We start from the raw sequence: 54938 nt of genomic DNA on the forward strand, positions 1-54938 counted from the left end.
TTGAGTTCTCAAGGAACGGACGCTTCCTTTGTACTCACCCTCTCGGGCTTTCCTCCGGGCTTTCGTTCTGTGTTCTTGCGTTTCCGACTCTATCAAACTCTTTCGGGCCCGATTTCCTCGGCGCTTTCGAGGTTCTGCGCTTTCGCGCTTTCCCTTTCCAGCGGTTCCGACTCTATCAGCGTTCTTTGGTCTCTCCGACCACTCGCCGTTTACCGAAAGGGCATACGGAATGAGCGGCAACCGGAGATCCGGATGATCACTGCTTGAGAAGGAGTCCCGTCCACCGACTGTTCGCGAGTTGTTCACGCGGCACGTCCTGGCGGGAGTCACGACAGTACAGCGCCGGTGGTGCGCAGGCAAATCGATTCACGCGTATGGTCTAGTCCACCGGTCTAGTCCACTAGTCTCCGTGCCAAAGGGCCAGCCCGGATCGGGACCAACATCGGGCGAACCCGAACATCCAGTGACATATCCTTCTGACGAGTACGCCGTTCGCGACACGTAGTGACGGCGACACGATGAAGCCCCACCCCCTGGGAGGCCCCCATGACCAGCGTCTCGTCCCCACTTGCCGGGCGTGCCATCGGACTCGCGGCTGTGCCGGATCCGGTGTTCTCCGGCGCGATGGTGGGACCGGGCACCGCCATTGATCCCGTGCGCGAGCCCTCGGAGGCGGTGGCCCCCGTCGACGGTGTGGTCGTCTCCCTGCACCCCCACGCGTACGTCGTCGTCGACGGCGAGGGCCACGGTGTGCTCACGCACCTCGGGATCGACACCGTCCAGCTCAACGGCGAGGGCTTCGAGCTCCTCGTGAACAAGGGCGACACCGTGACCCGCGGTCAGGCCGTCATCCGCTGGAACCCGCAGGCCGTCGAGGAAGCCGGCAAGTCGCCGATCTGCCCCGTCGTGGCACTGGAGGCCACCGCCGATTCCCTCGGCGACGTGAACGAGGACGGCGACGTCAAGGCCGGGGACGTTCTCTTCAGCTGGCGCTGACACGTCCGCCCCGTACGGGCGGGTCGGACATCCACCGCGGCGGCTGGGCCCGCCGCTCAATCGGAGACGGGTGAAATGGAGACAACGCTGCGAGGCGTCGGCGTGAGCCACGGTGTGGCGATCGGCGAGGTGCGGCACATGGGTACGGCGGTCCTGGAGCCGCCGGCCAAGCAGATCACCGCGGACGAGGCGGAGCGCGAACAGGGGCGCGCCCGTCAGGCCGTCGAGGCGGTGTCGGCCGACCTGATCGCGCGCGGCCAGCTGGCCGGTGGCGAGGCTCAGCACGTGCTGGAGGCCCAGGCGATGATCGCCACGGACCCCGAGCTGATGGCTGACGTGGACCGGCGCATCGCCGTCGGCAGCACCGCCGAGCGCGGTGTCTACGACGCCTTCGCCTCCTACCGCGACCTGCTCGCGGGGGCCGGCGAGTACATGGCGGGCCGTGTGGCGGACCTGGACGACGTGCGCAACCGCATCGTCGCCCGGCTGCTGGGCGTGCCGATGCCGGGCGTTCCGGACAGTGACGAGCCGTACGTGCTGATCGCGCGGGACCTGGCCCCCGCCGACACCGCGCTGCTCGACCCCGCGCTCGTGCTCGGGTTCGTCACGGAAGAGGGCGGTCCGACCAGCCACAGCGCGATCCTCGCGCGGGCGCTGGGCGTGCCGGCCATCGTGGCGCTGCCGGGTGCCGGCGAGATCGCCGAGGGCACGGTCATCGCGGTCGACGGCAGCACCGGCGACCTGTTCGTCGAGCCGACCGCGGAGAAGCGGGCCGAGCTGGAGGCCGCGGCCGCCGAGCGGAAGGCGGCGCTGGCCTCCTCCTCCGGTCCGGGCGCGACTTCCGACGGTCACAAGGTGCCGCTGCTGGCGAACGTCGGCGGTCCCGCCGACGTGCCGGCGGCCGTGGAGGCCGGGGCCGAGGGCGTCGGCCTCTTCCGGACCGAGTTCCTCTTCCTGGACGACAGCAAGAAGGCGCCGTCCGAGGAGAAGCAGATCGAGTCGTACCGCAAGGTGCTGGAGGCGTTCCCCGAGGGGCGCGTCGTGGTGCGCGTGCTGGACGCGGGCGCCGACAAGCCGCTCGACTTCCTGACCCCGGGCGACGAGCCGAACCCGGCTCTGGGCGTCCGTGGTCTGCGCACCCTGCTGGACCACCCGGAGGTGCTGCGCACGCAGCTCACCGCGCTGGCCAAGGCCGCCGAGGGGCTGCCGGTCTACCTCGAGGTCATGGCGCCGATGGTGGCCGACCGGATCGACGCGAAGGCCTTCGCCGACGCCTGTCGTGAGGCGGGGCTGCGGGCGAAGTTCGGCGCGATGGTGGAGATCCCCTCCGCCGCGCTGCGGGCGCGCTCGATCCTGCAGGAGGTGGAGTTCCTGTCGCTGGGGACCAACGACCTCGCGCAGTACGCCTTCGCCGCCGACCGTCAGGTGGGCGCCGTGTCCCGGCTCCAGGACCCGTGGCAGCCGGCGCTGCTCGACCTGATCGCCATGTCGGCCGAGGCCGCCAAGGCGGAGGGCAAGAGCTGCGGTGTCTGTGGCGAGGCCGCTTCGGACCCGCTGCTGGCGTGCGTGCTGACGGGTCTGGGTGTCACCTCCCTGTCGATGGGTGCCGCCTCGATCCCGTACGTGCGGGCGACGCTCGCCAAGTACACGCTGGCGCAGTGTGAGCGGGCGGCTGCCGCCGCCCGCGCCGCCGACACGGCGGAAGAGGCCCGTGTGGCCGCGCAGGCGGTGCTGTCCGGCGAGTAGCCGGGCGGCGTGATCGCCGATCGAGGGGCCTTCGCCGGTGGCGGGGGCCCCTCGGTCGTTTCCCGTGCCCGGTGCCGGGGTGCCGGGGTGCGGTTACCTCCCGTGGTGGGGGTCGGGGAGGTCCACCTCGTAGCCGGGGGCGTGGGTGACGCCGGGTTCCGGGGGGACGGGTTCGCCGGTGTCGGCGTCCGTGCAGTAGGCGTCGAACACGGCCGCCGCGGTGAGCGGGAGCAGGCGGCCCCGGTCGAGGCGCCAGCCGTGGACGCGGTCCTCGAATCCCTCGGTGGTGCTGCGCAGGACCAGTCCCCCGGGGCCGCCCAGGGCGAGGCCGGCGGCGAGGACGGCGGTGAAGTCGAGGGCCTCGCGGCCGTCGACGTGCGGGGGCGCGTCGGGGGTGCCCGGGGTGTCGGGGACCCGGGCGTGCAGGACCGCGACGAGTTGTTCCTCCCTGGCCGGGACGCTGCACACCAGGTGGTGGTGGCCGGGGCCGGCTCCGGCGAGGAGGCGGCGGAGCAGTTCGGCGGCCCGTTCGAGGCAGGCGCGGCCGATGTCGTGGCCGCAGTCGGCGCAGGGGCCCGTGGTGGCGAGCAGGGTGGTCGCGTACTCCTGGGTGGTCTGGCGGACGGCTTCGTCGACGAGGAGCGTGAGCAGCTCGGCGATGGGTTGGCCGGTGTAGGGCAGGGCGGCGGCGGACGCGGCGAGTTCGGCGGTGAAGCGGGTGCGGGTGCCCGCGCTGTCGGGGTCGAGGCCGTGGTCCGCGCAGTAGTCGGCGTATGCGTCGGGGTCGAAGAGGGCGACGGTGGTGTGGATGCCCTGGGCCGCGAGGGAGCGGAGCAGGGCGTCCATGTGGTCGAGGTAGTCGGTGTAGTCGTCGTGGTGGTCGAAGTCGAAGCTGCGGTAGTCCCGCATGGCCGCGAAGTCCCCGGCGTCGACGAGGAGGCCGACGGTGCCGGCGACCTCGCGGCGCAGCTCACGGCGCCGGGAGGCGGTGTGCTTGGTGCGGCGAGGCGAGGCGGGTGGTGTGTCCGGCGTACCGGGCGTGCCCTTCATGGTTCCCCCTGAGTGGTGCGAGCATCGAAACGGCTTACTCACTCAGAGTAATCACGGGCACTGACAGTCACTTCCGGGTGCGGGCGAGCTCCTCGTAGAAGGCGAGCAGCTCGGGGCGGTCGACGGAGCCGGGGTTGACGGCCTTGTCCATCGGGGTGCCCTGGAGGAGGCGCTTGACGGGGACCTCGATGCGCTTGCCGGTGAGGGTGTGCGGGACGGCCGGGATCTCGATGATCTCGTCGGGCACGTGGCGCGGGGAGAGCTGCTCGCGGATGGTGGCGTTGATCTTCTTGCGGAGCTCGTCGTCGAGGGCGGTCCCGGGGGCGAGGTGGACGAACAGCGGCATCCAGTAGCCGCCGTTCGGCTCCTCCAGGCCGATGACGAGGGATTCCTTGATCTCGGGGAGGCGTTCGACGGCCTCGTAGATGTCGGCGGAGCCCATGCGGACGCCCTGCCGGTTGAGGGTGGAGTCGGAGCGGCCGTGGATGACGACGGAGCCGTGGTCGGTGATCGTGATCCAGTCCCCGTGGCGCCAGGCGCCGGGGAACATCTCGAAGTAGCTCTCGCGGTAGCGGTCGCCGTCCGGGTCGTTCCAGAAGTGGATCGGCATGGAGGGCAGCGGTGCGGCGACGATCAGTTCGCCGACCTCCCCGGTCAGGGGCTTGCCGGCGGGGTCCCAGGCCTGGAGGTCGGTGGCGAGGGAGGGGGCCTGGAGTTCGCCGATGTGCACGGGCAGCGTGGGGACGCCTCCGGCGAAGCAGCTGCACACGTCGGTGCCGCCGCTGACGGAGGCGATCCACAGGTCCGCGGCGACCTCGTCGTGGAGCCAGCGGAAGCCGTCGGGCGGGAGCGGGGAGCCGGTGGTGGCCACGCACTTCACGGCGGAGAGGTCGAAGTCGCGGGCCGGGTGGACCTCGGCCTTCTTGCAGGCCATGACGTAGGCGGCGGAGGTGCCGTAGAGGGTGGCGCCGGTGCGCTCGGCGATCCGCCACTGGGCGCCGGTGTCGGGGAAGCCGGGGCTGCCGTCGTAGAGGACGACGGTCGTGCCGGTGAGCAGGCCGGAGACGAGGAAGTTCCACATCATCCAGCCGGTGGAGGTGTACCAGAAGAAGCGGTCCTCCGGGCCCAGGTCGCAGTGCAGGCCGAGCTGCTTGAGGTGCTCCAGGAGGATGCCGCCCTGCGACTGGACGATCGCCTTGGGGACGCCGGTCGTGCCGGAGGAGTAGAGGATCCACAGCGGGTGGTCGAAGGGGACGGGCTCGAAGACCGGCTCGGTGTCGTTCGAGGTCAGCTCGGACCAGGGGCGGGTGCCCTCGGGGGCGGGGGTGCCCAGGAGCGGGATGTGGACGACGGCCTTGAGCGAGGGGAGCTCGGCGCGCAGCTCGGCGACGGTCTCGCGGCGGTCGTGCTCCTTGCCGCCGTAGCGGTAGCCGTCGACGGTGAAGAGGACCACCGGCTCGACCTGCTGGAAGCGGTCGAGGACGCTGCGGGCGCCGAAGTCGGGGGCGCAGGAGGTCCAGACGCCGCCGACGGCCGCGGTGGCGAGGAGGGCGACGACGGCCTCGGGGATGTTGGGGAGGTAGCCGCTGACGCGGTCGCCCGGGCGCACGCCGAGGGCGCGCAGTTCGGCGGCGAGGGAGCCGACCTGACGGCGCAGCCCGGACCAGGTCACGGGGGTGGGCTCGTGGGTCTCGTCGACGGCCAGGAGGGCGGGCTCGTCGGCGCGGGCGCCGTCCTCGCCGGCGCGCAGGGCGTGCTCGGCGTAGTTGAGGGTGGAGCCGGTGAACCAGCGGGCGCCCGGCATGGCGCGGTCGGCGAGGACGCTCTCGTAGGGGGTGGTGAAGCGTACGTCGAACCATTCGGCGAGGGCCTGCCAGAAGACGTCGAGCTCGTCGACGGACCAGCGGTGCAGGGCCGGGTAGCCGCCGTCGGCGGGGGCGTCGAAGCGTTCGGCCGCCCAGGCCTGGAAGGCGGTGATACGGGCCGCGGCGATCCTGTCGGGGCTCGGGGACCAGAGGGGTTCCGGCTGGATGGCTGAGGTCATGGGTCGGCTCCCGGTCGAAATCTGTGGCTCGCGCTTGGTGTGCGTACGGTGCCACCCCGGCGTCGTGTGCGCGTGGCGGCTCACAGGGACGATGCCATGTGATCGACATCCGCACCAGAGCCGTCCCGGGTGGTCGCGATTGATCGTTTTCCGGGTGAACGGCAGTTGAACGCACCGCGCGCGGGCGGGGCCCGGTGGCAGGGTGATCGGCATGGACGGTCGTGAACTGGTGCGTGCGGTGAAAGAGATCGGTACGGCGCGCGGGCGGCGCGCCTGGCGCTCGGCCTGGCGGCATCGGCGGGCGGACGCGCGGGGGCTCGCGCCCCGGGGTGCGGAGCGGGCGCGGGTGCCGGGCCTGTTGGAGGGGACGCGGGAGCTGCCGGGCGGGGGGCTGCTGCGGTTCGCGCGGTCGGAGCTGCTGGTACGGGTCACCGTGGGCGGCGCCGTGTTCTGGGGCTGGGACGGGGCGCGGCCGGAGCCGTCGTACGCGGTGGTGGGCGGGGGGCCGGAGCCGGATCCGCGGGCGGTGCTGGAGCCGGACACCGGGGGTGGCTGGCGGGTGGTGTCGGAGCGGGTGACGGTGGCGGTGTCGCGGCACGGGGCGGTGGAGGTGCGGACCCCGGGCGGTGCGGTGTTGCGGCGGGAGCTGCCGCCGCGGTGGTGGGATCCGGTCGGGGCGGGCGACGGGGCGGACGCGGGTGCCGGCGGGGACGGGGTCGACGCTCCGCCCGCGGACGGGGACGGGTCGGGGGCCCCGAGCGGGGCGGGGGGCGTGCGGGTGCCCGGGGGGTCGCGGTGGGCGCAGCGGGCGGAGGTGGCCCCGGACGCGCGGTTCTTCGGGCTGGGCGGGCGGGCCTCGGGGCCCCGGCTGCGGGACGGGGAGTACCGGCTGTGGAACACCGACCCGAAGGGCGGGTTCGGGCCGGGCGCCGATCCGCTGTACATCACGATGCCGGTGCAGTTGGTGGTCGCGGACGCGGGGACGCACCTGGCGTTCCACGACAACACCTGGGACGGGCGCGTCCTGGTCCGCGAGGGCGAGGAGGGGGCCGGTTCGGGCGCCGACCGGCCGGGGTCGAGCGAGCTGCGGATGGAGGGCGGGCCCGCGCGCTGCTGGGTGTTCACGGGGACGCCGGCGCGGGTGCTCGGGGGCTGGGCGGGGCTGACGGGGGCTCCCGCGGTGCCGCCGGAGTGGGCACTCGGCTACCAGCACGCGCGGTGGGGGTTCGGGAGCGAGGCGGAGGTGCGCCGGGTGGTGGACGGGTACCGGGAACGGGGGCTCGCGCTGTCGGCCCTGCACCTGGACATCGACCACTACGACGCGCACCGGGTGTTCACCGTGGACCGGGTCGCGTTCCCCGATCTGCCCGGGCTGGCCGACGAGTTGAGGGGGCGGGGGGTGCGGCTGGTGTCGATCGTGGACCCGGCGGTGAAGGCGGGGGACGCGCTGCACGCGGCCGGATCGGCGGTCGGGCGGCGGGGTGCGTTCGTCCGGGGCGCGGGGGGCGAGGAGGTGCGCGGCGAGGTATGGCCGGGCGAGTGCGCCTACCCGGACTTCACGGACCCGGCGGTGCGCCAGTGGTGGGGCGCCCTGTACGAGGAGCGGTTCGCGCAGGGCTTCGCGGGATTCTGGCACGACATGAACGAGCCGGTGTCCTTCGTGCCGTGGGGGGACGCGACGCTGCCGAGGTCCACGCGGCACGTGCTGGAGGGCGCCGGCGGGGACCACCGCGAGGCCCACAACGTGTACGCGCTGGCGATGGCCCGCGCCGGGTGGGAGGGGTTGGTGCGGCTGCGGCCGGACGAGCGGCCGTTCCTGTTCTCCCGCTCCGGGTGGGCGGGCATGCAGCGGTACGGGGGCACGTGGTCGGGGGACGTGGAGTCGAGCTGGGAGGGGCTGCGTTCCTCGTTGGCGCTGGTGCTGGGGCTCGGGCTGTGCGGGGTGCCCTACTCGGGCCCGGACGTCGGGGGGTTCGGGGGGTCGCCCTCGCCGGAGCTGTACCTGCGGTGGCTGCAACTGGGGGCGTACCTGCCGTTGTTCCGCACGCACGCGGCGATCTGGGCGGGGCGGCGCGAGCCGTGGGAGTTCGGGCCCGAGGTGGAGCGGCTCGCGGCCGGGGTGTTGGCGGAGCGGGAGCGGCTGCGGCCGTACTTCGTGACGCTGGCGCACCTGGCGCGGCGCACGGGGGCTCCGTACGTCCGTCCGCTGTGGTGGGGGGCGCCGGAGGACCGGGTGTTGCGGGACTGCGAGGACGCGTTCCTGTTGGGGGACGCGTTGCTGGTGGCCCCGGTGTTGGAGCCGGGGTCGGACCGGCGGGCGGTGCGGCTGCCCCGGGGGCGTTGGTACGACACGGCCACGGGGGCGGCGTACGAGGGTCCCGGGCAGGTGTTGCTCGACGCGCCGCCCGGGCGGACGCCGGTGCTGGCGCGGGCCGGGGCGGTGCTCCCGGTGCGGCGGGGGGACGGGTCGGTCGGCCTGGAGGCGTGGGCCCCGGCGCGCGGGCGGACCGGTGGCGGGGTGGTGGTGCGGGATCCGGGGCCGGGGTTCGCGGCGGGCACGGTGGAGCGGTACGCCGTGCGGTGGGCGGGAGCGGCGGTGGTGGTCGAGGACGAGGCCGGGGCGGTGGTGGAGGGGGTCGACGTACGGGGGCTCGCGTAGCGGCGGCGGCGCGGGAGGCGGGCCGGGCGCGTCCGGGGCGTATAGGGGGGCGGTAGGCGGGTGGGGCACCCTGCCGGCGGCGCCGAGGGGGCGCCGTGGACCGTGGGGATCGGAGTCAGTGGTGGTCATGTTGAGCGCGGCGCGGCCGTACGCGATGATCCGGCGGCCGGGGGCGGGCCGCCGGGACCCGGCGCCGGGCGCCGAGGTCGTCGGGACCTGGCAGCTGCTCACGGTGTGGGCGCTGCTGCTGGTGACCGGGGGTACGGCCGGCGGGTCGTTCGCCGCGCTCGGGGTCGGCGCGCTCGTCTGGGCGGCCGCCGGGTTCCTGCACGGGTGGCTGCTGGTCAAGCCGCTGGCGTTACTGGGGCGCCTGACGGCGCGGTGGTGCGCGTGGCCGGAGCCGGTGGCGCTGGGCGTGCTGACGGTGGCGGTGTCGGCGGCGCCGGCGTGGCTGGTCCACTGGTGGCTGCGGACCCTGGCGGGTGCGCCGCCGGGCTTCGGCCGGGTGTGGGCGCTGGCGACGGCGGGGGCGGTGCTGCCGCTGGCGGCGGGCGCGCTGCTGCGCGGGCGCGGGGTCGCCGTCCGGGTGTTGTGGGTGCGGGGCGCGGTCGTCGCGTGCACGACGGTCGGGGTGGTCGCCCTGGCCGCCGTGGTGCGCGATCTGCCGTTGTGAGGGGCGGGCGGGTCTACGCGTAGCGGCCGGAGAACCAGGACGCGGCGGCGCGGGTGTGGAGGGGGAAGGCCAGTTCGGTCGGGGCGCGCAGGACGTGCCAGCCGGTGGTCTCGTCGGTCGCGGTGGACGGGGGCAGGTCGGCGGTCGGGCGCGGGGGCAGGAGGCCGAAGACGAGGAGGTGGCCCGCCGGGGAGCTGAGCACGTCGGCGAGGGAGACGTTCTCGGCGGGGGCCTCGATGCCGGTCTCCTCGCGCAGTTCGCGGACGACGGCCTCGCGCCAGTCCTCGCCGAAGTCGACGAACCCGCCGGGGAGGGCCACGCCGCCGAGGGCGGGTTCGATGGTGCGGGTGATGACGACCAGTCCGGTGCCGTCGGCGTCGTCCACGGGGAGCAGGGCGACGGCCACCGGGAGCGGGTTGCGGTAGGAGACGGCTCCGCAGGCGGCGCAGGCGCGCGGCCAGTCGGTGGTGTCGAACCGGTTTCCGCAGGTGGGGCAGTGCGCGTTTCCCGTGTCGTGAGGCATGCGGTGATGCTATGCCAAGGGGCATGAGGATGGTGGTGGTGGCGGCGGTGCTCGTCGCTCTGGTGGTGCCTTCGTCCGGGCCCGTCGCGCCCGCGACCGGTTCGGCCGCGACCGGTTCGGCCGCGACTCGTTCGTCCACGACCGGTTCGGCCGGGCCGGGGCGGGACGCGGGGTTCGTGGCGTTGCGGGACGTGGATCCGGGGATCGCGCAGGACATCCGGTACGCGGGGACGCGGAACTTCACGGGTGGGGTCGTGGACGGGTACGCGGAGCCGGTGTGCCTGTTGACCCGTCCGGCGGCGCGGGCGTTGCGGCGGGCGCAGCGGGATCTGCTGCGCCGGGGCTACGGGTTGAAGGTGTACGACTGCTACCGGCCGCAGCGGGCGGTGGACCGGTTCGTGCGGTGGGCGGCCGAGCCGGACGATCCGGCGACCAGGGCGGAGTTCCATCCGGACGTCGACAAGGGCCGCCTGATTCCCGAGGGTTACATCGCGGAGAGGTCCGGGCATTCGCGCGGCGCCACCGTGGACGTCACGCTGGTGCGGCCGTTCGGCGGGCGGGAGGTGGACATGGGAACCCCCTTCGACTTCTTCGGTCCGCCCTCGCACACGGACAGCGGGGCGGTGTCCGAGGCGGCCCGCGCGCACCGTCGACTGTTGCGGGGGGTGCTCGGCGACGCGGGATTCGTGAACCTGCCCGAGGAGTGGTGGCACTTCACGCTGCGGCCCGAGCCCTTTCCCGACACGTACTTCGACTTCCCCGTCGCCGTCGCCTCCGTGCGGCCGTGATCGCGCGGAAGTCGCCCGTCGAGAACCCGTGCCAGGGAAGCCCGCCCGTGACAGACTTCTGACGATCCGTCAGAAGTCTGATGAGGGAGGGGCCCGTGGAACGCACACGCACACCCGTCGTGAGCGGGTGGTTCACCGAGGAGGCACCGGACGGCGGCGGCTTCCGCCTGCTCGGCACCCGGTGTTCGGCCTGTACGGCGGTGTTCTTCCCGCCCGAGGGGGCGTACTGCCGCAATCCGCGCTGCCCCGGCGGCGGCGAGCTCGCCGAGGTGCCGCTGTCCGCGCGCGGCCGGGTCTGGTCCGTGACGGACGGCCGCTATCGGCCGCCCGCCCCGTACGTGTCCGATCCGGCGGCGCCCTGGGAGCCGTACACCCTGGTGGCGGTGGAGCTGGAGGCCGAGGGGATGGTGGTGCTGGGGCAGGCGGAGCCGGGGCTGACACCGGCGGACCTGGCCGTCGGCACCGAGGTCGAGGTGGGGCCCGGGGTCCTGCACGAGGACGGCTCCACCCTCTGGACGACCTGGCGGTTCCGGCCGGTGGGAGGGGCCCGGTGAGCGGGGACGTCGCCGTCCTGGGGGCGGGCATGCACCCGTGGGGCAAGTGGGGCCGCAGTTTCGTCGAGTACGGGCGGGCCGCCGCGCGGGCCGCGCTCGCCGACGCCGGCCTGGAGTGGACCGACGTACGGTCCGTGGTGGGCGCCGACACGGTGCGCGGCGGCTACCCCGGCTACGTCGCCGGGGCCACCTTCGCGCAGGCGCTCGGCTGGCAGGGCGCACGGGTGACCAGCGTGTACGCGGCCTGCGCCTCGGGGGCCCAGGCCATCGGGACCGCCCGGGCCCAGATCCTCGCCGGGCTGGCGGACGTGGTGCTCGTGGTCGGCGCGGACGCCGCGCCGAAGGGCTTCTTCGCCCCGGCCGGGGGTGAGCGGCCCGACGATCCGGACTGGCTGCGCTTCAGGGTGCTGGGCGCCACGAACCCGACGTACTTCGGGCTGTACGCGCGGCGCCGCATGGCCCTGCACGGGGACGACCTGGAGGACTTCGCGCTGGTCAAGGTGAAGAACGCGGCGGCCGGGGCGCTCAACCCGAACGCCCGCTACCGCAAGGAGGTCACCGCCGAGGAGGTCGCGGCCTCGGCGGTGGTCGCCGATCCGCTGCGGCTGCTGGACATCTGCGCCACCTCCGACGGGGGCGCGGCGCTGGTGCTGAGCAGCATGGCGTTCGCGCGGGCGCGCGGGGTGGCGGACCCGGTGCGGATCCGGGCGGTGTCGACGGTGACGCCCACGTATCCCCGTACGGTGTTGGACCTGCCGGACATCGCGACGGACTGCTCGGTGACCTCGCCGGGCGCGGCCGGTTCGTTCCGGGCGTCGATCGCGGCCGCGGCCTACGAGGAGGCCGGGGTGGGGCCGGGGGACCTGTCGTTGGCCGAGGTGTACGACCTGTCGACCGCGCTGGAGTTGCAGTGGTACGAGGACATCGGCCTGTGCGGGGAGGGCGAGGGTGCGGGGCTCGTACGGAAGGGGGCGACCGCGCTCGGCGGGCGGATCCCGGTGAACCCGAGCGGGGGGCTGGCCTCGTTCGGGGAGGCGGTGCCGGCACAGGCCATCGCCCAGGTGTGCGAGCTGACGTGGCAGCTGCGGGGTACGGCCGGGGCGCGGCAGGTGCCGGGGGCGCGGGTCGGCATCACCGCGAACCAGGGTCTGTTCGGGCACGGTTCGGCGGTCGTCGCGGTGCGGTGACGGACGTGACGGTGGCGGACCCGGTGGCGGCGGACGTGCCGGCGGCGGACGGCCGTCGGCGGCTGCCGGACGCCGGCCGGACGCCGGCCGGACGACCCCGGGACGGCGGCCGGGGCGGGGCCGCAGGGGCCGTGAACAGGGGCTGTTGTCACCGCTCTTGACGACCCCCGGCGGCGGGTTCACACTCTCCCCACAGTCCCGCGCCGTGACCGGGACCCCGTGTCCCCCCATGTGAGCCGCGGCCCGTACCCCAGTCGGCGGGGGTACGGGCCGCCTCCATGTCGCGGGCCGTCACGGGAGGGGTGTCGACCCCCGGTCCCGGCGGGCCTCAGGCCCTGGCGGCGAGGCTCGCGCGGCGGGCGCGGGCCAGCGACATCGCGTGTTCCACCACCCCGACGAGCACGTCCTTGACCGACTCCCGGTCGCGGGCGTCGCAGAGCAGCACCGGCACCTCGGCGTCGAGGTCGAGCGCCTCGCGGACGGTCACCACCGGATGGCGGGCGGCCCCGTCGAAGCAGTTGACGGCTACGACGAAGGGGATGCCGCGCCGTTCGAAGTAGTCGATCGCGGCGAAGCAGTCGGCGAGCCGTCGGGTGTCGGCGAGCACGACGGCCCCCAGCGACCCCTGTGCCAGTTCGTCCCACAGGAACCAGAAGCGGTCCTGACCGGGCGTGCCGAAGAGGTAGAGCACCAGGTCCTCGCGCAGCGTGATGCGGCCGAAGTCCATGGCGACGGTGGTGGTGCTCTTGCCCTCCACTCCCCCGGTGTCGTCGATGCCGACGCCCGGTTCGGAGAGCCGTTCCTCCGTGCGCAGCGGGCGTATCTCGCTCACCGCGCTGACCAGGGTGGTCTTGCCCACCCCGAAGCCGCCCGCGACCAGGATCTTCAGGGTCAGCGGCTCGACCGGCGACACGGCATGCATCGCGCCGGTGCGGCTAGAGCGCCCGAAGGCCATCGATCACCTCACGCAGTATGGATTCGTCGGGCAGTTCGGCCGGCGGTACCGGCCGGGTCACGTGGACCAGCTCGTCGGCGACGAGGTCGCCGATGAGGACCCGGACGACGCCTATGGCGAGGTCCAGGTCGGCGGAGAGTTCCGCCACCGACTGGGGGCGTTCCCGGCACAGCCCGAGGATGTGGGCGTGTTCCGGGGACAGGGTCATGTCCCAGACCGGATCGTCGGCCGCCGGCTCGGCGACCACCAGGGCGATCAGGTCGAGGCGGTGTTGGCCGGCGTGGCTGGTCCGGCCCCGGGTCATCGCGTAGGGACGCACGACGGGACCCGCCTCGTCGTCGAACCAGCTCGGGTGGCCGGCCTCGGGCGTCGCGTCGGGGACGCCCGGGGTGCCGGGGTCGCCGAGGGGGTGGTCCTGGCCTGGGTCGCTCATGCCGTCCGACTCACCCTCCGGCGGGCAGCCCGGTGCGCGGGGCGGTCGCCAGGTGGTCGCCGACGCGCTTGACCATCAGCGTCATCTCGTAGGCGACCTGGCCGACGTCGGAGTCGGCGTCCGAGAGCACCGCCAGGCAGCTGCCGTCGCCGGCGGCCATGACGAAGAGGAAGGCCTCGTCCAGTTCGACGACGGTCTGGCGGACGCGGCCGGAGTCGAAGTGCCGGCCGACGCCCTTGGCGAGGCTGTGGAAGCCGGAGGCCACGGCGGCCAGGTGCTCGCTGTCCTCCCGGGTGAGGTCCTTGGAGCTGCCGGTCGGCAGGCCGTCGCCGGAGAGGACGACCGCCTTGCGGATGCTGCCGACCTTGTCGACGAGTTCGTCGAGGAGCCAGTTGAGCGGGCCGGAGCCCCGGCCCCGGGTGTCGTTTCCGGTCTGCGGTGCGGTCATCGACCGTCCCCTTCGTTCTCGTGCGCGCGGCCGTCGGCGGCGGAGGTGCCTGCCCCGGTCTCGGACTGCTGCTGTGCGTGCTGCTGGTTGCGGCCCGCCGTCCAGCCTCGCTGGAGGGCGGACATACGCGTACGTACGTCCTCCGCGTCGCGGTCGGCGACCGACTCGGCGGGGGCTTCGGCCGCTGCCGCGGCCGGGCCGTTCTTGAGCTGGGGGGCGAGGTTCGCCTGTCGGACCCGGCGGGGCAGCCCGCCGGGGGCCGGCGCGGCGGGCGCCTCCCCGGAGGACGATGCCTGGGATCGCGTCGGGACCTTCGCGGGGGTGGTGCGGGGTTCCACCCGGCGGCCGTGCTCGGCGACCAGGGTGGGGGTGGGGCGGCGGCGGGGCAGCGGCACGGTCCCGCCGCCGCGGGCGCCCTCGGGGCGCGCGCCGGCCGCGCGGGGGCGTTCGGCCCGGACCGGGCCGGTGGGGGCCTGCGGGTCGCGGTCGGGGCGGGGGCGGCCCGTTCCGTCGCCGCGGTCGCGGTCGGCGCCGCGCTCGCCCTTCCAGGCGCCGCGTTCGGCGTGCGGGTCGGCGTGGGAGGCGTCGCCGGCGCGCAGGCCGAGCAGGGCGCTGCGCGGGATGCCGCCGGGCGGGGTCTCGTCGTCGAGGCTGGCCATCGGGGGGCGTCCGCCGACGCCCGTGAGGCCCGCGATGCCTCCCGTGCCGTGTCCGGCCGTACCGGTGTCGTCGAGGGTGTCCAGCCCTTCCAGACCGAGGAGGCCGATGGGGCCCTCCAGCTCGACGGGGCCGTTCAGCACGCCGGTGGGCAGGGAGCGGGCGGACGGTCCGCCCGGGGCGGCGGCCGGCCGTCGCTCGGGCTTCTTGCCCGCGGGGGCCCCCTTGAGGTGCTTGGCGCTCTTGATGGTGTCCAGGCGCAGGCCGGTGCCGTTGGTGTCGGGGGCCTCGGTCAGCAGGTCCGCGGGCAGGAAGACCACCGCGGTGGTGCCGCCGTAGGGGCTGGGCTGGAGGACGACCTTGATGCCGTGGCGGCGCGCGAGGCGGCTGACGACGAACAGGCCGAGGCGGTCGGTGTCGGAGAGCTCGAAGTCGGGGGTCTCGGCGAGGCGCAGGTTGGCGTCGAGGAGCGCCTCGGGGTTCATGCCGAGGCCACGGTCGTGGATCTCCAGGGTGAAGCCGTTGGCGACGCGTTCGCCGTGGACCTGGACGGCGGTGTGCGGCGGGGAGAAGACGGTGGCGTTCTCCAGCAGTTCGGCGACGAGGTGGGTGACGTCGGCGACGGCCGGTCCCTCGATGCCGATGCGCGCCAGGCGCCGGACCTCGATGCGCTCGTAGTCCTCGACCTCGGCGACGGCGGCCCGTACGACGTCCATCAGCTGGACGGGCTTGCGCCACTGGCGGGAGGGGGCGGCGCCGGAGAGGATCACCAGGCCCTCGGCGTGCCGGCGCATGCGGGTGGTCATGTGGTCGAGGCGGAACAGGTCGGCGAGTTCCTCGGTGTCCTCGGTGCGCCGTTCCATGGTGTCGAGCAGGGTCAGCTGGCGGTGCAGCAGGACCTGGTTGCGACGGGCGAGGTTGACGAACACCTCGGAGACGCCGCGGCGCAGCTCGGCCTGCTTGACGGCGGCCTCGACGGCGGCGCGCTGGAGGCTGTTGAGGGCCTGGCCGACCTGTCCGACCTCGTCCTTCTCGAACTCCAGGTGGGGCGCCTCGGTCTCCACGTCGACCGTCTCGCCGGCGGCGAGGCGGCGCATGACGCTGGGCAGGCGGACGCCGGAGGCCTCGTGGGCGTCCTTGCGGAGCCGGGAGAGGTCGCGGATCAGGTCGCGGCCGATGCGGACGGACAGCAGGAGGGAGACGGCGAGGGCGAGGAAGCCGAGGATGCCGGCGACGGCCGCCTGGACCATGACGCCGGTGGCGATGGGCGTGACGCGCTTTTGGTAGCGGTCTCCGGCGGCGGTGCCCATCGTGGCGAGGTCGCCGAGCACCTTGTTGGCGGCCTCGTCCCACTGGGCGGCGGTGACGGCGCGGTTCGTCTTGCCGGTCCCGCCGGTGATGAACCGTTCCTCCGCGTCGCGCAGCGCCTTGGTCTCGGGGCCGCTCCAGAACCGCTCGAAGAGGGTCCGCTCGTCGGCCGGGAGGATCGCGAGGTTGAAGTCGTAGAGCAGGCGGCGGTTGGCGGCGAGGTCGGAGACGGTGCGGAGGTTCGCGGAGCTGACGTTGCCGGCGGCGAGGGCCGAGGCGATGACGGCGTCGCCGCGCGAGAGGGTCTCGCGGGCACGGGTGATGCCGACGAGGGCGCGGCCCTGCTTGTCCATCTCGACGTTCTCCAGCGCGTGGAGGTTCATCAGGAACTCGTAGCAGGGGTCGACGAGCCTGTTGTAGAGCTCCAGCGCCTGGCCCGGGTCGACGGCGTTCTGGTCGACGGAGCGGCGCAGCGCGGTGATGCCGTGGAAGGCGTCGAGGATCGTGCGCAGGCGTTGCGCGGCCTGGGGGTTGAGTTCCTCGACGACCTCGGGGTCCGTGGCGTTGGCGGTGATGTCGCGGACCACGCGGTCGGTGGCGCCCCGGCTCTTGGCGAGCTCGGTGGAGGCGGCGATCGCGCGCGGGTCGCCGAGCAGGACGAGGGTCTGGCGGCGTTCCTTCTGGATGACGCGGACGACGTCCTCGATGGGGTAGCCGACCTTGCCGATGACGTAGGCGACGTCGAGGAGCTGCACGGCCTCACGTCCGGTGAGCGCCGTGGAGAAGCCCCACAGGGCGGTCAGGGAGACGAGCGGCACCAGGAGCAACGCCACGATCTTCCGGCGGATGGACTTCCCGCGAAAGCGCATGGCCTCCCCAGCCTCCCCCAGCTCAACCCCGTTGTCAGGGTTGGTGTTCCGTCATTTAAACGGCGTGAGCCTACTACTGACACGGAGTCCCTTCGAAGGCGTGTCCGGACGTTTTCGGCCTGACCCCTGGACGAAGATCACCAGTTGTCCGATACTTCCGGTCAAGTCCGGCCCGATATGTGGCAGATGACACTCGGTGGGGCCTCGGTCACCCGACGGTCATGGATGGCTGGAATTCTTCGTTCCGGGGGGTTCGAGGGCGATGCGGATGTCCGGGATCCGGGAATCTCCGGACGCCCCCGGTCGTCTGACAGGACGTAGGGGCACGCGGGCATGGCGGTCCGCGGGGCGGGAAGTGAGCGCACCATGAGGATGTACGCGGAGGACGGCGCGGCGGACGAGGCGCCGGGGCGGGGCCTGTGGGTGGAGGAGCCGGCGCGGCGCCGGCGGATGCCCGACCCGGTGCGGACGGCGTCGGTGCGGGCGGTGTTGGTCGTGGCGGTGACGCTGACGGAGGCCACCATCACGTTCTTCCTCGCGCTGACCGGGTCCTGGCTGGCCTTCCCGATGATGCTCGGGGGCATAGCGGGCACGGTGCTGGCGACCTGGGGGGTGCTCGACGTCCTGATCACCCGGCAGATGTGGAACCAGCGCCACGGGGTCCTGTCGGAGCCGAGCAGCGCCGCCTCCCCGGGGCGGGGAGGCAAGGCGGCCCGGCGCGACTCCCGCGCCCCGGCGCCGCACCCCCGGTAGCCGACGGGGAGTGCGGGTCCGGGGGCACCGGGGCGGGCGGTCGGGCGGGGCGGCGGGCCGGGGCCGGCGGTCGGGCGCGGCGGTCAGGAGCGGCGGAACATGCGGGTCGCCGTGATCTCCCCGTGGATCGGCTCCGATTCCGGGGACTGCTGCGGCAGCCCCGGGCGCAGGTGCTCCTCCACGCTGATGTACTTCAGGCCCGCCCTCAGGTCCGCGTCGTTGCGCAGCCGGATGACCAGCGGGAACTCCGCCAGGGCGGTGGTGTCGAAGAGGCCCGTCGTGTAGAGGAGCTGGACGCCGAGCGCGTCCGAGACGGCCCGCTGGAGCTCCAGCAGGTACGTGGCGTTCGCGCGGCCGATCGGGTTGTCCAGGAAGAGCGTGCCCGCGTGCCGGTGCTTGTCCCGCCCGCGGTCGTTGCTGCGCAGCGCCGCCATCGTGCAGTAGAGGGCGATGGCGGCGGTGAGCAGCTGGCCGCCGGAGAACACGTCGCCCATCTGGCCGACGGGGACGCGTTCGGCGCGCAGCACGGCGTCGGGCTTGAGGATCTCCACCGAGATCCCCTTGGGTTCGAGGGCGGCCTGCACCCCGCGCAGCAGCAGGGACATGCCGTCGCGTCGGCCCTCGCCGAAGGAGGCGGCGCTGTTCTTCTTGACGGCCGAGCGCGTGGCCTCGTCGATGACCTCGCCGAGCCGTTCGGTCAAGGTGGCCTGGTCGGGTTCCTCGAAGCGGATCCGCAGGAACTCCTGACCCGACCACTCCCCCAGTCCCTCGGGCAGCTGGGAGAGGCGCTGCGCGGACCGCAGGGTGGCCAGCGCCGATTCGACGAGGCCGCGCAGCCGGTCGACGATGCTGTCGCGGTTGCGCTCCAGCTGGGCCAGCTCGTCGGTAAGGACCCGCAGCCGGGGCGCGAAGGCCGCCGCCCAGGCCGCCGCGTGCTCGGGCAGGGCCGAGGCGGGCAGTTCGCGGATCTGCTGGCGCGCGGGGGTGCGCACCTGCTCGTAGCGGTTGGCGTTGGCGTGGCGGACGAGGACGTCGCTCGCCTCGCGGACGGCGGCCTCGGCGGCCGACAGGTCGCCGGCGCAGGAGCGCAGGGAGCGGCGGGCCTCTGCGGCGGACTGCCGGGCCTCCTCCAGGGTGCCCGGGTGGGCCGCGGGCTCCTGCTCGTCGTCGGGGTGGGTGTGGTCGCGCAGCAGGTCCCGCAGGAGGGCCGCGGTCTCGTCGAAGCCGCCCGCGCCGTCCTCGGCGGCGCGGTGGGCCCGCAGCAGGTCCGCGTGGGCGGCCCGGGCCGATTCCACGGCGGCGGAGTGCGCGGCGAGCTGGGCGGTGACGGTGCGCAGCAGGCCCTGGGCCTGCTCCACGTCGGTCGGGACGAGTTCCTCGGGCAGCTCGGTGTGGGCCCCGCCGTCGGTGGGGGCGAGGCGTTCGGCCTCGCCGCGCAGCCGGCCGAGCTGCTCGCTGGCGGTGGAGGCCCGCGACTCCAGCATCTGGACGAGGGCCTCGGCTCGGGCGGCCGCGGCCTGTCGGGAGGGGCCGTCGGCGCCGTCGGTGCCTTCGAGGAGCTGGGCGGCGCGGGTGCGGACCTTGTTGGTGAGGCGGTCGAGCTCGGCGAGGGCGGCGCTCTCGTCGCTCTCGGCGCGGGCCTGTTCGGCGCGCAGGTCGGCGCCGACGCCGACCTTCTCGTAGAGGCGGGAGGCGGCGCGGTAGGCCTCGCGGAGGTCGGGCAGCGGGGCCCTGGGGGCGGTGTCGTCCTCCGGGAGGGCCTCGGGGGCGCCGGCGATCTCGGCGCGTTCGGCGCGCAGGGCGCGGGCGGTGCGGTGGGCGTCGTCGGCGGCGCGCTGGGCGGCGCGGCGGTCCTCGTCGGCGGCGCGGGCCCGGTCGAGGCAGACCTCGGCGCGGGCCTCGGACTCGGCGGCCTCCTCGACGAGCTCCCGGACGCGGGCCTGCCGGCCGGGGCGCTCGCGCAGGCGGTGGGCGAGCCCGGCGAGGGCGTCGGCGGCGCGGCGGGCGCGCTGGGCGGTGTCCTGGCGCTCGTCGCGTACGCGGCCGGCGTCGGCGGCGGCCTCGTCGGCCTCGGCGCGGACGGTACGGGCCTCGGCGAGTTCGGCGTCGGTCTCGGCGGCGAAGGCGCGGGCGGCCTCGGCGTGCCGGGCGAGCTCGGCGAGCCGGCCGGGCGGGCAGCCGGTGCGCCAGGAGGCGAGGCGTGCGGACAGCTCGCGGTCGCCGGACAGGCGGGCGGCCAGCTCGCGGATCTCGGTGTCGCGGGCGCTCGCGCGGGCGCGCAGGGCGCGGCGTTCCTCGTCGGCGGCGCCCTCGTCGTGCATGGCCGGGTTCGGCGAGACGATGAAGACGTCGGAGGCGGCGGGATCGCCGTGGGCGGGCGGGGCCGGCGCCAGCAGGGCGGCGGCGGTGCCCACCGCGACGGTGGAGCGGGGCAGCAGGGCGGCCGCGGAGAGGACCTCGCGGGCCCGGGCGTGGGTGTCGGGGTCGGTGATGACGACGCCGTCGACGAGTTCGGGGCGGGCGGCGAGGACGGCGGCGTGGTCGGCGGGGTCCACGGACTGGGCGAGGTAGCGCCAGCCGGGCAGGGCCGGGATGCCGTGTTCGCCGAGGTGTTCGACGGTGGCGAGGACGTCGGGGCCGGGCGGCAGCAGGCCGCCGTCGCCGAGGGCACCGAGGATGCGGGCGTCGTCGGCGGCGGCGGTGCGCAGGTCGAACAACTGGCGTTCGGCGGCGGCGACGTTGTCGGTGAGCAGGGTGCGCAGCTCGTCGGCGCCCCGGTCGAGGTCCTCGGCGCTCAGCCCGTCGGAGGCGGTCTCGGCGGGCTCCTCGGCGCGCGGGCCGGGTACGGCGGCGTCGGCCGCGCCGGACGCGTCGGACGCCGGGGGCGCCGCGGGCAGGCCCAGCAGCTCGGCCAGGCGCGGGGAGGCGGCGAGGGAGGCGGCGGTACGGTACTCCGCCGCGTGGGCGGCCTCGGCGGCGTCGGCGGCGTCGGCGGCCCGTGCGGCGGTGAGTTCGGCGCGGGATTCCGCGGCGGCGGCCGCGCGGGCCGCCTCGGTCGCGGTGCGGGCCACCTCGCGGGAGGCGTCCCAGGCGGCCACGGCGGTCTTCTCGGCGTCACTGGCGGCGAGGGCGGCGCGGGCCGGGTCGGCGTCGGGGGCGGTGTCGTCGAGCCATCCGGCGCGGACGGCCTCGGCGGTCTCCTGCTCGACCTCGGCGAGGCGGGCGCGCAGGTGCTCGGCCTCGCTGCGGGCGCGCTGGGCGGCGGTCGCGGCGGCGGTGGCGTCGCGGTGGGCGCTCTCGCCGACGGACTGGAGCTCGGCGGAACGCTCCTCCTCCTCGTGCGCGGCCCGCTCGCCCAGTTCGGCGGCGGTGTGCAGGGCCCGTACGAGGGCGCCGGCGGCCGTGGCGCGCGCGGCGAGCGCGGGCGCGGCGTCCCGTTCGGCGTCCAGGATCGCGGCGGCGACGCGGGCGGAGCGGTCGGCGGCGGCGCGGTGGCGCAGTACGGTCTCGGCGGCCTGCCAGGCGGCGTGCAGGGTGCGCGCCTCGAGGAGTTCGCGGCGCTGGGCGGCGGCGGCCCTGTCCGCGACGGTCAGGGCCAGCGAGGCGTGCCGGTAGGCCAGTTCGGCGGAGACGGCGGCGCTGCGGGTGCGCTGCGCTTCGGCGGCGGTGACCTCGTGGGCGGCGCCGGTGACCCGCTGGGCGAGGTCGGCGGCGCGGCCGCGTTCCTCGGCGGCGCGGGCGGACAGCCGGCGGGCGAGGGTGCGGGTGCGGCGTTCGGCGCCGGCGTGGACGTCGCGCAGCCGGGAGCGGGTCTCGGCGGCCTCGACGATGCGGGTGAGGAGGTCCACGGAGCCCGCGGTGAAGTCGCGTTCGGCCATCAGCTCGGCGCGCCGGCCGAGCTTGTTGCCGAAGCCGTGGACGAGGTCGGCGAGACCGTCGGTGTCGCGGGTGTCGGTGACGGCGCGCAGCAGCAGGTCGGTGAAGTCGGAGTCCTTCTTCACCGCGAACAGGCCGGCGGCCTCGCCCTCGTCGGCGTTCATCTCCCGCTGGTAGCGGAAGAGTTCGGGGTCGAGGCCGAGTTCGGTGAGGTGTTCGTTCCAGCGGTCGTGGATCTCCTCGAAGTACACCTCCAGGTGCGGGTAGGCCTTGCCGGCGTCGGTGAGGGCGTCGCGGAAGCCCTTCATGGTGCGGCGGCGGCCCTGGGCGCCGGAAGCGCCCTCGACGGGCGGGCGTACGGAGGTGGCCTCGGCGACCGGCAGGCTGTCCAGGCTCAGACCGGGGCCGGGGCGGAAGGAGTACCAGGCCTCGGCGAACTTGCGGGGGTCGTTGGAGACCTGTCGGCCGCGCCATTCGCTGACCTTGCCGACGACGACGCACTCGCCGGTCTGGGTGTGCTGCCACTCCAGGGCGACGTGGCCGCAGTCGTCGGCGAGAAGGAACTTGCGCAGGACGCCGGAGCTGGCGCCGCCGAGGGTGTTGCGGTGGCCGGGGAGCATCACCGAGAAGATCAGCTTGAGGAGGACGGACTTGCCGCCGCCGTTCTCCAGGAAGAGCACGCCCGCGGGCGCGGGGCGCCGGGGCGGGCCGGTGGGCTCGTCCTCGAAGAACTCCGCCTGGGTGGGCGCCGGGTGGGGCACCGGCTCACCGACTCCGCGCAGGTCGAGCACGGTGTCGGCGTAGCGTGCGCCGGCGGGCCCGATGGAGTAGAGGCGGATCCGGGACAGCTCGTACATGGCGGCGGACTCTCGTTGCTTCTCGGTGTTCGCGGTGTGTCGGGGGTGGTGCGGGAGGGCGCCGGCTCAGGCGTGGAACGGCAGGCCGGCGTCGGCGGCGAGCTCCAGGTCGTCGCCCTCGGGCGGCGGCAGGAGGGTGGCGGAGCCGTCGCTGACGGGGACCACGCCGAGTTCCAGGAGTTCGGCCATGGCCGCGCTGCCCGCCATGTCGCGGACCTGGAGCTGGTAGCGGGGGGTGGTGCGGTAGGTGCCGCCCGACTCGTCGCCGGTGCGCTGGAGGAACCCGGACTCGGTGAGGAAGGCGGCGGCCTTGCCGACGATGCCGGTGGTGGAGCCGGCGAGGCGGCGGGCGTCCTTGGTGGCGCCGGTGGCGCTGCGGCGGGCGTAGACGCGCCAGGCGGCCTCCAGGCCGGGGGCGTCGGAGGCCGGGTCGGTGTTCTCGCCGAGTTCCTCGGCGCGCTCCTCCAGGCGGCGGCAGGTCTGCCGGACGAAGGAGTCGACGCCGTTGACGGTGACGCGGCCGATGTAGCCGTCGTCGGCGAGGTCCTCGGGGCGGGGGAAGGCGAGGGCGGCGACGGCGAGGTGGGCGAGGCCGTGGAGGAAGCGGTCGCCGCCGTCGGCGGCGGTGCGGCGGGCGTAGTCGCCCATGCGGACGGCGAAGACGGAGTCCTCGCCGGCGGCGACGGCCATCCCGGCGCGCGGGGAGACCTCCAGCACGACGAGGCCGAGGCCGGTGGCCACGGCGTCGGCGAGCCGGCCGAAGGCGGGTTCCTCGCGGTAGCGGCGCAGCAGTTCGGCGTACTCGGCGTCGCGGGCGGGCAGCAGCTTGGGCTGGAGCCCGAAGGAGACCAGGCGGGCCGCGTCGGCGGCGTCGGCGGGGGTGACGGCCGCGGCGGGGGCGGGTGCCACGGGGCCCGACGGTGCGTCGGGCTCGCTCCACGCGGGGTGCTCGGCGTGGTCGCTCACGGGTACGTCTCCTCGGCGGTGCGGTGCGGTACGGGTGCGGGGGGTGCGGCGGGCGGGTCGGACGGTACGTCGGCCCCGGGGGCGGCGGCTCGCGACGCGGCGGCGCCGGGAGTCCGGTGCGCCCCGGCGGCGGGCTCGGGGGCCGGGCCGGAGGGCGGGGTCACGTGGCCTCCGAGCGCGCCGCCGCCATGCCGGCGGCGTCCAGGAGGGCCGTGCCGACGATCAGGTCGGCGCCGCCGAACTCCGGGTCCTGGAGCGGGGTCCCGTCGTCGACCGCGAACAGCAGCCGCTCCTCGCCCTGCCGGTACGCCGTCCCCACCGCCGGGCTCGCCGCGTGCACGGCCAGGAGCGCCACCAGGTAGGGCAGGTCCGGATCGGAGCGGCGGGCCTCGGCGAGGAGGCCGGACAGCCGGCGCGGGGCGTCGTGCGGGAGGTCCAGGAGGGTCGTCGCGGCGGCGAGCTGCTCCTCGCTGAAGCGGCTGTCGTCCGGGGTGGCGATCAGGTCGGGCTCGGGCATCTCCACGCCCAGGTGCTCCCGCTCCAGCGGCGGGGTCAGCAGGATCTCCACCAGGTCCGCGACCCGTACCGAGACGGGGGAGCGCAGGCCGGTGCCCGCCGCGAAGAAGGCGTCGGTGACGCGGACCGCCGCTTCGAGGGGCAGCGGCAGCAGGGGCGCGACCAGCTGCCCGTACAGGTCGATCCCGGAGCGGGGGGCGGGCGCCGCGAAGGCCTGCCGGTCCTGCTCGGCGCGGAAGAGCGGGCCCGCGTCCAGCAGCCGGGACTGGAGCTGGGTGTGCCGGCGGATGCAGTCCTTGACGATGTCGACGAGTTCGGCGGCCCGGCGCTTGTTGTCGGGGTCCTCGGCCTCGTCGCGGGCCTTGCGGATGTTGGTGAGGATCGCGTTCTCGTGCCGGTAGCGGTCGGCCACGTGGTCGAGGGCTTCCGCGATCATGTCCGGGACGGCCTGGAGCCAGTCCACGGCGCGGACGTTGCGCCGCGTGGCGTCGAGGGTGCGGCGCAGGGTCTCCGCGTACTGCACGGTGCGGTAGCGGGCCTGCTCGGCGGCGAGCTGCGCGTCGGCCAGCCGGCCGCGGCTGATCAGGACCTCCAGCTTGACCTCGGCGGCGATCTGGGCGCTGGTGACGTCCGTGTCGAGGGCGCCGACGAGCACGTTGACCGCTTCGTCGGTGGTGCGCAGGTAGACGGCGCCGCCGTACCCCGGGACCTCCTCGATCAGCTTGAAGTCGTAGTCGCGGCGCACGTACACGCCGTCGGGGCCGAAGGTGCCGTAGATCGCGCGGAATCCGCGGTCCACGCTGCCGACGTTGATCAGGTTCTCCAGCACCCAGCGGGCGACCCGCTCGTGCTCGGCCGTCGGGCGGGAGGGCGCCTGCGCGGCGACGCGCGGCAGCAGCCTGGCCACTATCTGCTCGTGGTCCGCGCCGGTGTCGAAGTCCATGTTCAGCGTGACGAGGTCGATCGCGGACAGCGCGACCTCCGCCATGGCGTAGACCCCGTACTCGCCGGCCAGATTGGCCTTGCGTACGTCGAGGTCGTGCAGCGGGGCGGTGCAAGCGAGGGCGCGCAGCCGCCGGGCCAGGCCCTCGTCGGCGGCCGGGCCCGGCGCCGGGGAGGGGAGGGTCTTCGCCGGGGCTGGGAGAGTCACGACGGAAAGAGTAGGCGGTGGATCGGACAACAACCCAAACGGCATGGTTCGGCCGGATCGTCCCCGGGCGGTCAGGGGACGCGGGGCCCGCGCGGGGCGGCGTTCCCGCGCCCTGCTCTACGCTCGCCGCATGGCTTCCATGATCACACCTTCCGCGGTCGCGATCGACCTCAACGCCGATCTGGGCGAGGGCTTCGGCCGGTGGACGCTGACGGACGACGAGGCCCTGCTGTCGGTCGTCACCAGCGCCAACGTGGCCTGCGGCTTCCACGCGGGCGATCCGTCGATCATGCGTCGGGTCTGCGAGCTGGCCGCCGGGCGGGGGGTGCGGATCGGGGCGCAGGTCTCCTACCGCGACCTGGCGGGCTTCGGGCGCCGGGCGATGGACGTGCCGGCCGGTGAGCTGGCGGACGAGGTGGCCTACCAGATCGGGGCCCTGGAGGTGTTCGCGCGGGCGGCGGGCTCGCGGGTGTCCTACGTGAAACCGCACGGAGCGCTCTACAACCGCACGGTCCACGACGCGGCCCAGGCGGGCGCGGTGGTGGCCGGCATCCGGCTCGCGGCCGGGGAGCGCGGGCTGCCGGTGCTCGGCCTGCCCGGGTCGCTGCTGCTGGAGGCCGTCGCCGGGGCCGGGTGGGAGCCGGTCGCGGAGGCCTTCGCGGACCGGGCCTACACGCCCGCCGGCACGCTCGTCCCGCGCGGGGAGCCGGGGGCCGTGGTGCACGACCCGGACGAGGTGGTCGCGCGGGCGCTGTCCATGGCCGCCGGGCGGACGGTGACGGCGGCCGACGGGAGCCGGATCCCCGTCGCGGCGCGCTCGCTGTGCCTGCACGGGGACACCCCGGGGGCGGCGCCGCTGGCCCGCCGGGTCCGGGAGGCGCTCGGCGGGGCCGGGGTGCGGGTGGAGGCCTTCGCGTGAGCACGGTCGGGGACGCGGGCGCGGGTGACGGCCCGCGGGCACGGGGCGAGGGGACGGGGATGCGGATGCGCGTGTTGCCGGTGGGCACCGAGGGGCTGCTGATCGAGGTGGATTCGGCGGCGGAGGTGGCGGCCCTCCACGCCGAGCTGCTGCGCCTGCGCGACGCGGGCGAACTGGGCCGCGTACGGGAACTCGTCCCGGCCGCCCGGACCGTGCTGCTGGACGGCGTACGGGAGCCGGAGGCGCTGGCGGCCCGGATCCGGCACCGGCGGGTGCCGGCGCTGCCGGAGACCGAGGGGCCGCTCGTCACCGTCCCCGTGCGCTACGACGGACCCGACCTGGAGGACGTCGCCCGCGCGTGGGGGGTCGCCGCGCCGGAGGTGGCGGACCTGATCGGCGACGTCGTCTTCCGGGTGGCGTTCTGCGGGTTCGCCCCCGGCTTCGGCTACCTGACGGGACTCCCCGAACGCCTGCGCCTGCCCCGCCGCGCCACGCCCCGGACGGCCGTGCCGGCGGGCTCGCTGGCCCTGGCCGGGGAGTACGCCGGGGTCTACCCCCGCTCCTCCCCCGGCGGCTGGCAGCTCGTCGGCACCACCGACGCCGTGCTGTGGGACCCGGCGCGGGAGCCGGCCGCCCTGTTCGCGCCCGGGGTACGGGTGCGGTTCACGCGGGTGGGACCGTGAGCGGGCTGCTGGTGGTGCGCCCCGGGGCGCTGACCACCCTCCAGGACCCCGGCCGCCCCGGGTACGCGCACCTGGGCGTCCCCCGCTCCGGCGCCCTCGACACGGCCGCGCACGCGCTGGCCAACCGGCTCCTGGGCAATCCCGTCGGCGCCGCCACGCTGGAGACCACCCTGGACGGGGTGCGGCTGCGCGCGCCGGCCCCGGTGACGGTGGCGGTGACGGGCGCACCCTGCCCGGTGCGGGTCGACGGGCGCCCGGTGGCCTGGGGCGCGCCGGTCCGGCTGGCGGCGGGGGCGGAGCTGGACGTGGGCCGGGCCGAGTCCGGGGTGCGGGCGTACGTGGCGGTGCGGGGCGGGTTCGCCGTGCCGCCGGTGCTGGGCAGCCGCGCGACGGACCTGCTCTCCGGGCTGGGGCCGCCGCCGCTCCGGGCGGGCACGGTGCTGCCGGTGGGCCCGCCCGGCCCCGACCCGGTCGCCGGCGCGGACACCTCGCGGCTGCCGGGGCCCCCGACGGAGCTGGTGCTCCCGCTGCGCCCGGGGCCGCGGGCCGACTGGTTCACGGGGGCTTCGCTCGCGCGGCTGCTGTCGGCGCGCTACCGGGTGGCGGCGGCGTCCAACCGCATCGGCCTGCGCACGGAGGCGGGCCCGCCGCTGGAGCGGGCCCGGGGCGGTGAGCTGCCGAGCGAGGGCATGGTCCTGGGCGCGGTGCAGGTCCCCCCGGACGGGTTGCCGGTGGTGTTCCTGGCGGACCACCCCGTGACGGGCGGCTACCCGGTGGTCGGCGTGGTCCCCCCGGGTCCGGCCCTGGACGCCGCCGCCCAGGCCCGCCCGGGCACCCCGGTCCGCTTCGTGCGCCGACGCTAGGGGGGCGGCTCGGTACGGGCCGTGGGGCCGGCGGGGGCGGGCGCGGTGGTCCCGCGCGGGGCGGGACCACCGGGGTGGAGGGCCGTGGCCCCGACCGGGGCGCTACACCGCCGACTCCGGGGTGATCCGGCTGCGGACCGCCGACTGGACGTCCTCCTCCTCCGCCGGGTCCGCCGCGAGGCGGCGCAGGCGCGGGGCGACGCGGGCGTCGGCCGTCTCGGCGTGGCGGGCGGCCACCTCGCGGGTGGTCTCCTCGCAGTCCCACAGGCATTCGACGGCGAAGCCGGCCGCGAAGGACGGATCGGTGGCGGCCAGGGCGCGGGCGACGCGGCCGCGCAGGTGCGAGGAGGACGTCTCGCGGTAGACGTGGCGCAGCACGGGTGCGGCGCAGCCGATGGAGAGCCGGCCCGCGCCGTCGACGAGGGCGAAGAGGCGCAGGCTGTCGGGGCCCGCGCCGCGCACGGTGGAGCGCAGGGCTCCCAGGACGAGCGCGGCGTCCTCGGCGTCGCCGCGTGCCGCCAGGAGGGCCGCGGCGGCCGCTCCGAGGGCGTCGGGGCGGTGGACCCACAGGCGGGCCCGTTCGACGGCGGCGGGGCCGCACATGCGCTCGTAGGCGGCGACGGCGGGCTCGTCCCCGGCGGCCTCGATGAGGTCGAGGACGGCCGGGTTGTCGGGCTCGGCGACGACCAGATGGTGCAGGGCGGTGGCGCGGGCGGCCTCGCCGCGGGCGCCCGCGGCGGCCGCGAGGACGGCGGGGCGGTCCTCGGGGGCGGCGACGGCGGCGAGGCAGCGCGCGGCGGGCACGTGCAGCGGGGTGCCGCGGCGCAGGCCGTCGGCGGCCCAGTCGAAGACGGCCTGGACGCCCCAGCCGGGGCGGGGGCCGCTCGGGGTGAGCTGTCGCTGCCAGCGGTCGAAGGAGCCCTGCTGTCGGGCGGCGCGCAGGCGCTCGCCGTAGCGGGGCGACTGCTCCCACAGGGACCACGGCCGGGGCTCGTAGGCGTCGCGGATCGCGGCGGCCAGCCGCGCCTCGCCCTCCGCCGTGGCGGGGAAGCGGGCGAGGACGGGGGCTGCGAGGGAGCGCAGTCCCTCGTCGTCGTCGCGCAGCGCGAGCTCGTCGAGGGCCCAGGCCCAGTTGGCGCCGGAGGCGGCGTAGCGGCGCAGCAGCATGAGCGCGTCGTCACGGCCGTACGAGGCCAGGTGTCCCAGGACGGACAGGGCGAGACCCGTGCGGTGGTCCTCCTCGTCGACGAGGTCGTCGGCGCTGAAGAGGTGGCTCTCGATCTGGCCGAGGGGGCCGTCGAGGTCCAGGTAGAGACGGGCGTAGTACAGGGAGCGGTTCTCGACCTGCCAGTCCTGACGCGGGTCGCGGAGCACGCACTGGTCCAGGGCCTCCAGGGCCTGCGGCCGGGGGGCCGCGAGGGCGTGCAGCGTGCCGTCGCCGCGACCCCGCTGGAGGAGCCCGAGCAGGGTGCCGCTTGGCGCTATGACTGGTTCGAACATGGGAATGGCCTCATATCAAGCTGGGGACGCAACCGGGAATCGGAATTCACAGGGCCGCGTAACAGCATGTGAGGACGTTCGCCGTCGTGTTCCGCTCGATGTAGACCATTGCCTTCTCACTCTCGTCGGTGCTTCGCGGCCAGGGCGGCCGGTGTGGCGGGTGCGGGTGGGTGGACACCTGGTGTGTCCAGCCCGCTCCTGCCCGTCCGTCAAGTTCACGAATCGAATCCGACGCCATGATGACCCAGGCGGTTTGTGCGCCGCGACCACATTTAAGGCCGCCGTGACCAAGCCGTGAGCTCACGGGCCGGTCTTGGCCCGGTGTGGCCCGGGTCTGAAGCGGATTACTCGGCTCCGAAGAGTTCCAGCAGGTCGGCCTTGGCGAACATGCGGGCGGTGTCCACGGCGGAGGGGGTGCCGGCCGTCGGGTCGGCGCCGCCGGCGAGCAGGGCGCGGATGACCCCCTCCTGCCCCTTGAAGACGGCGCCGGCGAGCGGGGTCTGGCCCCGGTCGTTGGCGCGGTCGGCCTCGGCTCCGCGGGCGAGCAGGGCCGTGACGGTGGCCGCGTGGCCGTGGTAGGCGGCGAGCATGACGAGGGTGTCGCCGCGGTCGTTGGTGAGGTTCGCGGGGACGCCGGCGTCGAGGTAGGCGGTCAGCGTCTCGGTCTCGCCCTGTCGGGCGAGGTCGAAGATCTTGGTCGCCAGTTCGATGACGTCCTCGTCGGGGGCGTCGGGCGCTCCGGTGGCGTCCTGGTGCTCGGTCATCGGGCGTACCGCCTTTCACTCGCTGCGTGCCGGCAAGAGTTTCCCCAGGCCACGAGGGCGCGGGGGCGTACGGCGTCACGTCCGTACGGGTGAATCGCCAGGGTAGCGCCCGGTCGGCGGCGTGACGGGGGTGACCCGGAGCAAGGATGCCGGGCGCGGCCGGCGCGCCGGTCGGGCCCACACCCGGGGCGTCGGGCGCGCCAGTGGAACTGGGCCGGTCAAGTGAAAAACTTCGGGATTCACCCGTATGCACCTTTTATCGCATTGATACTTCCTGTGAGCCTGGAAGTACTGATGGTGACCGTCCCCACCCACCAGGAGCCACTACTCACCAGGAGAACGTCCCATGGTCCTGTCCATCTCAGGTGTCGTCCTGCTCGGCATCATCTGCTTCCTGTTCTTCAAGAAGGACGGGATGAAGCTGACGCACGCCTTCGTGTGCGCGTTGTTCGGCTTCTTCCTCGCCGGTTCCGCCATCGCCCCGAGCATCACCGCGAGTACGGCGAGCCTCGCGAGCCTCCTCGGCGGGATCAAGCTCTAGCGGCCCGGCCGCCCGTCCGGGCACCCGAGCCCGTCCGGGCATCCGACCCCACCGTCCGCACCACCACAACTCCAGGAGACGACCGTGGCCCGGCGCCCCCTCCCCCGCATCCTCAGCAGCGGCACCGCGTCGCTCACCCGGGGCCGCGACCTCGCTCGCACGGCCGCCGACAACGCCACGGACGTCCTCCATCCGCTGCTGGTCATCGGACGCGGACTGCGCGTCCTGGCCGGCACGGGGCGGCGCAGATGGGCACAGACGCCCAAGGACAAGCGCGGCCCCGCGCTCTTCCTCGGCGCCGCCTGCGCCCTGGCCGTCGGGCTCGTGCCCTACGGCCCCCTGATCGCCCTGATCACCCTCATGGCGGCGGCGGCCTGGCACGGCCGCGACCGCACCCCGGTGAAGACCGGGCCGGGCGACGCCGAGACCGAGCGGCTCGGGTCCCTCTACGAGGCGCTCGTGCCGTACTTCTCCATCCCCGAGGACCCGAACCCGCTCTTCGCGCACGGCGGGGACTGGGAACAGGCCTTCGGCGACTACGCCTTCGACGAGGCGGGCCGCGTCACCCGGCTGCGCATCCGCTACCCGGCGTACTTCACCGACGGCGAGGCGGGCTCGCGGGCCCGCATCGAGGCCCTGCTGCACGCCAAGTCGGGGCGCGGCCGCGAGTACCTCTTCGAGTGGGACGAGGAGGGCAACCAGCTCGACCTGCGCGTCCTCGCGGCGCTGCCCACCGGGGTCGGCGCGCAGCCGTTCGTCACCTCGCCGGGCGAGAGCGTCCTCGGGTTCACCGACGCCACGGGCGTGCGGCGGACCCTGCCGGTCGCGGAGGGGGACGAGCGGCGCGACATGCCGCCGGTGATCTGGCGCACCGGGCCCCGTTCCACCGAACCGCACCTGCTGGCCGTGGGGCAGCCCGGCGGCGGCACCTCCACCCTGCTGCGCTCCCTCGCCCTCCAGGCGCTCGGGCAGGGCGGCGACGTGTTGATCGTCGAGGGCGGGTCGAGCGGCGAGTACGCCTGCCTGACCGGCCGCGCCGGGGTGCTCGCCGTCGAGTGCGGGACCGTCGGCGCGCAGGCGACGCTGGAGTGGGCGGCGCGCGAGACCGAACGGCGGCTGATCGCCACCCACCGGGCGCGCGAGGCCGGCCGGCCCGCCCCGGAGGACACCAGGCGCCCGCTGTGGCTGCTGCTGGACCGGGCCGGGGTCCTCGCGCACCTGGCGGCGTCGGAGGGCCGGCCCGACCCGCTGGAGCGCCTCCAGGTGCCGTTGCGGCACGGCCGGGCGGCGTCGGTCACGGTGGTGGTGGCCGAGCAGTTCGACCACCTGGAGCTGCTGCACGACGCCGTCTGGCAGCACACGCGCGCCCGCGTCGTGCTCGGGCAGGCCTCCGCCGGGCAGATCACCGACGTGCTGGGGCTGCCCCCGCACACCACCCCGCCCGTGCAGCCGGCACCGGGGCGCGGCTACGCCCGGCTCGGCACCGGCCCCGTCCACCGGCTCCAGGTGCCGGCGACCCCGGACCCGTACGACGACGGCGCCCACCCGGACCACCGCCAGGCGGTGCTGGACCTGCTGCCCGAACGGCAGGCCCCCACCCCGGACGACGACGCGGGCCGTGCGGTCCCGGACCGGCCCTACCAGGTGCTCCGGGCCCGGCACGTGGCCGCGCCCGCCGGCCGGGTCCCCGAGCCGGACACCGCGCAGACGCCGGAGGTCGCGGCGGAGGCCCCGTAGGTCGTCGACCTACGCCACGAAGGTGCGGGGCGGCTCCGCCCCGCCGCCGCCCGCGCCGGTGGACACCAGCCGGGCCGCCGCCGCCAGTCGGGCCGCGGCCTCCTCGGCCACCGGCCCGCCGACGGTGAACGGCAGCCGCACGTACCCCTCGAAGGCGCCGTCCACCCCGAACCGGGGCCCCGAGGGGACGCGGACGCCGACCCGCTCCCCCACCTCGGCGAGCCGGGACCCGGACAGTCCGCCCGCCCGGGCCCACAGGGTGAGCCCGCCGAGCGGGACCTCGAACCCCCAGTCCGGCAGCTCCCGGCGCACCGCCGCGACCAGGGCGTCGCGGTTCTCCCGGGCCTGCTCGCGGCGGATCCCGACGGCCTCCTGCCAGCCCCCGCTGCGCATCAGCCAGTTCACCGCGAGCTGTTCGAGGACGGGGGTGCCGAGGTCGGCGTAGGCGCGGGCGGCGACGAGGCTGCGGATGACGTCGGGGGCGGCGCGGACCCAGCCGATCCGCATGCCGGCCCAGAAGGCCTTGCTGGCGGAGCCGACGGTGATCACGGTGGAACCGGCCGGGTCGAAGGAGCAGACGGGGCGGGGCATGACGAGGTCGGGATCGAGCTGGAGCTCGGCCATGGTCTCGTCGGCGATCAGCACGGTGCCGGCGGAGCGGGCGGCCTCGACCATGGCCCGGCGCTGGTCCTCGGAGGCGAGGGCGCCGGTGGGGTTGTGGAAGTCGGCGACGACGTAGGCCAGGCGGGGCGCGGCGTCGCGCAGGACCTGGCGCCACACGTCCATGTCCCAGCCCTCCAGGCCCTCCCCCATGGCCACGGGGACGAGGCGGACCCCGGCGGCGCGCATCAGCTGGAGGATGTTGGCGTAGGAGGGGGATTCGACGGCGATCCGCTCGCCCCGGCCGGCGAAGAGGCTGCAGATGGCGTCTATGGCGCCCATGGCACCGGTGGTGACCATGATCTGTTCGGGCATGGTCGGGATGCCGCGCTCGGTGTAGCGGTCGGCGAGCATGCGGCGCAGTGCGGGCAGGCCGGCCGGGTAGTCGCCGTGGGTGTGCGCGTAGGGCGGCAGTTCCTCCAGGGCGCCCTGGACGGCCTTGGTGAGCCAGGGTTCGGGGGCCGGGAGGGCGGCGCAGCCGAGGTCGATCATCGAGCCGAGGGATTCCGGCGGCAGGGGTTCCAGCCCGCGGGCCGGGAGCGGGTTGCCGGCCGGTACGGAGGTCCAGCTGCCGGCGCCCCGGCGCGATTCGAGGAAGCCCTCGCCGCGCAGGGCCTCGTAGGCGGCGGCGACGGTGGTGCGGCTGAGGGAGAGCGCCACGGCGAGTTCGCGTTCGGCGGGCAGGCGGGCGGCGACGGGGACGCGGCCTTCGAGGACGAGCAGGCGGATGCCGTCGGCGAGGGTGCGGTAGGCGGGGGGCTTGCGGGTGCCGGGCGCTCCGGGCCGTTCCTGCTGCGAGGTGATCAGGCGGGCGAGCTGCGCGGCACCCACCGCCGAGGTCCACTGAGCCATGACGTCCGGTCCACCTTCGTCGGATTGGCCTCGGCCGGGGACTCCGGGCCGGTATTGGATTGGCTTCGCGGGCCCAGGGTGTCACGGTGGGGTCCACGGGGCCAGGGCGGGGGTGTCGGGGCGCAGGAGGCGCGGGCGCGGCGCGACCGGCGGGACGCGGCACGGCCGGCGGGACGCGCGGTACGACCGGCGGGGTCGCGGGCACCCCCGGACCCACAGGCGGCTCGGGGCCCACAAGCCACTCGTGGGCTCGGGGGCTCGGGCCGCCCGAAGCCCCCACGTGCCGCCGGCGGCCGCCCGGGCACACGCGTTCACCCGGCGGTCATGTGGGCGCTCACGTCCCACCCGGTCCAGGGGGCATACTGCCGCCGTGACACACGTACGCCTTCGCCACCCGTATCTGGACCACCCGGCCCCGATCCCCTTCGCCCACCGGGGCGGGGCCGCGGACGGGCTGGAGAACACCTCCGCCGCCTTCCGCCGGGCGGCCGACGCCGGGTACCGCTACTTCGAGACCGACGTGCACGCGACGGCCGACGGGAAGCTGGTCGCCTTCCACGACGCGACCCTGGACCGGGTGACGGACGGGGCGGGCCGGATCCGCGAGCTGCCCTGGAGCCGGGTGCGCGAGGTGCGGGTGGGCGGGACGGAGCCGCTGCCGCTCTTCGAGGAGCTGCTGGAGGAGTTCCCCGAGGCCCGCTGGAACGTCGACGTCAAGGACGAGTCGGCCCTGTACCCGCTGGTGAACCTGATCGCGCGGGCCGGGGTCTGGGACCGGGTCTGCGTGGGCTCCTTCTCGGAGGGCCGGGTGGCGCGGGCGCAGCGGATCGCCGGACCGCGCCTGGCGACCTCGTACGGGGTGCGCGGGGTGGTCGGGCTGCGGCTGCGTTCGTACGCGATCCCGGCGGCGCTGCGCGTCGGCGCGGTGGCGGCGCAGGTGCCGGAGACGCAGGCGGGGATCCGGGTGGTCGACCGGCGCTTCGTACGCACCGCGCACGAGCGGGGACTCCAGGTGCACGTCTGGACCGTGAACGAACCGGAACGCATGGAATCGCTGCTCGACCTGGGGGTCGATGGCATCATGACCGACCGGATCGACATCCTGCGCTCGGTCCTGGACCGGCGCGGCGCCTGGGCCTGACGGCCCGCGGGCGGCCGTGCCCGGTGCCGGGGCCGGGGCGGTTACGGGGACCAGCGAGGGGGCGCTCGTGAGTGAGCGGACGGAAACAGAGGCGGAATCCGGGGCGGGGGACGGCGCGGCCGCCGCCGCGCGCCGGCGCGAACAGCACGGCTGGTACTTCTACGACTTCGCGTGCTCGGTGTACTCGACGAGCGTGCTGACGGTGTTCCTCGGCCCGTACCTGACGGCGATCGCCAAGGCCGCCGCCGACGCCGAGGGCTACGTCCACCCGCTGGGCATCCCGGTGCGGGCCGGGTCCTTCTTCGCCTACTCGGTGTCGGTCTCGGTGATCGTGGCCGTACTGATCATGCCGCTGGCCGGGGCGGCGGCCGACCGGACGGGACGCAAGAAGCCGCTGCTGGCGGTCGCGGCCTACACCGGCGCGGCGGCGACGGCCGGCATGTTCTTCCTGGACGGCGACCGTTACCTGCTGGGCGGGCTGCTGCTGATCGTGGCGAACGCCTCGCTCGCGGTCTCGATGGTGCTCTACAACGCCTACCTGCCGCAGATCTCCACGCCCGACGAGCGGGACACGGTCTCCTCACGGGGGTGGGCCTTCGGCTACACCTCCGGCGCCCTGGTGCTGGTGCTGAACCTGGTGCTCTTCCAGGGCCACGAGTCGTTCGGCCTCTCGGAGGGGACGGCGGTGCGGATCTGCCTGGCCTCGGCCGGACTGTGGTGGGGCGCGTTCACCCTCGTCCCGCTGCGCCGCCTGCGCGACCGGGCGGTGGTGCGGGGGGAGGCGAACGGGGCTCCGCCCGTCAGCGGCTGGCGGCAGCTGATCGCGACGCTGAAGGACATGCGGCGCTATCCGCTCACCCTGTCGTTCCTGCTGGCGTACCTGATCTACAACGACGGCGTCCAGACCGTGATCTCGCAGGCCTCGGTCTACGGCTCCGAGGAGCTGGAGCTGGAGCAGTCCACCCTGATCGTGGCGGTGCTGCTGGTGCAGGTCCTCGCGGTCGCGGGGGCCCTGACGATGGGCCGTCTGGCCCGCTCGTACGGGGCGAAGCGCACGATCCTCGGATCCCTCGCCGCGTGGACGCTGACGCTGGGCGCGGGCTACTTCCTGCCGGCCCGGACCCCGATGTGGTTCTTCGCGCTGGCGGCGATGATCGGGCTCGTCCTGGGCGGCAGCCAGGCGCTGTCGCGGTCCCTGTTCTCGCACCTGGTGCCGGCGGGCAAGGAGGCCGAGTACTTCTCCGCGTACGAGATGAGCGACCGGGGATTGAGCTGGGTGGGGCCGCTGGTGTTCGGCCTGACCTACCAGATGACGGGCAGCTACCGGGACGCGATCATCTCGCTGGTGGTCTTCTTCGCACTGGGTTTCGTGCTCCTCGCCCGGGTGCCGGTGCGGCGCGCGGTGGAGGCGGCGGGCAATCCTGTTCCCGAGCGCGTCTGAACGGCGCGCCCGAGGCAGGTCCGGCCGGCCCGTCCGAACCGGACCCGCGAACGAATTCCGAACGAATTTCGACGTTGAAGCGAAGGGCCGGTAGTGTACGCCTTTGGCCTGCCAGGCGGACCGTTACTGCGCGGTGAAGATGCATGGACGTTGGGTGACATCTGCTGCCAGATGTGACAAAACGGGCACTGGTGGGTACAACAAGGGGCGGTACGACGGGCGACGCATGACCCGGAGCGGGAATCTATACCGCCGACCGGACGTTGACCGGATGACGACGACAGCGACACCTGTCCTGTGGGCGACAAGCCCGGGAGGCACGATTCATGAGTGAGCGAGCTCTCCGCGGTACGCGGCTCGTGGTTACCAGCTACGAGACGGACCGCGGCATCGATCTGGCCCCGCGCCAGGCGGTGGAGTACGCATGCCAGAACGGACATCGATTTGAGATGCCGTTCTCGGTTGAGGCAGAGATTCCGCCGGAGTGGGAGTGCAAGGCGTGCGGCGCCATGGCACTCCTGGTGGACGGGGACGGGCCCGAAGAGAAGAAGGGCAAGCCCGCGCGAACGCACTGGGACATGCTCATGGAGCGGCGTACCCGCGAGGAGCTGGAGGAGGTGCTGGCCGAGAGGCTGGCCGTCCTGCGTTCCGGCGCCATGAACATCGCCGTGCATCCGCGCGACAGCCGCAAGTCCGCCTAGCGAGCGGACGCGAGAAAAGCCGAGGGGCCCCGCCACAGTGATGTGGCGGGGCCCCTCGGCTTCTTCGCGTGGCCACGGGGACGTACGCGGGGCGCCCCGAAGGAGCGGCCCCGCGCGTCCGTCCTAGGGGGTCAGCGGCGGGCGGTGGCCGATGTCCGGGTCCGAGGGGCCGGCGGGACGGTCCTCCCTGATCACCTCGCCCGGAACCACCTTGCCGTCGGGGAAGTGGATCCGCGCCTGCGTGTAGGCGTCACCGAGGCCACCGGGGGCGGAGGCCTTCATCCGGCGCTCCAGGACGCGCTCGGCACGGCGGCCCACGAAGGCCCGCACGGGCGGGAGCAGCAACAGGAGACCGGCCGCGTCGGAGATCAGCCCGGGCATGATCAGCAACAGGCCGGCCAGCATCGTCGTGGCGTTGCCCGAGCCCTTGGGGGTCTGCGGGGTGGGCGCCTGTCCGGCCATGGCCTGCGCCTGGGCCTGCTGGAAGCTCTCGGTCAGGTTCTTGAACGCGCGGCGGCCCGCCCGCTTGATCACCACGACGCCGAGCACCAGGCCGGCGGCGAGCAACGCCGCGACGGTGACCCCGCCCGCGGCGTCCGCGACGAGGCCGAGCAGCCAGATCTCCAGGATCAGCCAGGCGGCGACCGCCAGGGGGATGAAGGTACGGGCGGGCGAGCGCCGCCGGGGGGCCGTCGAAGGGGGAACGCCGGTCTGCATACCACCCAGTGTGCCCGGTTCGGCGTAAGAGCGACCTCAGCCGCAGGTACCGGCCGTCCCCTAGGGGCTGTCGTCGCACTCCTTTCGTCGCCGGCGGGGCGGGCGGGAGTTCGACGACAGGCCCTGGGGTGCCCCGGCGGTCAGGCCGGACGCTTGCCGGTGATCTTGGCCGTGCGCTCGCGCAGCCCCCACTGGGTGACCCGCCACAGGGCCTCGACCACGATGTCCTTGCTCATCTTGCTGTCGCCGAGCTCGCGCTCGACGAAGGTGATGGGCACCTCGACGACGCGGAAGCCCTTGCGGACCGCCCGGCGGGCCAGGTCGACCTGGAAGCAGTAGCCCGCCGAGGCGACCTCGTCCAGGCCCAGCCCTTCGAGGGTCTCGCGGCGGAAGGCGCGGTAGCCGCCGGTCACGTCGCGGATCGGGACGTCCAGCATCAGGCGGGAGTAGGTGGAGCCGCCGCGCGAGAGGAACTCCCGGCTCTTGGGCCAGTTGACGACCCGGCCGCCCGGCACCCAGCGGGAGCCCAGGACGAGGTCGGCGCCGCCGAGCGCGGTCAGCAGCCGGGGCAGCTCCTCCGGCTGGTGGGAGCCGTCGGCGTCCATCTCGACCAGGACGCCGTAGCCGTGCTCCAGACCCCAGGCGAAGCCCGCGAGGTAGGCGGCGCCGAGCCCTTCCTTGCCCTTGCGGTGCAGGACGTGGACGTGGTCGTCACCGGCGGCGAGTTCGTCCGCGAGCTTGCCGGTGCCGTCGGGGCTGTTGTCGTCGGCGACCAGGACGTGCGCCTCGGGCACGGCCGCCCGCACCCGGCCGACGATCAGGCCGATGTTCTCCGCCTCGTTGTACGTCGGAATGATCACCAGGGTGGTTCCGAGCGGTCCGCTGGTCCGCTGTCCGCCGTCGCTCACTGGGTGGTCCCCTCGCAGGTCTCTCGCCGGGCCCGCCTCGTACGTCCCGTCACAGCGGGACGATTTTAGAACAGCGATCGGGGCCGACGGTCCTTCGGGCCGGACCGGCCCCCGCCGGCTGCGGGCGACCGGCACCGTTGTCTACTGGACCGCGGGCCCCGATCCGTGGCCACCCTCCCCCGGGCTCACCCGGAACACGGGGTCTGCCATCCGGCGAAACCTTCCCTCGCCCCCGAGGCGCGGGCGCGGTGAGCGGATGGATCCGTCCGGTACGGACGTCCGTGGTGGACCGGGCCGAACCTATCCGGGTCGGGTCGCCCGCACCGAACGGACGGCCGGCGCGTCACCCCTGTGGCCGTACGAATACCTCCCGGCCGGCGACGACGGTCGCCAGGCACACCGGGAGCTCCCCGCCGGGGGTCAGGTCGGGCAGTCCCGGGGTACCGGAGCGGGGGTCGGTGGACCAGCGGGCCACCCGGTCGTCGGGGGCCTGGACGACCAGCTCCTCGGTCCGCCAGACCGCGTAGTCGGCGGGGGCGCCCGGGACGAGCACGCCCGCGTCGTCGCGGCCCAGCGCCCGCCAGCCCCCGCGCGTGTGGGCGGTGAAGGCGGCCCGTACGGAGATCCGGTGCTCGGGCGTCCGGTGGAAGGCGGCCGCCCGCACGGTGCCCCACGGGTCGAGGGGGGTGACGGGCGCGTCGGAGCCGAAGGCCAGCGGGACGCCGCCCTTCAGCAGGGCGGCGTACGGGTTCAGGGTGCGGGCGCGCTCCGCGCCCAGCCGGTCGGCGTACATGCCGTCGGGCCCGCCCCAGGCCGCGTCGAAGGCGGGCTGTACCGAGGCCGTCAGGCCCAGCTCCGCGAAGGCGGCGATGGTCGCCGGGGTCATCATCTCCGCGTGCTCGACGCGGTGGCGGGCGGCCCGGACCCGGGCGAGACCCACCCGGTCGGCCGCGGCGCGCACCCCCTCCACGACGGAGGCGATCGCCGCGTCGCCGATGGCGTGGAACCCGGCCTGGAGGCCCGCCTCGGTGCAGGCGGCGACGTGCTCGGCGACCGCGCCGGCGTCCAGGTAGGCGGTGCCGGTGTGGTCGGCGTCTGCGTACGGGCCGTGCAGGCAGGCGGTGTGGGAGCCGAGGGCGCCGTCCACGAACAGGTCGCCGGCGGCGCCGACCGCGCCGAGTTCCCGGGCCAGGGTCAGGTCCCGGTCGGCCCAGTAGCCGAAGACGCGGGGGCCGGGCCGGCCGGCGGCGAGCTCCAGCAGGCCGGCGAAGTCCTCGGCGGAGGAGATGTCCGGTCCGCCGCACTCGTGGACCGAGCCGATCCCGAGGGAGGCCGCCCGGTCCAGGGCGGCCGACTGGGCCTCGGCGCGCTGGGCGGGGGTGACCGCGCCGAGCGCGGCCCGGCGTACGGCGTGGTGGTCGTCGCGGGTCAGCGGCCGGTCGCCGGCGGGGCGCACCCCCGGGACGAGGTCGAGCAGGGCGGTGGTCACGACCGCCGAGTGGACGTCGATCCGGCTGAGGTAGAGGGGGCGGCCTCCGGTGGCCCGGTCGAGCTCCTCGCGGCGGGGCGCGCGCCGCTCGGGCCAGCGCGCCGCGTCCCAGCCGTGCCCGAGGAGCACCCGGTCACCGGGGCGGGCCTCGGCGTGGGCGCGTACGCGTTCCAGCGCCTCGGACAGGGAGCGGGCCCCGGTGAGGTCCAGGCCGGTGAGGGCGAGGCCGGTGGAGGTGGTGTGGACGTGGGCGTCGGTGAAGGCGGGCGTGACGAGCGCCCCTTCGAGGTCGACGACCTCGTCCACGCCCTGCGCGAAGGCGTCGGCGGCGCCCTCGGAACCCACCCAGGCGACGTGGCCGCGCTCGACGACCATCGCGGTGGCGAAGGGGTCGGCGGGGCTGTGCACCTCACCGCCGCGCAGGAGGACGGTACGGGTGGCGGGGGCGGGGGCTCCGGCGGCGTCGGCGGAGGTGGCGGTGCGGTCGGTCATGGGGACCAGTCTCGCCCCTGCGCCGGCGGCGGTTGTCCCGGGGGCGGCCCGGGCCGTCCGTGCCGGCCGCGCCGGGTGCCGCTCAGACGCGGGGCGGGCGGGCCTCGTAGGGGGTCGAGAGGACCACGGTCGTGCGGGTGGAGACGTGGGCCAGGGCGCGCAGGCGGCCGAGGAGGTCCTCCAGCTCCAGGGGGGTCGCGACGCGGACCTTCAGGATGTAGTTCTCGTCGCCGGCGACGCTGTGGCAGGCCTCGATCTCGGGTACGCCGGCCAACCGGTCGGCGATGTCGTCCGGGGCGCTGGGGTCGAAGGGTTTGACCGAGATGAAGGCGGTCAGGGGCAACCCGACGGCCTCGGGGTCGACCACGGCCGCGTAGCCGCGGATCACCCCGCGTTGCTCCAGTCGCCGTACTCTCTGGTGAACCGCCGACGTGGACAGTCCTGTGGCCTTGCCCAGGTCGGTGTAGCTCATCCGGCCGTCCCGCACCAGCAGATCCACGATCTGGCGGTCCAGCTCCTCCATTGCGCTCATAGCCGCTCAACCTATTGCCCAAGGCCGCTCCAGGCACAGCGGTGTCCACGCAGAAACGGCACCTGCGGCGGGCATGTGACGAAGGCCACAGAGATGTACGGGCGTATACCCCGCTCTTGTGGTTACTCGTGCCGCGCGACGGGAAGTGCTTGCTGTGGCCGTGGCCGAAGAACCTTGCCCGCCCGGCCCACCCAAGGGGGAGTACATCCATGCTGAACACCAAGCGCGCCGGTCGCACCGAACCGGAGCCCCTGGAACCTCTCGACGAGTACGCGGACGACGGGGAGTACCTCGATCAGGCCGACGGCTTCGAGGTACACCACGCGATCTGCCCCGACTGCGGACAGTCGATCGCCCTCGTCGCGGACGAGGAGCACCTGCCGCAGCACGCGCTCTGCCTGACCCCGTGGAACCCGTTCGGGCTCACGGTCTGCGCGGGCACGGGCCGGCCGGTTTCCGACGGTCTGCCGTCGGTGGGCGTGCTCGCGCCGGAGTCGCGGGAGCACGCCGTCGTGCACCTCACCCTGCCGCAGGGCCTGGACTGGCGGACGCAGCCCTTCTCGCACGTGGGCGGTCCGGGCTCGCGGCCCGTGCTGCCGGCGGCGGCCCCCGAGCCGCGGATGAGCCGGCACGCGCAGGCCGCCTGATCGGCCGCGGGCGGGCACCCGGCGGCGCGACCGGCCGGCGGGTCTACCAGTAGGTGCCCTGCACCATGCCGTCCAGGGCGGCGTGGTGCAGGATCAGGGCGTCCGGGTCGGCCGGCACCTCGACCTCCCCGAAGTACGCCTGCCGGTAGGCGATGCGCAGCATCACGATGCCGTGCCGCAGGGCGGCGTAGAGCGTGTGGAACTCCATGTCGCGCGGGGTGTGCCCGGTGAGTTCGGCGTAGCGGCGCTCGATGTCCTCGCGGCGCAGGAAGTCCGGCAGGCCCACCTGGCCGAAGCCGACGGTCAGGTCCTGGAAGAAGCGGTGGAGGTAGACCGTCCAGCCGAGGTCGACCTCCCGCGGTGCGCAGGCGGCCATCTCCCAGTCGAGGACCGCGACCGGGTCGAAGCCGTCGGGGCGGTAGACGACGTTGCCGATGCGGGCGTCGCCCCAGTTCAGGACGGGCTCGCCCTCGTCGACGGGCCAGAGTTCCTCCAGTCGGTCGAAGGCCCGCTCCAGGAGCGGTGAGCGGGCGAGTCCGTCGACGACCCAGGCGTAGTAGGCGCGCTGGGCCTCGACGTGCCGGCGCAGCGGGCTGCCGGGGCCGTCGGGGAGGAGGAAGCGGGCCTCCCGTGCGGGGAACTGGTCGTGGAGCCGGGCCAGGAGGGAGACGCTGGCCTCCTGGAGGTGCGCGCGTTCCGCGTCGCTCGCGGCGTGCAACCAGTTGCCCTCGTAGGTGTAGGGCATGACGTCGGGCGGTACGCGGCCCTCGGCGCGGGCCATCACGAAGAAGGGCGCCCCGAGCGGCGCCGGGTCCTCCTCCAGCCAGAGCACGCGCGGGACGGGCAGGTCGGTGTGTGCGGCGACCAGGCTCATCACGCGGTGCTGGCGGGCCATGTCGTAGCGGGGGAAGACGGTGTACGCGGCCGGGTCCGCGGCGAGGCGCAGGGCGCAGCCGCGGACGGGGGCGTCGGGGTGCTCGACGTCGAAGAGCAGCGTCTCGCTGGACATGCCGTTGGAGGCGGGCACGGCGGTGCCCACGACCTTCGCGCCGGGCAGTTCGGTGTCGAGCCAGGCGGCGAGGCGGCGGCCGAGCTCCTCGGGTTCGCGGGTGGAGGTGCGGGGACGTGGTGCCGTGGCCATGGTGGAGCCCCTTTCCTGTGGACCTGCGCGGGGTGGACCTGGGGTGGTGCGACGACGTACGCGGCGGCGGGACCTGGGGTCTGTCGTCGAACTCCTGTCGTCGCCGCGGGGCAGGCGGGAGTTCGACGACCGGCCCTAGGGGGCGACGGAGCCGTAGTCGGCGAATCCGCTGGGGTCGTGGCGGCCGAAGCTGCCGTGCTCGAAAATGCCGTGGCCGACGCGGCCGTCGAGGGTGAAGCGGGCGGCGTGGTCGGTGACGCCGAAGGCCGCCGCGGGGTGGGCGGCGGGGTCGGACAGGTCGTAGGAGCGGCGGTCGATCCAGCCGCGGCCCTGCCAGGTGCCGTGTTGCCAGTCGCCCGCGGGCGGATAGCCGGCGCCGATGGCGAGGGGGGAGGAGGCGAGGATCTCCACACCGAGTTCGAGGGGCTTGCGGGAGGGATCGGTGAGGTGGACCACTGCGCTCAGCGGGTGGCGGGTGCCGGGGCGGTATCGGATCTCGGTGTGCGGCCAGCCGAGTTGGACGTCGTGGCGGCCCGCACCCTCGGGGAAGACCTGGACGGCCTCGTTCAGGGTGCGGTGGCCGTCGGCGTCCTCCTGGGCGATGACCATCAGGAAGCGGTCCTCGAAGCGGACGGGTATCCAGAGCCAGTGGAAGCCCTCGGGGCGGTGTTCCTCGGCGGCCCGGCCGCCCTCCTCCCCCGGGAGCGGGCGCACGCCCCAGCTGCGGTCCCGGGTGCCGGTCCACTCCCCCGCGGTGAGGGCGAACGTCTGACCCCGGGCCCGGATCGTGCCGCTGACGTGGCCCGCCTGGACGAAGCGGCGGCCTTCCAGCATGAGGCGGTCGCCGCGGCGCTGGACGTGGTGGGGCTCCCAGACGGCGGGGAAGTCGGCGGTCCAGGTGATCTCGTACGCGAGTCCGTCGGGGTCGGCGGGGTCGGGCTCGCAGTGGAGGGTGATCCGCTTGAGGGGTTCGTCGACGGTGATGCGCAGCGGGCCGACGGACAGGTTCATCCGGTCGTCGGTGAGGGCGTCGGAGGCGCGGACGGCGAGGAGTTCGTCACCGAGGCGCAGGGTGGCGTAGGCGTCGATCACCCCGGCGTTGGGGTAGACGCCGAGGCCGAGGACGAGGAGGGCGCGGCCGGCGTGGTCGAAGACGTGGAAGATGCACCGGTCGTAGGCGTTGCGGTCCCCCGTGACCAGGTGCTTCATCGACAACGGGGCCTGGTGGACGGGGTATTCGTCGAGGGGTACGGGGCGGTCCGCGGGCATGGCAAACCTCCGGGTTGCGGGGTGGGCTGCGGCTCGGCGGATATGACGGTACGTCAGATCGGCGGCGCGGTGCCAGAGTCATGGCACACCTTGACAACCGGGCAGGGCGTGCCTGACACCCCGGCGCGGGGCCGGGGGCCGGGGCCGGGGCGCGCGGGGCCGGGGCCGACGGGCGAGGGCGCGGTCCGGGCGGCGGGAGGGGCGCCGGGCGGGCCGGTGGGCCGGTGGGGAAGGGTCGAACGGATGGGCGCGCGGGAGGAGCGGTTACCCGCGCGCCGGCTCCCGCGTTGGCCGTGCATGACCACGCTCGACACGTCCACGTTGAGGATGGGGCGCCGACGCCGCCCCGCACCGGCCGCGTACGAAGCACACGGGTACGGGGCTCCGAGGTCCGAAGAATCGGTTCCGCGACGGCTGCCCGATCCGCCGATCTACGGGGCCCTCCTGGACCGCTGGGCCGCCGACGGCCGGACCCTGCCGGGGCGGCGCGACCCCGAGTGGGTCCGGGTCGCCTCCTCCCCGATCTGGCCGACCGGCCCCCTCTTCGGCTCCACCGGCCCCTGAGCCGCGCGACCCGGGCGCGCCTCGGGGCGCATCGGCGCGACTCAGCACGCCTCGGGACGTCTCAGCGCGTCTCGGGACCGGCCAGGTGGCGGGCGATGACCATGCGCTGGATCTGGTTGGTGCCCTCCACGATCTGGAGCACCTTGGCCTCGCGCATCAGCCGCTCCACGGGGAAGTCCGCCGTGTAGCCGTAGCCGCCGAGGATCTGCACGGCGTCCGTGGTGACGGCCATCGCCGCGTCGGTACAGAACAGCTTGGCCATCGCGGCCTGCCGGGAGAACGGCTTGCCCGCGTCGCGCAGGCGCGCCGCGGCGAGGTACAGGGCGCGACCGGCCTCGATCTTGGTGGCCATGTCGGCGAGCATGAACCGCAGGCCCTGGAAGTCCGCGATCGGGTGCCCGAACTGCTTGCGGCCGAGGGCGTACTCGACGGCCTCGTCCAGGGCGGCCTGGGCGACGCCGATGGCGCAGGCCGCGATGCCGAGGCGGCCCGCGTCGAGGGCGGCGAGGGCGATGGTGAAACCCTGCCCCTCCTCGCCGATGCGCCGGGCGTCGGGGACGCGTACGCCGTCGAAGTGCAGCTGGGCCGTGGGCGAGCCCTTCATGCCCATCTTCTTCTCGGGGACGGCCGCGGTCAGGCCGGGGGCGTCGCCGGGGACGAGGAAGGCGGTGATGCCCTTGGCGCCGGGGGCGCCGGTGCGGGCGAGGACCGTGTAGAAGTCGGCGACGCCGCCGTGGGTGATCCAGGCCTTGGTCCCGGTGATCACCCAGTCGTCGCCGTCGCGCACCGCCTTGGTGGTGAGCGAGGCGGCGTCCGAACCGGCGGCCGGTTCGGACAGGCAGTAGGCGCCGAGGAGCCCGCCGCCGAGCATGTCGGGCAGGTGGGCGGAGCGCTGCTCCTTGGTGCCGTACCCGGCCAGGCCGTGGCAGGCCAGGGAGTGGACGCTGACGCCGAGGCCGACGGTCAGGCGGGCGGCCGCGAGCTCCTCCAGGACCTGGAGGTAGACCTCGTAGGGCTGGTCGCCGCCGCCGAACTCGCCGCCGTAGGGGAGGCCGAGCAGGCCGGCCTCGGAGAGCAGGGTGAAGACCTCGCGGGGGAAGCGGCCGGTCTCCTCCTCCTCGGCGGCCCGGGGGCGGATCTCCCGCTGGGCGATCTCGCGTACGAGCGCGAGGAGGTCCCGGGACTCCTCGGTGGGCAGCTGACGTTCCACCGGCTGCGGGGCGCGGTCTGTCATGGCGGCGCTCTCCTCCCTCGTCGGGCACGGCGGCGACGCGTGAGGTGTGGTACGCGCCGCCGGGTCTCGGTGCTCTCACAGCCGATGCTGCCCTCCCGGATCACGGAAGGGCTCGAACAGCGGCTGCGGCGGGTCGAGTATGCCCGATCAGGCGCTTTCCGTCACCGGTAGTCGAACCTGATGATCGTCCGGGACGATCGCGGACTCCTCGAGTGTGGGCGGAGCGGGACATTCCGCTACGAACTCCTCGATCACGCCCAGAGTGGCCCGCAGCTGCCGCACCAGAAGGGCCCCCACCTCGGCCCGTCCGGGACGGTCCGCCGCCTCCGCGGAGCCGATCCAGTCGAGGGTGACGCCCTCCACCGCGCAGAGCCAGCCGACCAGGGCGAGCCGGGCCAGCGCGGGGATCGCGCGGCGCCCGTAGGCCCCTTCGGCGATCGCGCCGACCAACTCCTCGCGCACCGCGTCGCGGATCGCGAGGACCTCGGCGTCGGATCCGACGCCGCCGGTGACGATGGTGCGGTAGGCGGCCTGGTGGTGCTCGGCGTAGTGGAGGTAGCCGTCGATCGTGCGGCGCACCCGCTCGACGTTCGGCAGGTCCGGCTCCCCGCCGGCGCGGGCGACCAGTTCGGCGACCGAGTCCTCGACGATGGCGAGGTAATAGCCGCGCTTGCTCTTGAAGTAGTAGTAGATGAGCCCCTTGGCCACCCCGGCGTGGGACGCGATGTCGTCCACGGAGAGGGCGTCGTACGAGGTGTCGGCGAACAACTTCCGGCCGATGGCTATGAGTTCGGCCCTGCGTACCTGCGAACGCCCGGTCGTTCCACGCTGTTGACTATTATTCAAATCCGGCCCTAGCCTCGAACTGCCACAGGATGCCCGCAGTATCGCAGACCTGTGTGCCGAGCTCGCTTCGCGCTACTCCTCCGCGCATCCCCCGCGCACCGGACGACGTACGGGAGGCACCACCATGGGCCAGGGCACCGGCAGGGACACCGGCGAGGGCCGGGGCACGAAGGACGGAAGGGCGGCCCCCGAGGGGCGGGTCCGCTGGAGGAGGGCGGCCGTCGCGGCGGTGCCCGCGGTCGCGGCGGTCGGCGTACTGGCCGTGGTCATGGCGCAGGGCGCGCTCGCCGCGTCCTTCGCCGTCTCGGGGACGAACTTCCAGGTCTCCTCCTCGAAACTGACCAGCAAGGGGCTCGCCTCCTACGTGCACACCGACCGCTCCGTCGACGGCAAGGGGCATCCCGTCGCCCTCCTCGGCATCGGCGAGGCCACGCTCAGCGACATCTGCCAGGCGGCGGAGGTGGACACCCCGCTGGGCAAGGTGGTGTTCAAGCTGACGGCGGGCGGACCGGCCGGCGCGGTGACCGCGAGCAACCTCGTCATCGACGGCGAGGACCTCGACGGCGACGCGACCTTCGGCACCGCGCAGATCGGCCGGGACGCCTCCACCCTCGACCAGGTCGACGGGATCAGGGGCGAACCGGGGAAGTTCGGTCTCCAGGCCGGGAACATCGAGGTCGTCGGCGTGAAATCGCACGCCTGGTCCGCGACCGGCGGGAACTTCCGCCTCAAGGGCATGCGGCTCAGCGTCGGCCTGGACGGGCGCACGTGCTTCTAGGACCGCCCGCGGGGCGGCCCCGGGGCGGACGCCGGGAACGACTGCGGAGGTGGCGGCGCACCCGGCCCTTCTGGGGCGGGCTGCTGCTCGTGCTGGGCGGGGCCGAGTTGCTGCTGGTCCCGCTCTCCCCGCTGACCGTGCTGGTCAGCCTCGGCCTGGGCGGGATCGCGGCCATCGGGATCGGCGCCGCGCTGATCGTGGCGGGGGCGTTCCTCTGGTTCCTGCCGCAGGCGCGGGCGTACGTGTCGGTGCACGCGATGCTGCTGTCGGTGCTGTCGTTCGTGGCGACCAACCTGGGCGGGTTCCTGGTGGGCGCGCTGCTCGGGATCGCGGGCGGCGCCCTGGCCTTCGGCTGGACCCCGCTGTCGGACGCGGAGGGTGCGGCGGAAGCGGAGGGTGCGGACACCGCCGGGGAAGGGGCGGACACCGCCGGGGAGGGGGCGGCGGAGACGGAGGCCGGGAAGGAGAGGGCGCGGGGCGAGCCGGCCGGTCGCGGGCCGCACGCCCTGGCCGTCGCACTGCCCGTGGTGCTGCTGGCGGCGCTGGTCGGCGGCGCGCCACCGGCCCGGGCCGACCCGGGTCCACCCGCGGGGGCGTCCGCGGCGTCCGCGTTCGCGCCGGGGTTCCCGGCCGCGCGCACTCCCCCGACGGTCACCACGTCGCTGTTCGCCCCGCAGGGCTTCACGCTCGCCGGAATCGGCCAGGTCCCGACCGTCGACGGGCCGCGCAGGGTGTTGGTGCTGAGGATGGCGGCGGCGTCCCTGCGGGACTACCGGCTGCGCACGCGTGACGGTGGACGGGAGTACGGGTTGAGCGCCCGCTCCCTCGACCTGCGCGGCGACGTGACCCTGTACCTGACCCGGTTCAGCGGGTGCATCGAGGGGCTGCTGTGCGTCACCTTCAGCCCGGACGGCCTGCCGGCTCCGCCGGTGATCCCGCCGTTCGTCTTCATGACGCGGGTCAGCGCCGAGCAGGCGCTCGTCACCTCGGACGTGATCGTCACCGACGGGCTGCGACTGGAGGCCTCGTGAGCCCGTCCGCGGTCGACCGCGTACGGCGGCGACCTGCGGGGACGGGGCGGGTCAGATCCAGCCGAGCCGTGTGACGAGCATCGCGAGGACGACCACGAGGGTCCAGCCGAGGACGTGCTCCAACCAGGAGGAACCCTCCTTGGGACCCCCGGTGCCGACGAGGCTGCGGGCGCGGGCGGTGAGGGCGGCGGTGTGTGTGGTCATGCCGTCCAATGTGCCGGCGTTCGTGGCTTTCGTGTAGAGACGACCGTCACGGGTGGCGAGCGTCACGTCCCCGGCGCCCGGACGCGCCGGGGCCCCTGCGCCTCCCGCGTCGGGGAGGCGTCGGGGCCCGTGGTGCCGGGCGCCCCCGCGCCCGGCGGTACGTCGTCGCCCGACCGGCGGACCGGTCAGGTGGCGCGGCGCTCGCGTCCGGCCATGGCCGCCATGGCCAGGCCGAGGCACAGGGCGACCGCGCCGGTGATGACGTTGCTGACGACACTGCGCGTGGTGTCCATCTCACCGGCGATGACCCAGGGGGCGACGATGGTCCACGCGCCGATCGCGACAGCCGTCCAGGCCATCGCGTGGGTGCGCTCGTACGCCGACCCCAGGCCGCCCATGCACAGGCAGAAGGCCAGGCCGGCGATGAGGTTGTTGACGGCCAGCGGACCCAGCACGCTGAAGCCCGCGATCCACGGCGAGACGGCCAGGTACAGGCCGGTGATCAGGCCCAACGCCTCCACCGTCTGCGCGGCGGGAGTGCTGGTCACGCGCTCGAACCGGGTGCGCATCTCGGCGAGGTCCGGGTGGTGTTCGATGCTCGGATGGGTGGTCATGGTGGGCTGCCTCCTGTGAGAAGCCTTACATGCCCTTTATGCCCATATTTCATCCTTCAATCCGTCCGGGGTCACGGCATTTTCCCGATCTCCCCGGGCCGGTCCGACCGTCCGATGGTGCGACGGTCCGTCCGTACGACGTTCCGCGGAATCGGCCGGCCGGGCGCAGTGTCCCGACCCCGGCGACCGGCACAGCCGCGCCTGCGGAACGGGCCGCGGGGGGTGTGGAACGGTGTCGAGCCGATCAGGCAGTGCACCGATCGGAAGGACCCCCATGTTCAGAACGGTCTTCGTCGCCGGAGCCGGCGCCGTACTCGCCGCGGCCACCCTCAGCCCGTCCGCCGGCGCCGCGCCCGGCTCCCCGTCGGCCGCGCCGCCGGAGAAGATCACCATCGACGTGGCCCAGGTCAACGGCTCGGGCTGCCGCCCGGGCAGCGCCTCGGTCGCCGTCTCCGAGGACAACACCGCCTTCACGGTGACCTACAGCGAGTACCTGGCGAAGGTCGGCAAGGACACCGCGGGAACGGACTTCCGCAAGAACTGTCAGCTCGGCCTGCGCATGAACGTCCCGCAGGGCTACACGTTCGCCGTCACCCAGGCCGACTACCGGGGCTTCGCCAGCCTGGAGAACGGCGCGAGCGCGGAGCACAAGGCCTCGTACTACTTCCAGGGCATGACGCAGACCTCGGCCCGCAGCCACACCCTGTACGGCCCGTACCAGAACAACTGGCTGGTCTCCGACAGCGTGCCGGTCGAGGCCCTCGTCTACCACCCGTGCGGGGCGAAGCGGAACCTCAACATCAACACGGAGCTGCGCGTCAACGGCGGTTCGTCGGACACCGCCAACACCACGAGCTTCGTGACGGTGGACTCCACCGACGGCAGCATCAGCACCCTCTACCACTTCTCGTGGAAGACCTGCGCGAAGCGCTGAGCTGCCGCGCCCGACCGGACACGGGGGTCGTACGGGGAGCGCCCCGTACGACCCCCGCCGTCCGTCACGGCCCGCAAGGCGTCACAGGACGCCGACCGCCCTCAGGGCGGCCGTCCGGGCCGCGTCCGGGCGGACCGGGACGTAGAGGTAGCAGACGCCGCCGCTGCCCGAGGCGGTCTTCCCGGCGGCGTTCAGGCGCTTGGTGCGCAGCCAGACGTTCTCCCACTGGCGGCGCGGGTAGACACGGCGGACCTTCGTGTTGTCGGCGGAGTTCGGGTCGTTGACGACCACGTCGCCGGCGGCGGTGAAGCCGATGACGGTCATCAGGTGGCCCGCCGTGCCGTAGCCGGCTCCGGGCAACTCCTCCTTCAGGAAGGACTGGGAGGTGATGACGGGGATTCCCGCGCGGACCAGGGTCTCCAGGTCGGCCAGGGAGGTCAGCCGGGTGACGACGCCCGCGAGACCGGGGTAGGTGGCGGCGTAGGCGGCGTTGAAGGGCCAGTTGCCGCAGCCCTTGTAGGCGGCGTCGTAGGTGGAGCGGGCGGCGTGGCAGACCTGCGGGTCGCTGTACCGGCGGTCCACCCAGGCGAGGGCGGCGGGGTCGGGCCGGGCGCCCCAGTACTCGACGACCATCTGCGAGGAGGTGGGGCTGCACCAGGCCTCTCCCCCGTTGTCGTACTGGGGGTAGCGGCCGGCGTGGACCTCCTGCGAGTAGCGCGGGACCTTCAGCTCGTGGGCGCGGCCGGAGGGCGTGGACGCCGTGACGGTGCGCCGGTCGGGGACGTGCGAGGCCATGGCTCCGGCGAGCCACACCGTGGGGCCCGCGGTGGCGCCCGGCCGGCGGTGGAGGGTCAGACGCAGTTGCCAGTCCCGCAGGCGCAGGCCCCCCGCGGCGGCCTGGGCGTCCAGGGAGAGGCTGTCGGTCCAGACGGCGCTGCGGCCGTCGCCCTGACCGTCGACCGAGGTGCGGCGGATGTCGGCGTCGCCGGAGGCCCAGCGGGCCATCACGTACCAGGGGGTGCGGGTGCCGTCGGTGTAGGTGCCGCGCAGCTCGACCTGGATCCAGGTGCCGGTGGGGGTGCGGGCGTTCCAGGAGGCGATGATCTCCGTGGCCGGGACGGTCGAGCGGTGCACCGGGGAGGTCCAGGCGGCGTACTCCCAGGTGGCGGAGCGGCCGGTGTGGGGGTCGGCGTAGACCGTGCGTCCCGCGGGAGTCGCGATCTCCAGTCCGGGACGGCCGCCTCCGATGGCGGTGGTGCCCCGGTGGGTGCCGGCCGTCCAGTGGTCGTACGCGTACCAGAACCGGTTGTCGACGGTGGGCGCGCCGGCTTCGGGCGCGGGCGCCGGGACGCGGCCGGGGGCGGCGGAGGCCCGGCCGCCGATGGGTACGGCGGAGGCCCCGGCGACCGCGAGGGCGATGGCCAGGAGGGCGCGGCGGGGTGTGGATGCGGTCATCGGCGTGGCCCCCAGGGGTCGGTTCGGTCGTGCGGGGTGGAGCGGTGGAGCGGGGTGGAGCGGTGGAGCGGGGTGGAGCGGTCGCGCGGCTTCCTTCCGGTTCGTGCCGTTCGCACCGTTCATGCGGTTCGTGCGGTGGAGCGGTTCGCCCACCTTTCCAGTTCCCCGCCCCGGGACGGCAAAGCGGAGGGGTCGTGTCGGGGGCTACCGCACGGGCGGACGTACGCTGACCGGGTGGAGCACCCTCGGTCACTTCAGTCCCTCGCGCGCGAGCTCGCCGCGCTGCCCCCCTCGCTCGGTCCCGTCCGGTTGATCGGGATCGACGGGCACGCCGGGTCGGGGAAGAGCACCTTCGCGGACCGGCTCGCCGGGGCGCTCGGCGGGGCTCCGGTGCTGCACCTGGACGACGTGGCCACTCACGAGGAGTTGTTCGGGTGGTGGGGGCGGCTGCGCGAGCAGGTGGTGGCGCCGCTGGCCGCCGGGCGGAGCGCGCGCTGGGCCCCGTACGACTGGGTGGAGCGCCGGTTCGGCCCGGAGCGGGTCCTGGAGCCCGCGCCCGTGCTGCTCGTCGAGGGGGTCGGCGCCGGGCGGCGGGAGCTGCGGCCGTACCTGGCGCGGCTGCTGTGGATGGAGACGGCCCGTACGACGTCCTGGGGGCGCGGGCGAAACCGGGACGGTCGCGAACTCTCCGACTTCTGGGACGGATGGGAGCGCGCGGAGCTCGCGCACTTCGCGGACGACCCTTCACGCCCCTTCGCGGACGCCTTGGTACACCAGAGCGGTACGGGATACGAGTGGACTTCCGGGGCCGCTGCGACCCCGGAAACCCGCCCTTCCGTCACCGAGGGTGACGGGTTGCCCCAGGCCTGAGCCGGGCGGTCCGGGCGGGCGCCGCCGCCCGCGCGGAGGCGCTTGACCGCGCCCCGGGAACCGCCGTACGTTCTGAACGCGGGGCCCGTACGGGCCACCGCGGACGCGAAGCCCCCGATTGTTCCCCCGTGATCGGGGGCTTCGTTCTGCCCTCACGCCCCGCGCGGCGGGCCCGGAACGGGTCGCGCCGACCCCCGCCCCTCACCCTGCGTTACGCTGCGCGGCGGGGCCCGCGCCCGAACCGCGTCCGTCGCACCCTGGGTAAGGTGCGTCCCCGCAGGTACGATGCAGCCCTGATTTCATCAGCGGTCGGGACAACTCACGTGCGCCGCGCGGAGGTTGCCGCGCACCTCGGGCAGGCTTGTGGGGGATGTGATGGACTTCGGCATGCCGGGCAGCGCCCACGCCCCGGCCGAACTCGCCTGGCTGCGCGGGGTCGACGCCTGCACGATGGGCGCCTACCCGCAGGCGGAGGAGGAGTTCCGCGCGGCCGTCAGGCTGGATCCGGCCATGGCCGACGCCTGGCTGGGCCTGCACGCGCTGCGCGTGGACACCACCAACGCGTTATTGCGCATGTACGCCCACCGGGACCGCTTCGGGGAGCAACGCGCCCGCCACCGGCGGACCCTGAACTCCTGGTACTGGCTGGGTTGGTGGGTGCAGCCGGTGCTGGAGAGCCGGCGCGACCTGCTGCTGGCCCACGCCTCGCACTGGCTCGACGGGCGGCACGTCCCCGAACTGGACCAGGCGCTCGCCGCGCTGCCGCCCGTGGACGCCGATCCGCAGGTCCGCTTCCTGCACGCCTGCCGGGCCTACCTGGTCAAGGACTGGGAACAGCTCGTACGCCACACCGAACCCCTCGTCGACGATCCCGTGCTCGGCATCGAGGCCGGGCTCTTCGGCGGGATGGCGCGGGTGCGCCTGGAGATGTTCGGGCAGGCGGAGCCGATGCTGTCGGCGGCGCTGATGCGCTGTCGCAGCGAGCAGCCCCAGCGCAAGGAGCTGCGGTACTGGCTGGCCCGGGCGCGCGAGGGCACCGGGCGCAGCGCCGCCGCGCTGCCGCTGTACCGGGCGGTGCACCGGGTGGACCCGGCGTTCATGGACACGGCGGCCCGGCTCACGGCCATCGAGGACAGCGACGACGGCGACGGGATGGCGGACCTGGCCGGTCACGCCGGACACGGCGGGCACCTCGTCGAGGGCTTCGCCGGGCACGGCCTGTCCCCGGTGGGCGGGGACTTCACCGCGGTGGCCGCCCTGGACGGCGGCGGGCCGATCCCGGACCTGGCGCCGGACGCGCAGGCGGAGGCCGATCCCCCGACCCCCGGCGAGCCGCCGGACCCCCGCTTCGGGCCGCCGACGGGCACGGGCCGGCCGGCGGGCGTACGGCACAAGGTGGCCGTGCCCCCGCAGGGCGCCCCGACCGGGCTGCCCCCCGGGCCCTCCGATCCGCTGGCGCTGGCCGAGGCACTGGCGGAGCTGGAGCGGATGGTGGGGCTGGAGCCGGTGAAGCGGCAGGTGAAGGCCCTCTCCGCGCAGCTGCACATGGCCCGGCTCCGCGCGGCGCAGGGGCTCCCGGTGCAGCCGCCGAAGCGGCACTTCGTCTTCTCGGGGCCCTCGGGCACCGGGAAGACCACGGTGGCGCGGATCCTGGGGCGGGTGTTCTACGCGTTGGGGCTGCTGGGCGGGGACCATCTGGTGGAGGCGCAACGGGCCGACCTGGTGGGCGAGTTCCTCGGGCAGACCGCGGTGAAGGCGAACGAGCTGATCGACTCCGCGATCGGCGGGGTGCTGTTCGTGGACGAGGCGTACAGCCTGTCCAACTCCGGCTACAGCAAGGGCGACGCGTACGGCGACGAGGCTCTCCAGGTGCTGCTCAAGCGCGCCGAGGACAACCGGGACCACCTGGTGGTGATCCTGGCGGGGTACCCGGCGGGCATGGACCGGCTGCTGGCGACCAATCCGGGGCTGTCCTCCCGATTCACGACGCGGGTGGACTTCCCGAGCTACCGGCCGGCGGAACTGACCGCGATCGGCGAGGTACTGGCCGACACGAACGGCGACCACTGGGACGAGGAGGCCCTCGAGGAGCTGCGCAGCATCAGCGGACACGTCGTCGAGCAGGGCTGGATCGACGAGCTGGGCAACGGCCGCTTCCTGCGGACCCTGTACGAGAAGAGCTGCGCCTACCGGGACCTGCGGCTGTCCGGCTTCGCCGGCGAGCCCTCCCGGGAGGACCTGGCGACGCTGCGGCTGGCCGACCTGATGCAGGCGTACGGAGAGGTGCTGTCCGGGCGGGGCCCGCAGGAACGCCAGGAGCCGCCGCTCCTGTGAGCGGGGGCGGCGGCTCCGTCGTCGGTCCGACCCGGTTCCACCGGCCGCGGCGGCAAGCCGCCGGCGGCG

General features: G+C 74.6%; 48 protein-coding genes. 23 read left to right on the plus strand and 25 right to left on the minus strand.

Annotated elements, in window-relative coordinates:
- The first annotated feature begins 546 nt into the window (after positions 1 to 546).
- Positions 547 to 996: a PTS sugar transporter subunit IIA gene (locus tag ACZ6ZI_RS17905; protein ID WP_363056021.1), complete on the plus strand. Its 450-nt coding sequence runs from the start codon at positions 547 to 549 to the stop codon at positions 994 to 996.
- A 75-nt stretch (positions 997 to 1071) separates the two neighbouring features.
- Positions 1072 to 2742: a phosphoenolpyruvate--protein phosphotransferase gene (gene ptsP, locus ACZ6ZI_RS17910; RefSeq protein WP_363056022.1), complete on the plus strand. Its 1671-nt coding sequence runs from the start codon at positions 1072 to 1074 to the stop codon at positions 2740 to 2742.
- 93 nt (positions 2743 to 2835) lie between these two features.
- Here ptsP and ACZ6ZI_RS17915 read toward each other — a convergent pair whose 3' ends face one another.
- Both ACZ6ZI_RS17915 and ACZ6ZI_RS17920 read right to left on the minus strand, forming a co-directional pair.
- Positions 2836 to 3792, minus strand: a complete 957-nt coding sequence (locus ACZ6ZI_RS17915; RefSeq protein WP_469521699.1) for a hypothetical protein — start codon at positions 3790 to 3792, stop codon at positions 2836 to 2838.
- A gap of 67 nt (positions 3793 to 3859) precedes the next feature.
- Positions 3860 to 5836 carry an acetoacetate--CoA ligase gene (locus tag ACZ6ZI_RS17920; RefSeq protein WP_469521701.1) on the minus strand — a complete coding sequence of 659 codons (1977 nt, stop codon included), beginning with the start codon at positions 5834 to 5836 and terminating at the stop codon, positions 3860 to 3862.
- 211 nt (positions 5837 to 6047) lie between these two features.
- Between ACZ6ZI_RS17920 and ACZ6ZI_RS17925 the strand changes: the two genes are divergently transcribed.
- Positions 6048 to 8495 (plus strand): glycoside hydrolase family 31 protein, encoded by a 2448-nt coding sequence (locus tag ACZ6ZI_RS17925; RefSeq protein WP_469521704.1) that lies wholly within the window; start codon positions 6048 to 6050, stop codon positions 8493 to 8495.
- A 121-nt stretch (positions 8496 to 8616) separates the two neighbouring features.
- Positions 8617 to 9168 carry a hypothetical protein gene (locus ACZ6ZI_RS17930; protein WP_469521707.1) on the plus strand — a complete coding sequence of 184 codons (552 nt, stop codon included), beginning with the start codon at positions 8617 to 8619 and terminating at the stop codon, positions 9166 to 9168.
- A 13-nt stretch (positions 9169 to 9181) separates the two neighbouring features.
- Here the strand turns inward: ACZ6ZI_RS17930 and ACZ6ZI_RS17935 are convergent, their stop codons facing one another.
- Positions 9182 to 9691: an NUDIX domain-containing protein gene (locus ACZ6ZI_RS17935; protein ID WP_469521710.1), complete on the minus strand. Its 510-nt coding sequence runs from the start codon at positions 9689 to 9691 to the stop codon at positions 9182 to 9184.
- A 23-nt stretch (positions 9692 to 9714) separates the two neighbouring features.
- On the opposite strand from ACZ6ZI_RS17935, the gene ACZ6ZI_RS17940 reads away from it, so the two are divergent.
- From ACZ6ZI_RS17940 to ACZ6ZI_RS17950, 3 genes are all read left to right on the plus strand, one after another.
- Positions 9715 to 10479: a M15 family metallopeptidase gene (locus ACZ6ZI_RS17940; protein WP_469521713.1), complete on the plus strand. Its 765-nt coding sequence runs from the start codon at positions 9715 to 9717 to the stop codon at positions 10477 to 10479.
- Positions 10480 to 10559: 80 nt separating this feature from the next.
- Complete coding sequence (locus tag ACZ6ZI_RS17945) at positions 10560 to 11033, plus strand: Zn-ribbon domain-containing OB-fold protein (protein ID WP_469521716.1); 474 nt, start codon at positions 10560 to 10562, stop codon at positions 11031 to 11033.
- Entirely contained in the window at positions 11030 to 12220 is a 1191-nt protein-coding gene (locus ACZ6ZI_RS17950; protein ID WP_469521719.1) for a lipid-transfer protein, read from the plus strand. Before ACZ6ZI_RS17945 ends, ACZ6ZI_RS17950 begins: the two co-directional genes overlap by 4 nt.
- Before the next feature lie 328 nt (positions 12221 to 12548).
- Here ACZ6ZI_RS17950 and ACZ6ZI_RS17955 read toward each other — a convergent pair whose 3' ends face one another.
- From ACZ6ZI_RS17955 to ACZ6ZI_RS17970, 4 genes are read right to left on the minus strand one after another with little or no spacing between them, the layout of a single operon-like run.
- Positions 12549 to 13175 carry a GTP-binding protein gene (locus ACZ6ZI_RS17955; RefSeq protein ID WP_363056031.1) on the minus strand — a complete coding sequence of 209 codons (627 nt, stop codon included), beginning with the start codon at positions 13173 to 13175 and terminating at the stop codon, positions 12549 to 12551.
- Positions 13156 to 13608, minus strand: coding sequence for a DUF742 domain-containing protein (locus tag ACZ6ZI_RS17960; protein WP_363056032.1), 453 nt, complete (start codon positions 13606 to 13608; stop codon positions 13156 to 13158). The genes ACZ6ZI_RS17955 and ACZ6ZI_RS17960 overlap by 20 nt, the downstream gene beginning before the upstream one ends.
- A 10-nt stretch (positions 13609 to 13618) precedes the next feature.
- Positions 13619 to 14056 (minus strand): roadblock/LC7 domain-containing protein, encoded by a 438-nt coding sequence (locus ACZ6ZI_RS17965; protein ID WP_363056033.1) that lies wholly within the window; start codon positions 14054 to 14056, stop codon positions 13619 to 13621.
- Positions 14053 to 16890, minus strand: a complete 2838-nt coding sequence (locus ACZ6ZI_RS17970; RefSeq protein ID WP_469521725.1) for a sensor histidine kinase — start codon at positions 16888 to 16890, stop codon at positions 14053 to 14055. Before ACZ6ZI_RS17970 ends, ACZ6ZI_RS17965 begins: the two co-directional genes overlap by 4 nt.
- Positions 16891 to 17256: 366 nt before the next feature.
- Between ACZ6ZI_RS17970 and ACZ6ZI_RS17975 the strand changes: the two genes are divergently transcribed.
- Complete coding sequence (locus tag ACZ6ZI_RS17975; RefSeq protein WP_363056035.1) at positions 17257 to 17643, plus strand: hypothetical protein; 387 nt, start codon at positions 17257 to 17259, stop codon at positions 17641 to 17643.
- 83 nt (positions 17644 to 17726) lie between these two features.
- Here ACZ6ZI_RS17975 and ACZ6ZI_RS17980 read toward each other — a convergent pair whose 3' ends face one another.
- The 4 genes from ACZ6ZI_RS17980 to ACZ6ZI_RS17995 form a co-directional block, all read right to left on the minus strand.
- The gene (locus ACZ6ZI_RS17980; RefSeq protein WP_469521728.1) at positions 17727 to 22376 is read right to left on the minus strand and encodes a hypothetical protein; all 4650 of its coding nucleotides are present in this window, start codon (positions 22374 to 22376) and stop codon (positions 17727 to 17729) included.
- 66 nt (positions 22377 to 22442) lie between these two features.
- On the minus strand, positions 22443 to 23342 hold the full coding sequence (locus ACZ6ZI_RS17985) for a hypothetical protein (RefSeq protein ID WP_363056037.1): 900 nt from the start codon (positions 23340 to 23342) through the stop codon (positions 22443 to 22445).
- Positions 23339 to 23506: a hypothetical protein gene (locus ACZ6ZI_RS17990; protein ID WP_469521731.1), complete on the minus strand. Its 168-nt coding sequence runs from the start codon at positions 23504 to 23506 to the stop codon at positions 23339 to 23341. Before ACZ6ZI_RS17990 ends, ACZ6ZI_RS17985 begins: the two co-directional genes overlap by 4 nt.
- A complete protein-coding gene (locus tag ACZ6ZI_RS17995) occupies positions 23503 to 25053 on the minus strand; it encodes a hypothetical protein (protein ID WP_469521734.1) in 1551 nt (516 codons plus the stop codon). The genes ACZ6ZI_RS17990 and ACZ6ZI_RS17995 overlap by 4 nt, the downstream gene beginning before the upstream one ends.
- 85 nt (positions 25054 to 25138) lie before the next feature.
- On the opposite strand from ACZ6ZI_RS17995, the gene ACZ6ZI_RS18000 reads away from it, so the two are divergent.
- From ACZ6ZI_RS18000 to ACZ6ZI_RS18010, 3 genes are all read left to right on the plus strand, one after another.
- Entirely contained in the window at positions 25139 to 25927 is a 789-nt protein-coding gene (locus ACZ6ZI_RS18000) for a LamB/YcsF family protein (RefSeq protein WP_469521737.1), read from the plus strand.
- 65 nt (positions 25928 to 25992) lie between these two features.
- Positions 25993 to 26610 carry a 5-oxoprolinase subunit B family protein gene (locus ACZ6ZI_RS18005; protein WP_469522424.1) on the plus strand — a complete coding sequence of 206 codons (618 nt, stop codon included), beginning with the start codon at positions 25993 to 25995 and terminating at the stop codon, positions 26608 to 26610.
- Entirely contained in the window at positions 26607 to 27473 is an 867-nt protein-coding gene (locus tag ACZ6ZI_RS18010; RefSeq protein WP_469521740.1) for a 5-oxoprolinase subunit C family protein, read from the plus strand. The genes ACZ6ZI_RS18005 and ACZ6ZI_RS18010 overlap by 4 nt, the downstream gene beginning before the upstream one ends.
- 102 nt (positions 27474 to 27575) lie before the next feature.
- Here ACZ6ZI_RS18010 and ACZ6ZI_RS18015 read toward each other — a convergent pair whose 3' ends face one another.
- Together ACZ6ZI_RS18015 and ACZ6ZI_RS18020 are read right to left on the minus strand one after the other, a co-directional pair.
- On the minus strand, positions 27576 to 28973 hold the full coding sequence (locus ACZ6ZI_RS18015) for a HEAT repeat domain-containing protein (RefSeq protein ID WP_469521743.1): 1398 nt from the start codon (positions 28971 to 28973) through the stop codon (positions 27576 to 27578).
- A 344-nt stretch (positions 28974 to 29317) separates the two neighbouring features.
- Positions 29318 to 29737 (minus strand): ankyrin repeat domain-containing protein, encoded by a 420-nt coding sequence (locus ACZ6ZI_RS18020; protein ID WP_363056042.1) that lies wholly within the window; start codon positions 29735 to 29737, stop codon positions 29318 to 29320.
- Between the two features lie 346 nt (positions 29738 to 30083).
- Here ACZ6ZI_RS18020 and ACZ6ZI_RS18025 point away from each other — a divergent pair, with 346 nt between their 5' ends.
- Positions 30084 to 30278, plus strand: a complete 195-nt coding sequence (locus ACZ6ZI_RS18025) for a hypothetical protein (protein ID WP_007262923.1) — start codon at positions 30084 to 30086, stop codon at positions 30276 to 30278.
- 84 nt (positions 30279 to 30362) lie between these two features.
- A complete protein-coding gene (locus ACZ6ZI_RS18030) occupies positions 30363 to 32015 on the plus strand; it encodes a hypothetical protein (RefSeq protein ID WP_469521748.1) in 1653 nt (550 codons plus the stop codon).
- Positions 32016 to 32024: 9 nt separating this feature from the next.
- On the opposite strand, the gene ACZ6ZI_RS18035 is transcribed toward ACZ6ZI_RS18030, so the two are convergent.
- On the minus strand, positions 32025 to 33527 hold the full coding sequence (locus ACZ6ZI_RS18035) for an SCO1417 family PLP biosynthesis transcription factor (RefSeq protein ID WP_469521751.1): 1503 nt from the start codon (positions 33525 to 33527) through the stop codon (positions 32025 to 32027).
- A 370-nt stretch (positions 33528 to 33897) separates the two neighbouring features.
- Here ACZ6ZI_RS18035 and ACZ6ZI_RS18040 point away from each other — a divergent pair, with 370 nt between their 5' ends.
- The 3 genes from ACZ6ZI_RS18040 to ACZ6ZI_RS18050 all read left to right on the plus strand — a co-directional run bounded on the left by ACZ6ZI_RS18040 (position 33898) and on the right by ACZ6ZI_RS18050 (position 36810).
- Positions 33898 to 34668, plus strand: a complete 771-nt coding sequence (locus ACZ6ZI_RS18040) for a glycerophosphodiester phosphodiesterase (RefSeq protein ID WP_469521754.1) — start codon at positions 33898 to 33900, stop codon at positions 34666 to 34668.
- 67 nt (positions 34669 to 34735) lie between these two features.
- A complete protein-coding gene (locus tag ACZ6ZI_RS18045) occupies positions 34736 to 36109 on the plus strand; it encodes an MFS transporter (protein WP_469521758.1) in 1374 nt (457 codons plus the stop codon).
- 326 nt (positions 36110 to 36435) lie between these two features.
- Positions 36436 to 36810, plus strand: a complete 375-nt coding sequence (locus ACZ6ZI_RS18050; RefSeq protein ID WP_007262928.1) for an RNA polymerase-binding protein RbpA — start codon at positions 36436 to 36438, stop codon at positions 36808 to 36810.
- A 123-nt stretch (positions 36811 to 36933) separates the two neighbouring features.
- On the opposite strand, the gene fxsA is transcribed toward ACZ6ZI_RS18050, so the two are convergent.
- From fxsA to ACZ6ZI_RS18070, 4 genes are all read right to left on the minus strand, one after another.
- The gene (gene fxsA / locus ACZ6ZI_RS18055; RefSeq protein WP_363056047.1) at positions 36934 to 37527 is read right to left on the minus strand and encodes an FxsA family membrane protein; all 594 of its coding nucleotides are present in this window, start codon (positions 37525 to 37527) and stop codon (positions 36934 to 36936) included.
- 140 nt (positions 37528 to 37667) lie between these two features.
- Positions 37668 to 38435, minus strand: coding sequence for a polyprenol monophosphomannose synthase (locus ACZ6ZI_RS18060; RefSeq protein WP_363056048.1), 768 nt, complete (start codon positions 38433 to 38435; stop codon positions 37668 to 37670).
- A gap of 343 nt (positions 38436 to 38778) precedes the next feature.
- Positions 38779 to 40416 (minus strand): amidohydrolase, encoded by a 1638-nt coding sequence (locus ACZ6ZI_RS18065; RefSeq protein WP_469521762.1) that lies wholly within the window; start codon positions 40414 to 40416, stop codon positions 38779 to 38781.
- Positions 40417 to 40498: 82 nt separating this feature from the next.
- On the minus strand, positions 40499 to 40939 hold the full coding sequence (locus ACZ6ZI_RS18070) for an Lrp/AsnC family transcriptional regulator (protein WP_030011705.1): 441 nt from the start codon (positions 40937 to 40939) through the stop codon (positions 40499 to 40501).
- A gap of 218 nt (positions 40940 to 41157) precedes the next feature.
- Here ACZ6ZI_RS18070 and ACZ6ZI_RS18075 point away from each other — a divergent pair, with 218 nt between their 5' ends.
- The gene (locus ACZ6ZI_RS18075; RefSeq protein WP_363056050.1) at positions 41158 to 41595 is read left to right on the plus strand and encodes a hypothetical protein; all 438 of its coding nucleotides are present in this window, start codon (positions 41158 to 41160) and stop codon (positions 41593 to 41595) included.
- 43 nt (positions 41596 to 41638) lie between these two features.
- Here the strand turns inward: ACZ6ZI_RS18075 and ACZ6ZI_RS18080 are convergent, their stop codons facing one another.
- Together ACZ6ZI_RS18080 and ACZ6ZI_RS18085 are read right to left on the minus strand one after the other, a co-directional pair.
- The gene (locus ACZ6ZI_RS18080) at positions 41639 to 42736 is read right to left on the minus strand and encodes a phosphotransferase family protein (protein WP_469521766.1); all 1098 of its coding nucleotides are present in this window, start codon (positions 42734 to 42736) and stop codon (positions 41639 to 41641) included.
- A 135-nt stretch (positions 42737 to 42871) separates the two neighbouring features.
- Positions 42872 to 44005, minus strand: a complete 1134-nt coding sequence (locus ACZ6ZI_RS18085) for an Rv3169 family protein (RefSeq protein WP_469521769.1) — start codon at positions 44003 to 44005, stop codon at positions 42872 to 42874.
- A 297-nt stretch (positions 44006 to 44302) separates the two neighbouring features.
- On the opposite strand from ACZ6ZI_RS18085, the gene ACZ6ZI_RS18090 reads away from it, so the two are divergent.
- A complete protein-coding gene (locus ACZ6ZI_RS18090; RefSeq protein WP_363056053.1) occupies positions 44303 to 44569 on the plus strand; it encodes a hypothetical protein in 267 nt (88 codons plus the stop codon).
- Between the two features lie 61 nt (positions 44570 to 44630).
- Here the strand turns inward: ACZ6ZI_RS18090 and ACZ6ZI_RS18095 are convergent, their stop codons facing one another.
- Both ACZ6ZI_RS18095 and ACZ6ZI_RS18100 read right to left on the minus strand, forming a co-directional pair.
- The gene (locus ACZ6ZI_RS18095; protein WP_469521772.1) at positions 44631 to 45803 is read right to left on the minus strand and encodes an acyl-CoA dehydrogenase; all 1173 of its coding nucleotides are present in this window, start codon (positions 45801 to 45803) and stop codon (positions 44631 to 44633) included.
- A gap of 147 nt (positions 45804 to 45950) precedes the next feature.
- Positions 45951 to 46649: a TetR/AcrR family transcriptional regulator gene (locus ACZ6ZI_RS18100; RefSeq protein WP_363056055.1), complete on the minus strand. Its 699-nt coding sequence runs from the start codon at positions 46647 to 46649 to the stop codon at positions 45951 to 45953.
- A gap of 124 nt (positions 46650 to 46773) precedes the next feature.
- Between ACZ6ZI_RS18100 and ACZ6ZI_RS18105 the strand changes: the two genes are divergently transcribed.
- Positions 46774 to 47427 (plus strand): DUF6230 family protein, encoded by a 654-nt coding sequence (locus tag ACZ6ZI_RS18105; protein WP_363056056.1) that lies wholly within the window; start codon positions 46774 to 46776, stop codon positions 47425 to 47427.
- On the plus strand, positions 47418 to 48458 hold the full coding sequence (locus tag ACZ6ZI_RS18110) for a DUF6114 domain-containing protein (protein WP_469521776.1): 1041 nt from the start codon (positions 47418 to 47420) through the stop codon (positions 48456 to 48458). Before ACZ6ZI_RS18105 ends, ACZ6ZI_RS18110 begins: the two co-directional genes overlap by 10 nt.
- A 51-nt stretch (positions 48459 to 48509) precedes the next feature.
- Here the strand turns inward: ACZ6ZI_RS18110 and ACZ6ZI_RS18115 are convergent, their stop codons facing one another.
- Both ACZ6ZI_RS18115 and ACZ6ZI_RS18120 read right to left on the minus strand, forming a co-directional pair.
- Entirely contained in the window at positions 48510 to 48662 is a 153-nt protein-coding gene (locus tag ACZ6ZI_RS18115) for an SCO1431 family membrane protein (protein WP_469521780.1), read from the minus strand.
- Between the two features lie 185 nt (positions 48663 to 48847).
- Positions 48848 to 49276 (minus strand): SPW repeat protein, encoded by a 429-nt coding sequence (locus ACZ6ZI_RS18120; protein WP_469521782.1) that lies wholly within the window; start codon positions 49274 to 49276, stop codon positions 48848 to 48850.
- Positions 49277 to 49550: 274 nt separating this feature from the next.
- On the opposite strand from ACZ6ZI_RS18120, the gene ACZ6ZI_RS18125 reads away from it, so the two are divergent.
- Complete coding sequence (locus tag ACZ6ZI_RS18125) at positions 49551 to 50210, plus strand: DUF4360 domain-containing protein (RefSeq protein WP_363056060.1); 660 nt, start codon at positions 49551 to 49553, stop codon at positions 50208 to 50210.
- Between the two features lie 81 nt (positions 50211 to 50291).
- On the opposite strand, the gene ACZ6ZI_RS18130 is transcribed toward ACZ6ZI_RS18125, so the two are convergent.
- Positions 50292 to 51665, minus strand: coding sequence for a peptidase C39 family protein (locus ACZ6ZI_RS18130; RefSeq protein WP_469521784.1), 1374 nt, complete (start codon positions 51663 to 51665; stop codon positions 50292 to 50294).
- A gap of 234 nt (positions 51666 to 51899) precedes the next feature.
- Here ACZ6ZI_RS18130 and ACZ6ZI_RS18135 point away from each other — a divergent pair, with 234 nt between their 5' ends.
- Entirely contained in the window at positions 51900 to 52535 is a 636-nt protein-coding gene (locus ACZ6ZI_RS18135; RefSeq protein WP_469521787.1) for a uridine kinase family protein, read from the plus strand.
- Positions 52536 to 52910: 375 nt separating this feature from the next.
- Positions 52911 to 54869 carry an AAA family ATPase gene (locus ACZ6ZI_RS18140; protein ID WP_469521790.1) on the plus strand — a complete coding sequence of 653 codons (1959 nt, stop codon included), beginning with the start codon at positions 52911 to 52913 and terminating at the stop codon, positions 54867 to 54869.
- Positions 54870 to 54938 lie beyond the last annotated feature (69 nt).

The organism is Streptomyces sp. NPDC103540 (assembly GCF_055584445.1).

Excerpts from the sequence above, each read along its gene's own strand:
- ACZ6ZI_RS17940 (WP_469521713.1), top strand. The coding sequence starts at position 9,715 with ATGAGGATGGTGGTGGTGGCGGCGGTGCTCGTCGCTCTGGTGGTGCCT.
- ACZ6ZI_RS18065 (WP_469521762.1), bottom strand. The coding sequence starts at position 40,416 with ATGACCGACCGCACCGCCACCTCCGCCGACGCCGCCGGAGCCCCCGCC.
- ACZ6ZI_RS18125 (WP_363056060.1), top strand. The coding sequence starts at position 49,551 with ATGTTCAGAACGGTCTTCGTCGCCGGAGCCGGCGCCGTACTCGCCGCG.
- ACZ6ZI_RS18050 (WP_007262928.1), top strand. The coding sequence starts at position 36,436 with ATGAGTGAGCGAGCTCTCCGCGGTACGCGGCTCGTGGTTACCAGCTAC.
- ACZ6ZI_RS18025 (WP_007262923.1), top strand. The coding sequence starts at position 30,084 with ATGGTCCTGTCCATCTCAGGTGTCGTCCTGCTCGGCATCATCTGCTTC.
- ACZ6ZI_RS18130 (WP_469521784.1), bottom strand. The coding sequence starts at position 51,665 with ATGACCGCATCCACACCCCGCCGCGCCCTCCTGGCCATCGCCCTCGCG.
- ACZ6ZI_RS18140 (WP_469521790.1), top strand. The coding sequence starts at position 52,911 with ATGGACTTCGGCATGCCGGGCAGCGCCCACGCCCCGGCCGAACTCGCC.
- ACZ6ZI_RS18115 (WP_469521780.1), bottom strand. The coding sequence starts at position 48,662 with ATGACCACACACACCGCCGCCCTCACCGCCCGCGCCCGCAGCCTCGTC.
- ACZ6ZI_RS18085 (WP_469521769.1), bottom strand. The coding sequence starts at position 44,005 with ATGCCCGCGGACCGCCCCGTACCCCTCGACGAATACCCCGTCCACCAG.
- fxsA (WP_363056047.1), bottom strand. The coding sequence starts at position 37,527 with ATGCAGACCGGCGTTCCCCCTTCGACGGCCCCCCGGCGGCGCTCGCCC.
- ACZ6ZI_RS17975 (WP_363056035.1), top strand. The coding sequence starts at position 17,257 with ATGAGGATGTACGCGGAGGACGGCGCGGCGGACGAGGCGCCGGGGCGG.
- ptsP (WP_363056022.1), top strand. The coding sequence starts at position 1,072 with ATGGAGACAACGCTGCGAGGCGTCGGCGTGAGCCACGGTGTGGCGATC.
- ACZ6ZI_RS17925 (WP_469521704.1), top strand. The coding sequence starts at position 6,048 with ATGGACGGTCGTGAACTGGTGCGTGCGGTGAAAGAGATCGGTACGGCG.
- ACZ6ZI_RS17995 (WP_469521734.1), bottom strand. The coding sequence starts at position 25,053 with ATGCCGTTTGGGTTGTTGTCCGATCCACCGCCTACTCTTTCCGTCGTG.
- ACZ6ZI_RS18000 (WP_469521737.1), top strand. The coding sequence starts at position 25,139 with ATGGCTTCCATGATCACACCTTCCGCGGTCGCGATCGACCTCAACGCC.
- ACZ6ZI_RS18020 (WP_363056042.1), bottom strand. The coding sequence starts at position 29,737 with ATGACCGAGCACCAGGACGCCACCGGAGCGCCCGACGCCCCCGACGAG.
- ACZ6ZI_RS18080 (WP_469521766.1), bottom strand. The coding sequence starts at position 42,736 with ATGGCCACGGCACCACGTCCCCGCACCTCCACCCGCGAACCCGAGGAG.
- ACZ6ZI_RS17965 (WP_363056033.1), bottom strand. The coding sequence starts at position 14,056 with ATGACCGCACCGCAGACCGGAAACGACACCCGGGGCCGGGGCTCCGGC.
- ACZ6ZI_RS18035 (WP_469521751.1), bottom strand. The coding sequence starts at position 33,527 with ATGGCTCAGTGGACCTCGGCGGTGGGTGCCGCGCAGCTCGCCCGCCTG.
- ACZ6ZI_RS17905 (WP_363056021.1), top strand. The coding sequence starts at position 547 with ATGACCAGCGTCTCGTCCCCACTTGCCGGGCGTGCCATCGGACTCGCG.
- ACZ6ZI_RS18095 (WP_469521772.1), bottom strand. The coding sequence starts at position 45,803 with ATGACAGACCGCGCCCCGCAGCCGGTGGAACGTCAGCTGCCCACCGAG.
- ACZ6ZI_RS17935 (WP_469521710.1), bottom strand. The coding sequence starts at position 9,691 with ATGCCTCACGACACGGGAAACGCGCACTGCCCCACCTGCGGAAACCGG.
- ACZ6ZI_RS18070 (WP_030011705.1), bottom strand. The coding sequence starts at position 40,939 with ATGGAGGAGCTGGACCGCCAGATCGTGGATCTGCTGGTGCGGGACGGC.
- ACZ6ZI_RS17920 (WP_469521701.1), bottom strand. The coding sequence starts at position 5,836 with ATGACCTCAGCCATCCAGCCGGAACCCCTCTGGTCCCCGAGCCCCGAC.
- ACZ6ZI_RS18090 (WP_363056053.1), top strand. The coding sequence starts at position 44,303 with ATGACCACGCTCGACACGTCCACGTTGAGGATGGGGCGCCGACGCCGC.
- ACZ6ZI_RS17915 (WP_469521699.1), bottom strand. The coding sequence starts at position 3,792 with ATGAAGGGCACGCCCGGTACGCCGGACACACCACCCGCCTCGCCTCGC.
- ACZ6ZI_RS17980 (WP_469521728.1), bottom strand. The coding sequence starts at position 22,376 with ATGTACGAGCTGTCCCGGATCCGCCTCTACTCCATCGGGCCCGCCGGC.
- ACZ6ZI_RS18105 (WP_363056056.1), top strand. The coding sequence starts at position 46,774 with ATGGGCCAGGGCACCGGCAGGGACACCGGCGAGGGCCGGGGCACGAAG.
- ACZ6ZI_RS17970 (WP_469521725.1), bottom strand. The coding sequence starts at position 16,890 with ATGCGCTTTCGCGGGAAGTCCATCCGCCGGAAGATCGTGGCGTTGCTC.
- ACZ6ZI_RS17955 (WP_363056031.1), bottom strand. The coding sequence starts at position 13,175 with ATGGCCTTCGGGCGCTCTAGCCGCACCGGCGCGATGCATGCCGTGTCG.
- ACZ6ZI_RS18015 (WP_469521743.1), bottom strand. The coding sequence starts at position 28,973 with ATGTTCGAACCAGTCATAGCGCCAAGCGGCACCCTGCTCGGGCTCCTC.
- ACZ6ZI_RS17945 (WP_469521716.1), top strand. The coding sequence starts at position 10,560 with ATGAGGGAGGGGCCCGTGGAACGCACACGCACACCCGTCGTGAGCGGG.
- ACZ6ZI_RS18120 (WP_469521782.1), bottom strand. The coding sequence starts at position 49,276 with ATGACCACCCATCCGAGCATCGAACACCACCCGGACCTCGCCGAGATG.
- ACZ6ZI_RS18005 (WP_469522424.1), top strand. The coding sequence starts at position 25,993 with ATGCGCGTGTTGCCGGTGGGCACCGAGGGGCTGCTGATCGAGGTGGAT.
- ACZ6ZI_RS17960 (WP_363056032.1), bottom strand. The coding sequence starts at position 13,608 with ATGAGCGACCCAGGCCAGGACCACCCCCTCGGCGACCCCGGCACCCCG.
- ACZ6ZI_RS18075 (WP_363056050.1), top strand. The coding sequence starts at position 41,158 with ATGCTGAACACCAAGCGCGCCGGTCGCACCGAACCGGAGCCCCTGGAA.